The organism is Nocardioides allogilvus (genome assembly GCF_003047285.1).
In the GTDB taxonomy this organism is placed as follows: domain Bacteria; phylum Actinomycetota; class Actinomycetes; order Propionibacteriales; family Nocardioidaceae; genus Nocardioides; species Nocardioides allogilvus.
On sequence record NZ_PZYX01000006.1, the window covers coordinates 168,072 to 212,279 of the forward strand.

Annotated in this window: 49 protein-coding genes and 2 riboswitches (1 of these 51 cut by a window edge); of the genes, 23 read left to right on the top strand and 26 right to left on the bottom strand. The window is 69.7% G+C overall.

Features of this window, described 5'->3' with window-relative positions; all coding sequences use genetic code 11:
- From C9J87_RS11535 to C9J87_RS11570, 8 genes are all read right to left on the bottom strand, one after another.
- A protein-coding gene (locus C9J87_RS11535; RefSeq protein WP_107705595.1) for a CbtA family protein crosses the window boundary here: on the bottom strand, window positions 1-178 show its 5' end (the start). Its footprint begins 614 nt before the window's first position; the window shows 178 of its 792 coding nt (coding positions 1-178); it begins with the start codon at window positions 176-178; its stop codon lies beyond the left edge, outside the window.
- 113 nt (window positions 179-291) lie between these two features.
- Window positions 292-510 carry a CbtB domain-containing protein gene (locus tag C9J87_RS11540; RefSeq protein WP_036490415.1) on the bottom strand — a complete coding sequence of 73 codons (219 nt, stop codon included), beginning with the start codon at window positions 508-510 and terminating at the stop codon, window positions 292-294.
- Window positions 511-659: 149 nt separating this feature from the next.
- Window positions 660-1,601 carry a cobalamin biosynthesis protein gene (locus tag C9J87_RS11545; protein ID WP_157953181.1) on the bottom strand — a complete coding sequence of 314 codons (942 nt, stop codon included), beginning with the start codon at window positions 1,599-1,601 and terminating at the stop codon, window positions 660-662.
- Complete coding sequence (locus C9J87_RS11550; protein ID WP_107705596.1) at window positions 1,598-2,359, bottom strand: adenosylcobinamide-GDP ribazoletransferase; 762 nt, start codon at window positions 2,357-2,359, stop codon at window positions 1,598-1,600. The genes C9J87_RS11545 and C9J87_RS11550 overlap by 4 nt, the downstream gene beginning before the upstream one ends.
- Window positions 2,359-3,414, bottom strand: coding sequence for a nicotinate-nucleotide--dimethylbenzimidazole phosphoribosyltransferase (gene cobT / locus C9J87_RS11555; protein ID WP_232820033.1), 1,056 nt, complete (start codon window positions 3,412-3,414; stop codon window positions 2,359-2,361). Before cobT ends, C9J87_RS11550 begins: the two co-directional genes overlap by 1 nt.
- Window positions 3,411-5,762 (bottom strand): cobyrinate a,c-diamide synthase, encoded by a 2,352-nt coding sequence (locus tag C9J87_RS11560; RefSeq protein WP_408635550.1) that lies wholly within the window; start codon window positions 5,760-5,762, stop codon window positions 3,411-3,413. The genes cobT and C9J87_RS11560 overlap by 4 nt, the downstream gene beginning before the upstream one ends.
- 8 nt (window positions 5,763-5,770) lie before the next feature.
- Window positions 5,771-6,385 (bottom strand): cob(I)yrinic acid a,c-diamide adenosyltransferase, encoded by a 615-nt coding sequence (gene cobO, locus C9J87_RS11565; RefSeq protein WP_010832309.1) that lies wholly within the window; start codon window positions 6,383-6,385, stop codon window positions 5,771-5,773.
- Window positions 6,385-8,436 carry a VWA domain-containing protein gene (locus C9J87_RS11570; protein ID WP_010832308.1) on the bottom strand — a complete coding sequence of 684 codons (2,052 nt, stop codon included), beginning with the start codon at window positions 8,434-8,436 and terminating at the stop codon, window positions 6,385-6,387. The genes cobO and C9J87_RS11570 overlap by 1 nt, the downstream gene beginning before the upstream one ends.
- 26 nt (window positions 8,437-8,462) lie before the next feature.
- Window positions 8,463-8,638: riboswitch (cobalamin riboswitch) on the bottom strand.
- A 47-nt stretch (window positions 8,639-8,685) separates the two neighbouring features.
- On the opposite strand from C9J87_RS11570, the gene C9J87_RS11575 reads away from it, so the two are divergent.
- The gene (locus C9J87_RS11575) at window positions 8,686-9,864 is read left to right on the top strand and encodes a bifunctional cobalt-precorrin-7 (C(5))-methyltransferase/cobalt-precorrin-6B (C(15))-methyltransferase (RefSeq protein ID WP_010832307.1); all 1,179 of its coding nucleotides are present in this window, start codon (window positions 8,686-8,688) and stop codon (window positions 9,862-9,864) included.
- Here the strand turns inward: C9J87_RS11575 and C9J87_RS11580 are convergent.
- The gene (locus C9J87_RS11580) at window positions 9,861-10,448 is read right to left on the bottom strand and encodes a helix-turn-helix domain-containing protein (protein WP_010832306.1); all 588 of its coding nucleotides are present in this window, start codon (window positions 10,446-10,448) and stop codon (window positions 9,861-9,863) included. The genes C9J87_RS11575 and C9J87_RS11580 overlap by 4 nt on opposite strands.
- Window positions 10,449-10,504: 56 nt before the next feature.
- On the opposite strand from C9J87_RS11580, the gene C9J87_RS11585 reads away from it, so the two are divergent.
- A complete protein-coding gene (locus C9J87_RS11585) occupies window positions 10,505-11,167 on the top strand; it encodes a class I SAM-dependent methyltransferase (RefSeq protein ID WP_107705597.1) in 663 nt (220 codons plus the stop codon).
- Between the two features lie 3 nt (window positions 11,168-11,170).
- Here C9J87_RS11585 and bluB read toward each other — a convergent pair whose 3' ends face one another.
- Genes bluB through C9J87_RS11610 form a run of 5 tightly spaced genes read right to left on the bottom strand, consistent with a single transcriptional unit; the run spans window position 11,171 to window position 15,585 of the window.
- Window positions 11,171-11,800, bottom strand: a complete 630-nt coding sequence (gene bluB, locus C9J87_RS11590) for a 5,6-dimethylbenzimidazole synthase (protein WP_010832304.1) — start codon at window positions 11,798-11,800, stop codon at window positions 11,171-11,173.
- Window positions 11,797-12,549, bottom strand: a complete 753-nt coding sequence (cobM, locus tag C9J87_RS11595) for a precorrin-4 C(11)-methyltransferase (protein WP_010832303.1) — start codon at window positions 12,547-12,549, stop codon at window positions 11,797-11,799. The genes bluB and cobM overlap by 4 nt, the downstream gene beginning before the upstream one ends.
- Window positions 12,549-14,063 carry a precorrin-3B C(17)-methyltransferase gene (cobJ, locus tag C9J87_RS11600; protein ID WP_107705598.1) on the bottom strand — a complete coding sequence of 505 codons (1,515 nt, stop codon included), beginning with the start codon at window positions 14,061-14,063 and terminating at the stop codon, window positions 12,549-12,551. The genes cobM and cobJ overlap by 1 nt, the downstream gene beginning before the upstream one ends.
- The gene (locus C9J87_RS11605; RefSeq protein ID WP_010832301.1) at window positions 14,060-14,743 is read right to left on the bottom strand and encodes a precorrin-8X methylmutase; all 684 of its coding nucleotides are present in this window, start codon (window positions 14,741-14,743) and stop codon (window positions 14,060-14,062) included. Before C9J87_RS11605 ends, cobJ begins: the two co-directional genes overlap by 4 nt.
- Window positions 14,740-15,585, bottom strand: coding sequence for a nitrite reductase (locus tag C9J87_RS11610; RefSeq protein ID WP_198016958.1), 846 nt, complete (start codon window positions 15,583-15,585; stop codon window positions 14,740-14,742). The genes C9J87_RS11605 and C9J87_RS11610 overlap by 4 nt, the downstream gene beginning before the upstream one ends.
- 50 nt (window positions 15,586-15,635) lie before the next feature.
- A riboswitch (cobalamin riboswitch) is annotated at window positions 15,636-15,838 on the bottom strand.
- A gap of 52 nt (window positions 15,839-15,890) precedes the next feature.
- On the opposite strand from C9J87_RS11610, the gene C9J87_RS11615 reads away from it, so the two are divergent.
- Window positions 15,891-16,484: a dihydrofolate reductase family protein gene (locus C9J87_RS11615; protein ID WP_010832299.1), complete on the top strand. Its 594-nt coding sequence runs from the start codon at window positions 15,891-15,893 to the stop codon at window positions 16,482-16,484.
- On the opposite strand, the gene C9J87_RS11620 is transcribed toward C9J87_RS11615, so the two are convergent.
- Window positions 16,477-18,096: an AMP-binding protein gene (locus tag C9J87_RS11620; protein ID WP_198652335.1), complete on the bottom strand. Its 1,620-nt coding sequence runs from the start codon at window positions 18,094-18,096 to the stop codon at window positions 16,477-16,479. The genes C9J87_RS11615 and C9J87_RS11620 overlap by 8 nt on opposite strands.
- An 85-nt stretch (window positions 18,097-18,181) precedes the next feature.
- On the opposite strand from C9J87_RS11620, the gene C9J87_RS11625 reads away from it, so the two are divergent.
- From C9J87_RS11625 to C9J87_RS11680, 13 genes are all read left to right on the top strand, one after another.
- Window positions 18,182-18,616: a Fur family transcriptional regulator gene (locus C9J87_RS11625; protein ID WP_107705599.1), complete on the top strand. Its 435-nt coding sequence runs from the start codon at window positions 18,182-18,184 to the stop codon at window positions 18,614-18,616.
- A gap of 78 nt (window positions 18,617-18,694) precedes the next feature.
- The gene (locus tag C9J87_RS11630; protein ID WP_107705600.1) at window positions 18,695-18,949 is read left to right on the top strand and encodes a type B 50S ribosomal protein L31; all 255 of its coding nucleotides are present in this window, start codon (window positions 18,695-18,697) and stop codon (window positions 18,947-18,949) included.
- The gene (locus tag C9J87_RS11635) at window positions 18,946-20,022 is read left to right on the top strand and encodes a GTP-binding protein (protein WP_107705601.1); all 1,077 of its coding nucleotides are present in this window, start codon (window positions 18,946-18,948) and stop codon (window positions 20,020-20,022) included. The genes C9J87_RS11630 and C9J87_RS11635 overlap by 4 nt, the downstream gene beginning before the upstream one ends.
- A gap of 36 nt (window positions 20,023-20,058) precedes the next feature.
- Window positions 20,059-20,241: a 50S ribosomal protein L32 gene (gene rpmF / locus C9J87_RS11640; protein WP_010832294.1), complete on the top strand. Its 183-nt coding sequence runs from the start codon at window positions 20,059-20,061 to the stop codon at window positions 20,239-20,241.
- Between the two features lie 50 nt (window positions 20,242-20,291).
- The gene (rpsR, locus tag C9J87_RS11645; RefSeq protein WP_269801734.1) at window positions 20,292-20,477 is read left to right on the top strand and encodes a 30S ribosomal protein S18; all 186 of its coding nucleotides are present in this window, start codon (window positions 20,292-20,294) and stop codon (window positions 20,475-20,477) included.
- A gap of 28 nt (window positions 20,478-20,505) precedes the next feature.
- Window positions 20,506-20,628 carry a type B 50S ribosomal protein L36 gene (gene ykgO, locus C9J87_RS11650; RefSeq protein WP_010832292.1) on the top strand — a complete coding sequence of 41 codons (123 nt, stop codon included), beginning with the start codon at window positions 20,506-20,508 and terminating at the stop codon, window positions 20,626-20,628.
- A gap of 24 nt (window positions 20,629-20,652) precedes the next feature.
- Complete coding sequence (gene rpmB / locus C9J87_RS11655; protein ID WP_010832291.1) at window positions 20,653-20,889, top strand: 50S ribosomal protein L28; 237 nt, start codon at window positions 20,653-20,655, stop codon at window positions 20,887-20,889.
- A complete protein-coding gene (gene rpmG / locus C9J87_RS11660; RefSeq protein ID WP_010832290.1) occupies window positions 20,889-21,059 on the top strand; it encodes a 50S ribosomal protein L33 in 171 nt (56 codons plus the stop codon). Before rpmB ends, rpmG begins: the two co-directional genes overlap by 1 nt.
- Window positions 21,059-21,361 (top strand): 30S ribosomal protein S14, encoded by a 303-nt coding sequence (rpsN, locus tag C9J87_RS11665; protein WP_010832289.1) that lies wholly within the window; start codon window positions 21,059-21,061, stop codon window positions 21,359-21,361. Before rpmG ends, rpsN begins: the two co-directional genes overlap by 1 nt.
- A 79-nt stretch (window positions 21,362-21,440) precedes the next feature.
- The gene (locus C9J87_RS11670) at window positions 21,441-22,055 is read left to right on the top strand and encodes a TetR/AcrR family transcriptional regulator (RefSeq protein ID WP_010832288.1); all 615 of its coding nucleotides are present in this window, start codon (window positions 21,441-21,443) and stop codon (window positions 22,053-22,055) included.
- On the top strand, window positions 22,052-22,294 hold the full coding sequence (locus C9J87_RS19975; protein WP_198652336.1) for an alcohol dehydrogenase catalytic domain-containing protein: 243 nt from the start codon (window positions 22,052-22,054) through the stop codon (window positions 22,292-22,294). Before C9J87_RS11670 ends, C9J87_RS19975 begins: the two co-directional genes overlap by 4 nt.
- Entirely contained in the window at window positions 22,295-23,056 is a 762-nt protein-coding gene (locus tag C9J87_RS11675) for an NADP-dependent oxidoreductase (RefSeq protein WP_198652337.1), read from the top strand.
- Window positions 23,053-23,913, top strand: coding sequence for a F510_1955 family glycosylhydrolase (locus C9J87_RS11680; RefSeq protein WP_010832286.1), 861 nt, complete (start codon window positions 23,053-23,055; stop codon window positions 23,911-23,913). Before C9J87_RS11675 ends, C9J87_RS11680 begins: the two co-directional genes overlap by 4 nt.
- Before the next feature lie 102 nt (window positions 23,914-24,015).
- Here the strand turns inward: C9J87_RS11680 and C9J87_RS11685 are convergent, their stop codons facing one another.
- Complete coding sequence (locus C9J87_RS11685; RefSeq protein ID WP_232820034.1) at window positions 24,016-24,987, bottom strand: ABC transporter substrate-binding protein; 972 nt, start codon at window positions 24,985-24,987, stop codon at window positions 24,016-24,018.
- A gap of 108 nt (window positions 24,988-25,095) precedes the next feature.
- On the opposite strand from C9J87_RS11685, the gene C9J87_RS11690 reads away from it, so the two are divergent.
- The 3 genes from C9J87_RS11690 to C9J87_RS11700 are packed head-to-tail and all read left to right on the top strand — an operon-like array spanning window position 25,096 to window position 27,940.
- Window positions 25,096-26,109 carry a FecCD family ABC transporter permease gene (locus tag C9J87_RS11690; RefSeq protein WP_036490405.1) on the top strand — a complete coding sequence of 338 codons (1,014 nt, stop codon included), beginning with the start codon at window positions 25,096-25,098 and terminating at the stop codon, window positions 26,107-26,109.
- The gene (locus C9J87_RS11695; RefSeq protein ID WP_010832283.1) at window positions 26,106-27,176 is read left to right on the top strand and encodes a FecCD family ABC transporter permease; all 1,071 of its coding nucleotides are present in this window, start codon (window positions 26,106-26,108) and stop codon (window positions 27,174-27,176) included. Before C9J87_RS11690 ends, C9J87_RS11695 begins: the two co-directional genes overlap by 4 nt.
- A complete protein-coding gene (locus C9J87_RS11700) occupies window positions 27,173-27,940 on the top strand; it encodes an ABC transporter ATP-binding protein (protein WP_010832282.1) in 768 nt (255 codons plus the stop codon). The genes C9J87_RS11695 and C9J87_RS11700 overlap by 4 nt, the downstream gene beginning before the upstream one ends.
- A 651-nt stretch (window positions 27,941-28,591) precedes the next feature.
- Here C9J87_RS11700 and C9J87_RS19665 read toward each other — a convergent pair.
- The 5 genes from C9J87_RS19665 to C9J87_RS11730 all read right to left on the bottom strand — a co-directional run bounded on the left by C9J87_RS19665 (window position 28,592) and on the right by C9J87_RS11730 (window position 35,606).
- On the bottom strand, window positions 28,592-29,254 hold the full coding sequence (locus C9J87_RS19665) for a hypothetical protein (protein ID WP_010832281.1): 663 nt from the start codon (window positions 29,252-29,254) through the stop codon (window positions 28,592-28,594).
- A 563-nt stretch (window positions 29,255-29,817) separates the two neighbouring features.
- Window positions 29,818-30,945 (bottom strand): CHAP domain-containing protein, encoded by a 1,128-nt coding sequence (locus tag C9J87_RS11710; protein WP_084622804.1) that lies wholly within the window; start codon window positions 30,943-30,945, stop codon window positions 29,818-29,820.
- 629 nt (window positions 30,946-31,574) lie between these two features.
- The gene (gene lnt / locus C9J87_RS11720; RefSeq protein ID WP_010832279.1) at window positions 31,575-33,290 is read right to left on the bottom strand and encodes an apolipoprotein N-acyltransferase; all 1,716 of its coding nucleotides are present in this window, start codon (window positions 33,288-33,290) and stop codon (window positions 31,575-31,577) included.
- The gene (locus C9J87_RS20550) at window positions 33,287-33,886 is read right to left on the bottom strand and encodes a GNAT family N-acetyltransferase (protein ID WP_408635551.1); all 600 of its coding nucleotides are present in this window, start codon (window positions 33,884-33,886) and stop codon (window positions 33,287-33,289) included. Before C9J87_RS20550 ends, lnt begins: the two co-directional genes overlap by 4 nt.
- Window positions 33,887-34,223: 337 nt before the next feature.
- A complete protein-coding gene (locus tag C9J87_RS11730; RefSeq protein WP_157953182.1) occupies window positions 34,224-35,606 on the bottom strand; it encodes an N-acetylmuramoyl-L-alanine amidase in 1,383 nt (460 codons plus the stop codon).
- A gap of 553 nt (window positions 35,607-36,159) precedes the next feature.
- Here C9J87_RS11730 and C9J87_RS11735 point away from each other — a divergent pair.
- The 3 genes from C9J87_RS11735 to murJ all read left to right on the top strand — a co-directional run bounded on the left by C9J87_RS11735 (window position 36,160) and on the right by murJ (window position 39,416).
- Complete coding sequence (locus C9J87_RS11735) at window positions 36,160-36,594, top strand: BlaI/MecI/CopY family transcriptional regulator (protein WP_051204135.1); 435 nt, start codon at window positions 36,160-36,162, stop codon at window positions 36,592-36,594.
- The gene (locus tag C9J87_RS11740) at window positions 36,591-37,538 is read left to right on the top strand and encodes a M56 family metallopeptidase (protein WP_051204134.1); all 948 of its coding nucleotides are present in this window, start codon (window positions 36,591-36,593) and stop codon (window positions 37,536-37,538) included. The genes C9J87_RS11735 and C9J87_RS11740 overlap by 4 nt, the downstream gene beginning before the upstream one ends.
- A gap of 165 nt (window positions 37,539-37,703) precedes the next feature.
- The gene (murJ, locus tag C9J87_RS11745) at window positions 37,704-39,416 is read left to right on the top strand and encodes a murein biosynthesis integral membrane protein MurJ (RefSeq protein ID WP_051204133.1); all 1,713 of its coding nucleotides are present in this window, start codon (window positions 37,704-37,706) and stop codon (window positions 39,414-39,416) included.
- Between the two features lie 78 nt (window positions 39,417-39,494).
- On the opposite strand, the gene C9J87_RS11750 is transcribed toward murJ, so the two are convergent.
- Both C9J87_RS11750 and C9J87_RS11755 read right to left on the bottom strand, forming a co-directional pair.
- A complete protein-coding gene (locus C9J87_RS11750) occupies window positions 39,495-40,223 on the bottom strand; it encodes a M15 family metallopeptidase (RefSeq protein WP_232211584.1) in 729 nt (242 codons plus the stop codon).
- A gap of 52 nt (window positions 40,224-40,275) precedes the next feature.
- Window positions 40,276-40,899 carry a GNAT family N-acetyltransferase gene (locus tag C9J87_RS11755; RefSeq protein WP_051204131.1) on the bottom strand — a complete coding sequence of 208 codons (624 nt, stop codon included), beginning with the start codon at window positions 40,897-40,899 and terminating at the stop codon, window positions 40,276-40,278.
- 652 nt (window positions 40,900-41,551) lie between these two features.
- Between C9J87_RS11755 and C9J87_RS20555 the strand changes: the two genes are divergently transcribed.
- Window positions 41,552-42,043 carry a M23 family metallopeptidase gene (locus C9J87_RS20555; RefSeq protein WP_010832273.1) on the top strand — a complete coding sequence of 164 codons (492 nt, stop codon included), beginning with the start codon at window positions 41,552-41,554 and terminating at the stop codon, window positions 42,041-42,043.
- Window positions 42,044-42,100: 57 nt separating this feature from the next.
- Here the strand turns inward: C9J87_RS20555 and C9J87_RS11765 are convergent, their stop codons facing one another.
- Genes C9J87_RS11765 through C9J87_RS11775 form a run of 3 tightly spaced genes read right to left on the bottom strand, consistent with a single transcriptional unit; the run spans window position 42,101 to window position 43,763 of the window.
- Complete coding sequence (locus C9J87_RS11765) at window positions 42,101-42,928, bottom strand: F510_1955 family glycosylhydrolase (protein ID WP_198016957.1); 828 nt, start codon at window positions 42,926-42,928, stop codon at window positions 42,101-42,103.
- A gap of 59 nt (window positions 42,929-42,987) precedes the next feature.
- The gene (locus tag C9J87_RS11770; protein ID WP_107705605.1) at window positions 42,988-43,539 is read right to left on the bottom strand and encodes a DUF2269 domain-containing protein; all 552 of its coding nucleotides are present in this window, start codon (window positions 43,537-43,539) and stop codon (window positions 42,988-42,990) included.
- Complete coding sequence (locus C9J87_RS11775) at window positions 43,536-43,763, bottom strand: hypothetical protein (RefSeq protein ID WP_036490395.1); 228 nt, start codon at window positions 43,761-43,763, stop codon at window positions 43,536-43,538. Before C9J87_RS11775 ends, C9J87_RS11770 begins: the two co-directional genes overlap by 4 nt.
- Window positions 43,764-44,208 lie beyond the last annotated feature (445 nt).

The following is a 44,208-nucleotide window of genomic DNA, read 5'->3' on the forward strand; positions in this document are numbered from 1 at the left end:
CGTCGGCCTCGTCGTGTGAGTGGCTGTGCCCGTCGGAGGCGGTCGCTGCTCCCGCTTCCTCCAGCGCGATCGCCGACTCGACGTGGGGCTCGCCGACCACGTTGGCCACGAGGAAGGCGGCCAGGCCGGCGATCAGGCCGGCCAGCAGGCCGCGGACAAGAAATGCGCGTGCGTTCATTGAGTTTTCCGTTTCCAGGGGTCGCCGACAGACACCGGGGCGCGCGTCAGCGCGCGCTCGCCCGGGCGGCGAGAAGAGAGGAGAAGTGGTGCTACCGGGTGATCAGTGACTGATCAGTGGCAGGGGTAGCCCATGAGGTGCCGTGCGTCGTGGACCCACTCGTGGATCGCGGTGCCCGCGGGGATCGAGACGGCGCCCTGGTCGGCGCTGATGAAGAAGATGACCAGCGACCCGAGCAGTCCGAAGAAGAGCGCCCAGGGGGCCAGCTCCCGGAGCTCGACGGTGGGGAGAGCGGGGGCACCGGTGACCGGGGCCGCGACAGAATGCGACATGTGTCCTCCTCAGGGATGCGTGCGTCCCTGGTTGTTGGGGTTGGACGACCACGCGGGTCTGACTCCACCACCCGGCCCGAAGGCTGAGGCGATGTCACAGTAGCGCGACTGTGCCGGAATTCCACCGGCTTCCATGTGGTCGTTGACGCTCACCCTAGCGGACCGCGGACCCGCTTGGTCCACCCGCCACGGACCGAAATCGCGGCCGTCGTCAGGGCCGCGAGAAGGCCCACGCGCCGCGCCAGCACTGTGGATCGGGTGATGTCGTCGGGCCGCGCGTCGCGGCCGTCCCCCATCACCGCGCGATGCTCGACCCGCTCGCCGTAGTAGGTGTTCGTGCCGCCCAGCCGGATGCCCAGGGCGCCCGCGAAGGCCGACTCGACGACGCCGCCGTTGGGGCTCGGGTGGTCGGCCGCGTCGCGGCGCCAGGTCTGCAGGGCGACCTTCGCCCGCCCGGGTGCGGCGGCCATCACCAGCAGTCCCGAGAGCCGCGAACCGGGCAGGTTCGCGACGTCATCGAGGCAAGCCGAGGCCCAGCCGAAGTTCTCGTAGCGGGCGTTGTGGTGACCCACCATCGCGTCAAGGGTGTTGACCGCGCGGTAGCCGAGGAGACCCGGCACACCGCACACCGCTCCCCACACCAGCGGGGCGACGACAGCGTCGGAGGTGTTCTCCGCGACCGACTCGACGACCGCCCGCGCAACCTCCGACTCGTCGAGCGCGGCCGTGTCGCGACCGACGAGGTGGGTGAGCCGTTGCCGCGCCGCGGGCAGGTCGGCGGCCACGAGCCGGGTGTGTACGGCGAGCGCTTCGCGTTCCAGTGACCGCCCGCCGAGCACGGCCCACGTCGCGACCGCCGTGGTGAGGACACGGGCCGCCCGGGGACGCTCGGCGAGCAGGCCGAGCACGACCGCGCCACCGACGAGGATGCCGGTGTGCGCGACTCCGCGCGCCCGCGAGTCGGCGTACAGGATGCGCTCGAGGGACGACGCCGTCGTGCCGAAGCCGGCGACGGGGTGGAAGCGCTGCGGGTCGCCGAAGGCTCGGTCGGCGGCCCAGCCGAGCAGCAGCCCGGCGGCGCGGGCCCTCATGAGAGCCCCACCAGGAGGGCGGCGAGGGCGAGCTCGATCGCGGCCCCGAAGACGTCACCGGTGACCCCGCCGAAGCGACGGGTGGTGCGGGCGATGACCGCGACCACGACCCCCAGCGCGAGGGCCGCCGCGAGCGTGCCGCGCCACCACGGCAGGCCGGCCCAGGCACAGGTCACCGCGAGCAGGAGGCCGACGACGAGCCACACGAGGAGGACGACCGCACGCGGCACGGTCCGGGTGTAGGTCAGCCCCAGCCCGTCGGCACGAGCAGCCGGGACCCCCCGCGCGCAGCACACCACCAGCGCCGCACGCGACAGGCAGACGGCGACACCGGCGAGGACGGCGCCGCGCCACGACACGGAGAGCACCGAGGCCAGCGCAGCGACCTGGAGTCCGAGCACCAGCACCACCGCCACGACGCCGGCCGGACCGGACGTGCCCGACTTCATCACCTCGAGCGACCGTGAGCGGTCGTAGGACGCGGCCAGCCCGTCGACGGTGTCGGAGAGCCCGTCGAGGTGGAAGGCGCGGTTGCCGAGGACGACGGCGCCGACGGCGAGCAGCGCGGTGACGAGGGGCGGCAGCCCCAGCCACTGGCCGGCCAGCACGACGCCGACGACCACGAGTCCGAGGGGCAGCACCGCGAGCGGCGCGAGCAGCATCGCGGCCGCGGCCCGCCGGCGATCGACGCGGGACAGCGGACGCACCGGGATCGCGGTCAGCGTCCCGACCGCGAGCCGCCATGCATCGATGAGCATCAGGGCATGAGCTCCGAGAGCAGCGCGACGTCGCGCAACAGGGCGGCGGCACTGCGCACGACCGGGACGGCGGCGACGGCGCCCGAGCCCTCGCCGAGTCGCAGCCCGAGGTCGAGGAGCGGCTCGAGTCCCATCTTCGCCAGCGCGAGGGACTGGGCCGGCTCGGTGGAGCGGTGGCCGGCGGCGTACCACCCCGCAGCGCCGGGCTCGATGCGATCGGCGGTGAGCGCGCAGGCGACGCTCATCAGGCCGTCGAGCAGCACCGGTCGGCCCTCCTGGGCGGCCGCGAGCAGGAAGCCGGTGCTCGCGGCGAGGTCGGCGCTGCCGAGGGCGGCGAGCGTCTCGATCGGGTCGTCGGTGCGGGCGCCGGCGCGGGCCAGTGCGGCGTCGATCACCGCTGTCTTGTGCAGCAGCGCCGCGTCGTCGATGCCGGTGCCGCGACCCACGACCTCCGAGGCGGGCAGGCCGAGCCCGGCCGCGACCAGGGCCGCGGCGGGGGTGGTGTTGCCGATGCCCATGTCGCCGCTGATCAGCAGCTGCGCGCCGGCGGCGATCTCCTCGCGGGCGACCGCCGCACCAGCGGCCAGGGCGGCCCGGGTCTCCTCGAGGGTCAGGGCGTCCTCGAGGTGGATGGCGCCGCTGCCACGACGGATCTTGTGCGCGGTCAGGGCGTCGCGCACCTCCGGCGCGAGGTCCTCGAAGTCCTCGTCCACGCCGAGGTCGAGCACGCGCACGGCGACGCCGTGGGCGCCGGCCAGCGCGTTGACGCCCGCCTTGCCGAGCAGGAAGGTCCGCACCATCGCGCCGGTGATCGCCGGCGGGAAGGCCGACACTCCGTGGCCGGCAACGCCGTGGTCACCCGCGAAGATGACGAGCCGGACGTTGTCGACCGGCACCGGCGGCACCTGGCCCTGGCAGGCCGCGACCCACACGGCGAGGTCGCCGAGCCGGCCGAGCGCACCGGGCGGGGTGGCGAGCGCGGCCAGCCGCTTGGTGGCGTGGGTGCGGGCGATGTCGGAGGGGGCGGCGACGTAGGCCATGGCGGGGTCCTTCATGGGTCGAGGTGGTCGAGCGCGACGAGGAAGCGGTCGGTGAGGGGTTCGGGGCGCACGGCGATGCGCGCCCAGGTGGGGTCGAGTCCGGGGAACGTGTCGCATCGGCGTACGGCGATGCCGACATCGCGCAGGGACAGCCGGGCGCCTCCGAGGCGGGCCAGCACGAACGGGGCCGACGAGGGCACGTGCTCGATGCCGCGCTCGGTGAGTCCCGCGACGAGGTGGTCGCGCCACCGGCCCAGCGTCAGGGCACGGTCGGCCGACTCGGCGGCGGCGCGATCGTTGCTGCACGCGACGAGCGCGGCGACCGCCGGCCCGGCGACCGACCACGGGGTCTGGGCGCGGGCGAGGTCGCGGACGAACGCAGGGTCGCCGGTGAGGTAGCCGGCGCGGATGCCGGGGATCGACCAGTGCTTGGTGAGGCTGCGGATGACCACCACACCGTCGAGGCGCTCGCGCACCAGCGACTCGACCTCGCCGGGCACGGCGTCCATGAACGCCTCGTCGACGACGACGAGCCGGCCCGGCCTCCGGAGCGCCCGGATCAGCGACGCGGGATGCAGCACCCCGGTCGGGTTGGTCGGGTTGCCGATGACGACCAGGTCGGCCGCGTCCGGGACGGTCGACGGATCGAGGGTGGAGTCGGACCGGCAGAGCACGGTCTCGACCGTGTGGCCCGCCTGCTCCAGGGCGGCGTGCGGCTCGGTGAACTGCGGGTGCACCACGACCGGGTGCCGCCACGGCTGGCGGGCGATCAGGGTGAACGCCTCCGCGGCTCCCGCGGTGGGCAGCACCTCATCGGCGGGCCGCTCCACGAACCGCGCGAGGGCAGCCAGCGCCGGCGCCGCGTCGGGATAGGCGGTGTCACCGATGGCGGCGTGCAGGGCGTCGTCGAGCCACACCGGGCGCTCGCCCACGAAGACGTTGACGGCGAGGTCGAGCAGGCCGGGAGCCGCCTCGACGTCGCCGTGGTGGCGCAAGGGGTCGACCGGGTCGGGCTCGACCACGGGCGAGGAGACGTGCGGCACGGCTGCGTGCGCCGCGTCCGCGAACCGCTGCGCGAGCGCGGGGTGCCCGGCCCAGTGCACGTGCAGGTAGGACGCGTGCCAGGTGTCGGTCGCGAACCCGGTCGGGGCACCGTCGATCCCCCACGCGTCACCGTCCGAGGTGACCGACGTCTTGTGGAACTCGTGCCCCGTCACCTGCTCTCCCACCCGCGTCAGCAGCGAGTCGGTGAGCGCGGTCGCGGTCGGGTAGCGCAGCGTCAGGCGGCTGCCCATCGCGGCGTCGGTCGGCACGACGCCTGCCATCGCCACGCCGTCGAGGGTCGCGGCGAGGTAGAGCAGCCCCGCACACTCCGCGACCGTGGGGACGCCCGCCCGGACCGCGTCGCCCAGGTCGTCGAGCAGGCTCCGGTTGGCGGCCAGCTCGGCGGCGTACACCTCGGGGAAGCCGCCACCGAGGTAGATCGCCTGCGTGCCCGCAGGCAGGCGGCGGTCGCGCAGCGGGTCGAAGGCGACGACCTCGCACCCGGCCGCGCTGAGCAGCTCCTCGGTCTCGGGGTAGCGGAACGTGAAGGCGCGTCCGCCGGCGACGGCGACGACGGGACGACCGGCTCCCGCAGGGCTGATGTGGAGCGCCGGGTCCCAGGGCGTTGCGTCGAGGTCGGGCGCCGAGCGCGCGACGTCGAGGAGTGCGTCGAGGTCGAGGTGCTTGGCGACCTGCTCCCCCAGCCGCGCGACCATCGCGACCGATTCGTCGCGCTCGGCCGCGGGCACCAGCCCGAGGTGTCGCGACGGGGTGGCGAGGTCCTCGTCGCGCGGCAGCACGCCGAGCACGGGCAGCGAGAGGGCGCGCCGGATCTCCTCGATGTTGCGCTCGGAGCCCGCGTTGTTGAGGACGACGCCGGCGATCTCGATGGTCGGGTCGTACGTCGCCATACCCGCCGCGATCGCCGCGACCGTGCGCGACTGGCGGGCGATGTCGAGGACGAGCACGACCGGTGACTGCGTGAGGGCGGCGACGTGGGCCGTCGAGGCGAAGCCGTCGGTCCCGATCCGCCCGTCGTGCAGGCCCATCACGCCCTCGATCACCGCGACATCGGCACCCCGCGCGCCGTGCAGCAGCAGCGGCACGACCCGCTCCTCGCCGACGAGGTGCGGGTCGAGGTTGCGACCGGGACGACCGGAGGCGAGCGCGTGGTAGCCGGGATCGATGTAGTCGGGGCCGACCTTGTGCCCGCTGACGCTCTGCCCGGCGTTTCGAAGCGCCGCGAGGAGGCCCGTCGCGATGGTGGTCTTGCCCTGCCCGGTGCTGGGAGCGGCAATCACCAGCCTCGGCAGGGTCACGGGCAGGGTCACCACTCGATGCCCTTCTGTCCCTTCTGGCCGGCGTCCATCGGGTGCTTGACCTTGGTCATCTCGGTGACCAGGTCGGCGACCTCGACGAGCCTGGGGTCCGCGTTGCGGCCGGTGATGACGACGTGCTGGAAGCCCGGCCGGTCGCGGAGCGTCTCGACGACGTCGTCGACATCGACCCAGCCCCACTTCATCGGATAGGTGAACTCGTCGAGGATCAGCAGGTCGTGGGTCTCCTCGGCGAGGCGGCGCTTGATCTCCTGCCAGCCCTCGACGGCCGCGGCCGCGTGGTCGACGTCGTCGCCGTGCTTGCGGGTCCAGGACCAGCCCGAGCCCATCTTGTGCCACTCGACGGGACCGCCCTCGCCGGTCTCCTCGTGCAGGCTGCCCAGGCGCTCGAGCACGGTCTGCTCGCCGATGCGCCACTTGGCGGACTTCACGAACTGGAAGACGCCGACCTTCCAGCCCTGGTTCCAGCCGCGGATGCCGACCCCGAAAGCGGCAGTCGACTTCCCCTTCCCGTCGCCCGTGTGCACCATCACCAGCGGGCGGTTGCGGCGCTGCCGGGTGGTGAGCCCGTCGTCCGGTACGGCGATCGGCTGGCCCTTCGGCATCAGGCCACCCCTCTCTCGGTGTGCGTCCGGACGGTGCCGGCCAGCGACTCGGCGCTGACCTCGGCGACCGGGAGGTGCTCGGCGCCGAGCACGTCGGCCAGCCGGGCGGCGAGCCCGAGCCGCAGCGGGCCGGACTCGGAGTCGATGACGATCGTGGTGACACGCAGGCCGGCGAGGTGCTCCGCGGCCTGCAGGGAACGGGCCACGGCGTCGGGTCCGTCGGTGGCGCGACCGTCGGTCACCACCACCAGCAACGGGCGGAGCCGCGGGTCACGCAGCCGCTCGCGCCGCAGCACGGTCGCGGCCTCGAGGAGACCTGCGGCCAGCGGCGTACGCCCCCCGGCCGGAAGCTCGTCCAGGCGCTGCGCGGCGATCTCGACCGAGTGGGTCGGCGGCAGCGCGAGCTCGGCGTCCTGGGCGCGGAAGGTGATCAGCCCGACCTTGTCGCGGCGGCGGTAGGCGTCCATCAGCAGCGACAGCACGGCGGTCTTGACCTGGGTCATCCGCTTGCGCGCGGCCATCGAGCCGGAGGCGTCGACGCAGAAGAGGACGAGGTTGGCCTCGCGGCCCTCGCGGACGGCGACCCTCAAGTCTTCGGACCGGACGTCGACGCGACCGCTCGTGCGACCCCGCGCGGGTTGCTTGCCGGCTGCAGCCAGCAGTGTCTCGACCAGGTGCAGCGAACCGCTCGTGCCGGCCGTGGCGCCCACGCGCCGACCGGTGCGCGAGAGAGCACGGCTGCGGCGGCCGGCGGCGCCGTCACCGAGGCCCTGGACGGTGAAGAGCTTGGGGCGGTAGGCCGCCGCGGCACCGACCACCGACTCCGCGCTCGGACCTGAGTCTTGAGAAGACTCAGGTCCAAGGGGCGGCTCGCTGTCCCCCTCGGACGTCATGGGATCTGGCTGTTCGGACGACCCGTCCTCATGACGTCCCGGATCGTCGTCGGGCGAGCCGGGCGAGTCGGGGCCCTCCGGCGAGTCGGGCCCCTCCGGCCCCTCCGGCCCCTCCGGCGGCTCGGGCGGCAGCTCGTCGTCGCCGAGCAGCTGGTCGAGCAGGTCCTCGTCGAGGCCGGGGGCGTCGAACGGGTTGCGGCGACGGCGGTGCGGCAGCGACAGCAGCGCGGCCCGGCGGATGTCGGCGCGGGTGACCTCGTCGCGGCCCTCCCAGGCGGCGTGCGCGACGGCGGTGCGGGCGGTGACGATGTCGGCCCGCAGCCCGTCGACCTCGAAGGCGGCGCAGATCTCGGCGATCTTGAGCAGGGCGGCGTCCGTGAGCCGCACCTTGGGCAGGTGGTCGCGAGCGGACGAGATCCGCTCGGTCAGGGAGCGGTCGCGGTCGCGGTAGCGCTCGGTGAAGGCGGTCGCGTCGAGGTCGAAGGCCATCCGTCGCCGTACGACCTCGGCGCGCAGCGTGGGCTCGCGCGGCGCGGCGACCTCGACGGTCAGCCCGAAGCGGTCGAGGAGCTGCGGGCGGAGCTCGCCCTCCTCGGGGTTCATGGTGCCGATCAGCACGAAGCGGGCGGCGTGCTCGACCGAGACACCGTCACGCTCGATGGTGACCTGGCCCATCGCGGCAGCGTCGAGCAGCAGGTCGACGAGGTGGTCGTGGAGCAGGTTGACCTCGTCGACGTAGAGGATGCCGCGGTGGGCGCGGGCGAGGAGTCCGGGCTCGTACTCGACCTTGCCGTGCGACAGGGCCCGCTCGAGGTGCAGCGACCCGAGCACGCGGTCCTCGGTGGCACCCACCGGCAGCTCGACGAGGCGGACCGGGCGCGTGAGCACCGACGCGTCGGCGGCGAAGGGGCCGTCGGGCGAGGTCGCGGACGGGTTGGTCGGATCGATCGAGAAGCGGTCGTCGGCATAGACGTCGACCGGCGGCAGCACCGCCGCCAGCGCGCGGACGGTGGTCGACTTGGCCGTGCCCTTCTCGCCGCGCACCAGCACCCCACCGATCTCGGGCGCGATGGTGGTGAGGACGAGGGCGAGGCCCATGTCGTCGAGCGCGTCGGCCTCGCAACCGAGGACGGCAGAAAATGGGTAGTGCTGTGGCATGTGAGGCTCCCGCTCGCTTCGCCAAGAAAATGGTCGGACGCGAGGCCGGTCTTCGGACTTGTCAGGTCCCCTCGAGAGGGGCCTGATTCACCGCAGCGGGCCTGTGCCGGACTTTCACCGGCTTCCCAGATTCTCCCCTCCGACGCATGCTCAACGTTTCCGATGAGCCGGCCGTCAGGGCACCTCGTGCCTGCCGAGACGATAGCGTGCGGGCCCGTGGCCCCCTCCCCCCGTCCATCCCTGCCAGCCGTGACCGTCGTCGGGATCGGCGCCGACGGCTGGTCCGGGGTGCCTGCCCATCTCCGCGACCTGGTCCTGGCCGCGCCCGTCGTCGTCGGCGGCGCCCGCCACCTCGACCTGCTGCCGGACGTCCCCGGTCAGCAGCGCCTGGCCTGGCCGTCCCCACTGCGCGCCGGGCTCGCCGAGCTGGTCGCGGAGTCCCCCGGCCTCGTCGCCCTCGCCTCCGGTGACCCGCTCGTCTCCGGCATCGGCACGACCCTGATCGACGTGCTCGGCGCCGAGCACGTCGTCCTGCACCCCGCTGTCTCCTCGGTGGCGCTCGCCCGGGCCCGGCTCGGCTGGCCGGCCGAGTCGTGCGCCGTCGTCAGCCTCGTCGGTCGCGACCCCGCCCTGGTGCTGCGCGAGCTCGCCCCCGGACGGCGCGTCCTCGTGCTGTCGTCCGACGAGCACACGCCCGGCCAGGTCGCCGCCCTGCTGACCGACGTGGGGTACGGCGCCAGCACCCTGCACGTCCTCGGCGAGCTCGGCGCTCCGTCGGAGTCGCACGCGACCGGCGTGGCACAGGACTGGCGCGAGACGTCGCCGCGGCTGCACGTCCTCGCCCTCGAGCTGGTCGGTCCGCCCCGCTTCGGCTGGACAGCCGGGCTGCCCGACGACGCCTTCGAGCACGACGGCCAGCTGACCAAGCGCGACCTGCGCGCCTCCGCCCTGGCCCGGCTCGCGCCCGTCCCCGGCGAGCACCTCTGGGACGTCGGCGCCGGCGCCGGCTCGATCGGGATCGAGTGGATGCGCGCCCACCCGACCTGCACGACCACCGCGATCGAGGGCAACCCCGACCGAGCGGCCCGCATCGCGAGGAACGCCTCGCGCCTCGGCGTACCCGGCCTGTCCGTGGTGACCGGCCGCGCGCCCGACGCCCTCGCCGGCCTACGCCGGCCCGACGCGATCTTCATCGGCGGCGGCGCGACCGCTCCGGGTGTCCTCGACACCTGCCTGGCCGCACTGTCGCCCGGCGGCCGGCTCGTCGTCCACGGCGTGACGCTCGAGACCGAGCAACGCCTGGCCCAGGCCTACACCGAGCACGGCGGCGAGCTGACGCGCATCGGCGTCGAGACCGCCGCGCCCGTCGGCACCTTCACGGGCTGGACGCCTGCGCGCAGCGTCACCCAGTGGGCGTTCTCGGGCTAACCCTTCCCTCGCGGCGCGGCCCGGACGTGCGCACGCTCGCCCTGCTTGCCGACGAGGCTGAGGAACTCCACCGGCCCTGAGCTGGTGGCTCCGAACCAGTGCGGGGTGCGGGTGTCGAACTCGGCGGCCTCGCCCGGTCCGAGGATCAGGTCGTGCTCGCCGAGCACCAGGCGGAGCTGGCCGTTGAGGACGAACGCCCAGTCGTAGCCCTCGTGGGTGCGCAGCTCGGGCTCGGCGTCGTCGCGACCGGCGGGCAGCACGAACTTGTAGGCCTGGACGCCTCCGGGCCGGTTGGTCAGCGGCAGGATCGTCGCGCCGCCGCTGCCGGCGATCGGGCGCAGGTTCACCCGCGGGTCGCCCGTGGGCGGTGCGCCGACGAGCTCGTCCAGCGTGACGCCGTACGCGCGTGCCAGCGGCAGCAGCTGCTCCAGGGTGGGCCGACGAAGACCCGCCTCGAGCCGGGACAGAGTGCTGGTCGAGATGCCGGTCTCGTGAGCCACCTCACTGAGCGTGCTGTCGCGGCGCTGACGCAGCAGCTTCAGCCGCGGGCCCACGCCGTCGAGGGTGCGGTCCGTCTCATACATGTCTCGTAATTTGCCAGTTCAGCAACAACGTTTGCAAATCCGCCATCCGGCGGTCACTGTCGAAGAGACGAGCACACCTTGATCGAGGAGACCGCGTGACGCACACGTTCGACAACGAGTACTGGGACCAGATCTGGCAGGGCGATCGCGCCCAGGCCATGGCCACCAGCCAGCCCAACCCGCACTTGCTGACGGAGGTCGCTGACCTCACGCCCGGGACCGCCCTCGACGCCGGCTGCGGGGCCGGGGCCGAGGCGATCTGGCTCGCCTCGTGCGGCTGGCAGGTCACCGCGGCCGACATCGCCACCGATGCACTCGCACGCGCAGCCGAACGTGCCGACGCGAACGGCGTGCAGGTGGAGTGGGTCGAGGCAGACCTGTCCGTGTGGGAGCCGGAGGCGCCGTACGACCTGGTGACCACGCACTATGCGCACCCCTCGATCCCGCAGCTGGAGTTCTACGACCGGATCGCAACGTGGGTGGCGCCCGGCGGCACGCTGCTGATCGTCGGCCACCTCCACCACGGAGGCCACGGTCATGGTCACGGCCATGGTCACGGCCACGAGCCTCCCGCCGCCGCGTCGGCGACCGCAGCCACCATCACGGCGCGGCTGGACCCGGCCGCGTGGGAGGTCGTGACCGCTCAGGAGTCGCAGCGGACCGTGCCCGGCAGCGACAAGGTGCTGCACGACGTGGTCGTCCGGGCCACGCGCCGTTGAGGCCTACTCCCGAGCCGAGTAGCGCTCCGCGTGCACGACGCCCTCGAGCGGCGAGCGGTGCCGCCACCCGAACCGCTCGAGGTCCGGCACGTCCGGTAGCTCGGAGACGGCGCCGACGCACAGCCACGCGACCGGGCGGACGTGGGCCGGGAAGCCGACGAGGTCGCGGAGGAACTCCTCGCGGTAGAAGCTGACCCAGCCGACGCCTAGGCCCTCGGCGGTCGCGGCGAGCCAGAGGTTCTGGATGGCGCAGACGACGGAGTAGAGCCCCGCGTCGGCGATGGCGTGCCGGCCCAGCACGTTGGGCCCGCCGCGCGACGGGTCGTAGCCGACGACGATCCCCAGCCCGGACTCGACGATCCCCTCGACCTTGATCTTGTCGAAGGTCTCGGACCGCTCACCGTCCAGCGTTGCGGCGTACGTCGATCGCTCGGCGTCGACATGGGAGCGGAACGACGCCAGCGTCGATGCAGCGCGCACCAGCACGAAGTCCCACGGCTGGCTCATCCCGACGCTCGGCGCGCAGTGGGCCGCGGCCAGCACCCGCTGGAGCACCTCGGGCGCGACCGGCTCGCCGGTGAACTCCCGGCGGGTGTCGCGGCGGCGGTTGATGACGTCGTAGAGGTCGTTCACCGCTTGGAGCTCCGGTCACGCGTGGGGGCGTAGAGGTAGGACTCCCCGCCGTCGGCCGGCGCCAGCGCGCGACCGACGAGGATCACCGCCGCCATCCTCAGCCCGGCCTCCTCGACCAGGTCGGCGATGGTGGCGACCGTGCCGCGCAGCACCAGCTCGTCCGGCTGGCTCGCGCGGTGCACGACGGCGACCGGGCAGTCGGCGCCGTACTCCTCCTCGAGCTCCTCCATGAGTGAACGGGTGCGGGTGATCGCGAGGTGCAGGACCAGCGTGGCGCCGGTCGCGGCGAAGGCCGCGAGCGACTCCCCCGACGGCATCGCGGTCGAGCGCGCCTGCACCCGGGTGAGCACGACCGACTGCGCGACGAGCGGCACGGTCAGCTCGCGGCCGAGGAGCGCGGCGGCCGCGGCGTAGGCGGGCACGCCGGGCGTGACGTCCCACGGCACCCCGGCAGCGTCGAGGCGGCGGGTCTGCTCGGCGAGCGCTGAGTAGACCGACAGGTCGCCCGAGGCGAGCCGCACGACGTCCTTGCCCTCGTGGTGGGCCGAGACGAGGCGCTCGACGATCTCGTCGAGGTCGAGGTCCTGGGTGTCGACCAGGGTCGCCTCCGGGCTCACGTGGCCGAGCACCTCGGGATCGAGGTAGGACCCCGGGAACAGCACGACGTCGGCGGCCCCCAGCAGCCGGGTCGCGCGCACGGTCAGCAGGTCGGCGACCCCCGGGCCGGCCCCGACGAAGTGGACGGTCATCAGGCGTCCACGAAGCGCGGCGTCCAGACGCCGGCCGGACTGACCCGCGTCCCCGAGGCCCCGATGATCAGCAGGCACTTCATGTCGATGCTCGCCGGGTCGAGCTCGGCGAGCGTGGTCACCGTCAACGACTCCTCGGCCCGGCCGACGTCACGACCGACGACCACGACGGTGTCGGGCTTGCGGTGCTCGAGCAGCACCTCCTGGGCCGTCGCGACCTGGGAGGTGCGCGAGCGCGACGCGGGGTTGTAGATCGCCAGCACCAGGTCGGCCTCGGCGATCGCGCGCAACCGGCGCTCGACCACCGCCCACGGCTTGAGCCGGTCGGAGAGCGAGACGACCGCGAAGTCGCCGCCGATCGGGGCACCGGCCCGCGCCGCCACGGCCTGCACGGCGCTGAGTCCGGGCAGGACGCGGATCGACACATCGGCGTACGCCGCGTCGTCGGCCGCCTCGAAGACGGCAGCCGCCATCCCGAAGACCCCGGCGTCGCCGCCGGACACGACCGCGACCCGCTCGCCGGCGCGTGCGAGGTCGAGCGCGATGCGGGCGCGGTCGACCTCGACCGTGTTGCCGGAGGCGTGCCGGGTCAGGCCGGCACGCTGCGGCACCCGCTCGACGTAGGGCCCGTAGCCGACGACGTGGTCGACCTCCGCGAGCGCCGCGGAGACCTCGGGCGTCAGCCAGCCGTCCGGGCCGGGCCCGAGGCCGACGACGAGGAGCTCGGCGGCGGGCTCGGGGGCCACCTCGACGGCCTCGTCGAGACCGTGCCGGAGGCGAACGCGGCTCGTGGCGTGAGCCGTGTCGCCGGGCACGACCACGAGCGAGAAGTAGGGGACGGACTCCGGATCGACGTCCGCGACGGGCAGCCATCGTTCCTCCGGCTGGGACGCCCGCTCGACGTACCACGCACCGTCGAGACGACCAGCCTGCTCGAGCGCCGAGCGCACCGCCGGGAAGGTGCGGCCGAGCTTCATGATGATGGCCGCGTCCGTGTCGGCCAGCCGACGCGCGAGCTCGGGCTCGGGCAGCGTCCCGGGCAGGACCGTGAGCACGTCGGACTGGCGCACCAGCGGCGTCGAGATCGTGGCGGTGGCCGCTGCGAAGGCAGGGACCCCCGGCACCACCTCGGTGTCGTAGACCTCGCCGAAGCGGTCGTGGAGGTACATGGACGAGCCGTAGAAGAGCGGGTCGCCCTCGGCGAGCAGGACCACGTCGCGGCCGGCGTCGAGGTGCCGCGCCAGTCGGACGGCGCAGGACTCGTAGAAGTCGGCCATCGCCCCGACGTAGCCGCCGGGGTGGTTGGTGGTCCCGGTCGTGACCGGGTAGCGGAGCTCCTCCTCGACAGCGCCGGCCGGGATGACGTCGGCAGCGATGCGGCGAGCGTGCGACTGCTTGCGGACACCTGCGTGGTAGGCCACGACGTCGGCGGCGGCGATGAGCCGGGCCGCCTTGATCGTCATCAGCTCCGGGTCACCCGGGCCGATCCCCACGACCGTGAACCTGCCTGTCATTCCTGCTCCTGGGCCAGTGCGTTGAGGGCGGACGAGGTCATCGCGGATCCACCGCGGCGGCCCAGGACGGTGACGAACGGGATGTCGATCCCGTGCTCCCCGCTGAGGTCGACCAGGGCCTGCTTGGACTCGGCGGCGCCGATGAAGCCGACCGGGCAGCCGACGATCGCGGCCGGTCGCGGACCTCCGTCGAGGACCATCTCGAGCAGGTGGAACAGCGCCGTCGGCGCGTTGCCGATCGCGACGACCGCGCCCTCGAGGTGCGGCTCCCACAGCGAGACGGCGGCGGCGGTGCGGGTCGTGCGCCACTCCCGCGCCAGGTCGGGCGTGCGCTCGTCGTTGAGGAAGCAGAGCACCTCGTTGTCGCGCGGCAGCCGCGCCCGGGTCACGCCGGTCGCGACCATCGTGGCGTCGCACAGCATCGGCGCCCCGGCCTCCAGCGCCGTCCGCGCGGCCGAGATCAGCCCGGGGTGGATGACCAGGTCGGCGGCGAGGTCGACCTGCCCGCTGCCGTGGATCATCCGGACGGCGAGCTTCTCCGCGTCGGCGGGCACGCCGCTGAGGTCCGACTCGCGGCGGATGGTCGCGAACGAGTCGACATAGATGTCCGGGCCGACGTCGACGTAGTCGTAGTGCCGCTGCGGCCGGCGCAGGCCGGGCAGCTGGGTCAGGTCGGTCATCGGGTCTCCTCGGGGATCAGGACGCCGCGCCACGGGGTGACCACGAGGGCGGCGGTGTGGGAAGTCAGGTCGTCGACGGCCGCGCGGTCGAGCCCGTCGCGGGTGACCTCGACGTGGCGTCCGCCCGGCACGTCGCCGAAGGGCAGAGCAGGCGCAGGCGCAGGCAGTCGTGGGTCGGGCGGGCCGGGGTCGAGCAGCGGTGTGTCCAGCTCCGTCACGTGCCAGGGCGCCGACGGTCCGTTGCCGCGGCGTACGGCGAACGCGTGGGCCAGCTCCGCGATCCGCGCCGCCGCCTCGGCCAGCGGGACGACCGGACCGAACCCGTCCCCGACCCGGAGCTGCGCCGACGAGGAGTCGAGCGTCACCAGGCCGAGGTCGCAGCCGCGCGTCAGCAGGTCGCCCCGGCCGTCGTCGAGCACGAACAGGAAGCGCCCGGGCAGGGCCGCGAGCTCGGGATCGGCGCACAGCCGCGCGTCGAGGTCCGCGGCCACGACCCGCAGGTCGGCACGCCCTTCGGCGAGCCCGGACTGCGGGGAGACCATGACGTTGCGGACCAGCTCGTGGCTGCGGGTGGGCAGCAGCCCGGTCGCCTCGATCGCGGCCAGCACCGCCGGGTCGAGGCCGCAGCCCGAGCTGGGCAGGGCGCGGACCTGGAGGTTGGCGCGCGAGGTGAGGTGCACCCGCCCGTCGCCGTACTCCCCCGCGACGCCGGCCAGCGCGCGCAGCGACTCCGCGGACACCCACCCGCCGATCAGGCGCAGGCGCACGAGCATCCCGTCGGATGCCGACCACGGGCGCAGCGCGCCCGGGCAGAGGTCGCCTCTGCTGCGTGTGCTGGACATGGGGGCCAATCTGGGTCCGGGCCCGTGCGCGGGGCCGTGTGACCTGGCGGCGATTGCCGCTAGGGCCAGCAGGTCTTCGGACTCGGGATCTTTCGGGTCGGGGCGCCTTCCCGGAATCGTGCTCCAGTGGCTGCCGCCTCGTCAGAGGCTGCGTGCTCCGCCCGTCACCCTCACCGCTGCGCGTCAGTCCCGGAGTCTCACCGGGTTCCCTGACTCCACGTGCTGGAGTACGACTGGCGCGACGAGGGTATCGCGGCCCGCGACCCCATCGACAGACCGCCCGCGACGCTGGATGATCGGGAGTCATGAGGAAGCTCATCGTCACCGTCCTGTCGACCCTCGACGGATATGCAGCAGGCGAGGGCGGCAACGTCTTCGTGATGCCGATCGACCTCGGCTTCGACCGCTACAACCTCGAGCGGATGCAGGCCGCCGAGACCATGGTCTTCGGCGCCACCTCGTTCCACGGTGCGCGCGGCTACTGGCCACCGCTCGCCGACGACGAGAGCGCCCCTGCGGTCGAGCGTGAGATCTCGCGGCTGCACAACACGCTGGACAAGATCGTCGTCTCCGACAGCACCGCACCGGCCGACACCGAGCCGTGGAGCGGGACCACCGAGGTCGTGGGTCGGGCCCACGCCGCAGACCGGCTCACCGAGCTCAGGTCCGGCGACGGCGGCGACATCGTCTGCTTCGGCAGCCTGACCGCCTGGAACGACCTGCTCGCCCAGGGCCTGGTCGACGAGCTGCACGTCATGGTCGGCCCCGGCGCGATCGGTGCCGGCCTGCCGACCTTCAACCAGCCCGTGTCGCAGCGGCTCTCGTTGCTCGACGCGCGGCGGCTGGACGACTCCGAGCTCGTCGCCCTGCAGTACGCCGTCGGCCCGACGATCAGCTGAGGCGGAGGCGCCGCGCGCTCTCCTCACGCATCTCGACCTTGCGGATCTTGCCGGTCACGGTCATCGGGAACTCGTCGGCGATGACGATGTAGCGCGGGATCTTGTAGTGGGCCAGCTTGCCCGTGGCGAACGCCTTGACCGCGGCCGCGTCGAGGGGCTCGGTGCCGGCGCGCATCCGCAGCCACGCGCACAGCTCCTCGCCGTACTTCTCGTCCGGGACCCCGATGACCTGCACGTCCTCGATGTCGGGGTGGGTGAAGAGGAACTCCTCGATCTCGCGGGGATAGATGTTCTCGCCTCCGCGGATCACCATGTCCTTGATCCGCCCGACGATCGCGCAGTAGCCGTCCTCGCGCATCACCGCGAGGTCGCCGGTGTGCATCCAGCCGTCCTCGTCGATCGCCTCGCGCGTCTTCTCCTCGTCGTCCCAGTAGCCGAGCATCACGGAGTAGCCGCGGGTGCAGAACTCACCGGTCTCGCCGCGCGGCAGGGTCTCGCCGGTCAGCGGGTCGACGACCTTGACCTCGACGTGCGGGTGCACCCGCCCGATCGTGGCTGTCCGGCGATCGAGGTCGTCGTCGCTGCGGGTCTGAGTGGACACCGGCGACGTCTCGGTCATGCCGTAGGCGATCGAGACCTCCGCCATGTTCATCTCGGAGATGCAGCGCTTCATGACCTCCACCGGGCACGGCGAGCCGGCCATGATCCCGGTCCGCAGCGTGGAGAGGTCGACGTCGGCGAAGCCGGGCGCGTTCTGCATCGCGATGAACATCGTCGGCACGCCGTAGACCCCGGTGCAGCGCTCGTCCTGGATCGCCTGCAGCGTCGTCACCGGGTCGAAGCCGGGCGCCGGGATGACCATCGTCGCGCCGTGGGTGGTGCAGCCGAGGTTGCCCATCACCATCCCGAAGCAGTGGTAGAACGGCACCGGGATGCAGAGCCGGTCCTGCTCGCTGAAGTTGATCAGCTCGGTGACGAAGAAGCCGTTGTTGAGGATGTTGCGGTGGCTCAGCGTCGCACCCTTGGGAAAGCCGGTCGTCCCGCTCGTGTACTGGATGTTGATGGCGTCGTCGGGCTCGAGTGAGTAGTCGAGCAGGTCCAGCAGCGTCACGCCCGGGTCCGAGACGTTGAAGTCGGTCCACTCGGGCGTGCCGATGAACAGCACCTGCTGCAACGCCGTCTCGGTCCTGACCTCCTCGACCATCGCGCGGTAGTCGCTGCCCTTGAACTCGGTGGCGGATACCAGCAGCTTGGCGCCCGACTGGTTGAGCACGAAGGCCAGCTCGTGGGTGCGGTAGGCCGGGTTGACGTTGACCAGGATCGCGCCGATCTTGGCCGTCGCGAACTGCGTCAGCGTCCACTCCGCGCAGTTGGGCGCCCAGATCGCCACCCGGTCGCCCTTGGTGATCCCGGAGCGGAGCAGCGCGATCGCGAGCACGTCCACGTCACGGTCCAGCTCGGCATAGGTCCAGCGCCTGCCCGTCGCGACCTCGACGAGCGCCTCCCTCTCGCCGTACGTCGCCACCGTCCGCTCGAAGTTCGCGCCGATCGTCTCCTCCAGCAGCGCTGGGGTGGTCTCGCCGGCTGTGATCGACGTCATGTCGGTGTCCATGCGCCGACCCTAGCGACGCCTCACAGGGCCAGAAGGAGGACCCGGGCAGCTGTACGGTGAGCAGACCCGACGTGAGTGAGGTTGCGTGGCCACCGACCCCGATCCCGGCACTCCGGCCGCTCCGCGGGCGCGCGAGCGCTCGACCCGGCAGTTCGAGGCCGTGCGGGACGAGCTGGCGCGGGGCGACGACTTCCGCAGCGCGCAGGACATCCACGCCTCGCTCGGCGCACGCGGTACGGCGGTCGGGCTGGCCACGGTCTACCGAGCGCTGCAGACCCTCGCGGACTCGGGCGCGGCCGACTCCCTGCGCAGCCCTGCGGGTCAAGCGGTCTACCGCGTGTGCGGTCAGGTGCACCACCACCACCTCGTGTGTCGCTCGTGCGGCCGGACGGTCGAGGTCCAGGGACTCGCCGTCGAGCGCTGGGCCGAGAAGACAGCCGGAGCGAACGGCTTCAGCGACGTCGAGCACACCGTGGAGCTGACCGGCACCTGCACTCCCTGCCGCACCACCTCGAGCTGACCCTCGGTCCGAGGCTCGGGTGACGGCTGCATCGTCGTCGTGCCATACTGATAACGATTCTCATTTTCAGGAGGCGCCATGAAGCACGACATCCATCCCCCGTACGGCCCGGTGGCATTCCGGGACCGCTCCACCGGCTGGGTGACCATCACCCGGTCCACGCTCGCGGGCAGGGAGCACCACCAGGTCGTCGAGATCGACGGCACCACCCTCCCCGTCGTCGACGTCGACATCTCCAGCGACAGCCACCCGTTCTGGACGGGCACAGCCCGCACCCTCGACAGCGAGGGCCGGGTGGAGAAGTTCCAGCGCCGCTACGGCAGGACCTCATGAGGACGCCGCTGGTCGTCGTCACCGGGGTGGACACGATGGCGATGGACAGCACCCTGATGAGCCTCGCGTGGGACCTGCCGCGAGCGGTGTCGGTGCGACACCACATCGACCCGCACTCGCAGGTCCTCACCCGGGTCGTCAGCGACGCGGACGGCATCGTGGAGAAGGAGCACATCCAGCTCGAGCACGCCTGCGTGAGCTGTGCCTTGCGCGAGGACATCCTGCCCACCCTCGAACGCCTCGCCCGTGACGACCGGTGGAGCGCGATCGTCTCCGGGCTCCCAACCGCCACCGAGGCGGGCCAGCTCTCGCACGCCCTCGGCACCAACAGTCGGCTGGCACGGCACCTCAAGCTGAGCAGCGTGGTGGCGGCCGTCGGCGGCGGCGGCGTCGTTCGCGACCTGCTCAGCGACGACACGCTCCAGGAGCGGTGCGTGCACACCAACCCCGACGACGACCGAGGCGTCGGCGAGGTGGCCTGCGCCCAGATCGAGTTCGCCGACGTCGTCGTGCTCGACACCGACCCCGGCGCGGAGGCGACCGACCTGGTGCGGGCCATGGCGCGACCCGATGCCCCTCTGGTCACCGGAGCGGACCAGCTCGACGGAGCAGCCCTCACGGCGCAACGCCACCAGAGCACCCTGGCCCACCAGTGGTGCGCCGCCGAGACCAACGTCGCCGCGCCTGCGCTCGGCAGCAGCCGTGCCTGGCGCCTGGACCTCTCCTCCTCGCGCCCCTTCCATCCGGAGCGGCTGCTGGACCGGATCGAGCTCCTCGGCACCGGTGCCCACCGCTCGCGCGGCTCGTTCTGGCTCCCCACCCGTCCCGGCGCGCTCCTGGAGTGGTCCGGCGCCGGCGGCCAGCTCAGCATCGGGAGCTACAGCGCGTGGGGTCGTCGTACGCCGCTGACCCGATTGATCTTCACCGGGCTCGGGCAGCCGCCCAGCACCCTCGGCCCGGCCTTCGAGGACATCTTGCTGACGCCGCAGGAGGCCCAGCTCGACCACCACAGCTGGAGCGTCCTCGAGGACGGCCTCGAGCCCTGGCTCGGCGACATCCGCGACGTCGCCTGACCCGCCTCTCCCCCCACTTCCCGACAGGAGCACCCCATGGCCGTACCCAAGCGAAAGACCTCGCGCAGCAACACCCGGCACCGCCGCGCCCAGTGGAAGGCGACCCCGCCCGACCTGGTCCCGATCACCGTCGAGGGCGAGACCCACCGGGTCCCGCGCTCCCTGGTCCGCGCCATCGAGCGCGGCTACGTCGACCCGGCGCCCCGAGGTGACCGGTGACGGCCCGCCGGCCGACGCCGGCGCGAAACCCCGGAGCTCGCAAGAAGCCCCTGCTCGCGCCCGGCGTCACGCACGTCGACCTCCAGGACGTCACGCTGCTGCGCACCTTCGTCTCCGACCGGGGCCGGATCCGCGCCCGCCGGGTCACCGGCCTCACCCCGCAGCGGCAGCGCGTCGTCGCCCGGGCCGTCAAGAACGCCCGCGAGGTGGCCCTCCTCCCCTCCACCAGCCGCTGACGCGGCACCGACCCCGAAGGAACGCATCGTGAAGGTCCGCAACTCCATCCGCTCGGTCAAGGACCAGCCCGGATCCCAGGTCGTGCGTCGCCGCGGCCGCACCTACGTCATCAACAAGCGCAACCCCCGGCTCAAGACCCGCCAGGGCTGAGCCGACCGACCAGAGAGGACGCCCATGTCACGCACCTGCCAGGTCACCGGAGCCCAGCCCGGCTTCGGCCACCACGTCTCCCACTCCCACCGCCGCACCAAGCGGCGCTTCGACGTCAACGTCCAGTCCAAGCGCTACTGGGTGCCCAGCCTCAGCCGGCACGTCAGCATCACCGTCAGCGCCCGAGGCATCAAGACCATCGACCAGCGCGGCATCGAGGCGGTCGTCGCCGAGATCCTCGCCCGCGGGGTGAGGGTCTGATGGCCAAGCGCGGCAACGACCTGCGCCCGATCGTGAAGCTCCGCTCCACCGCCGGCACCGGTCACACCTACGTCACCCGCAAGAACCGTCGCAACACCCCCGACCGCATGGTGCTGCGCAAGTACGACCCGCGCGTCCGCCAGCACGTCGACTTCCGAGAGGAACGCTGATGGCCAAGAAGTCGAAGGTCGTCGCCAACGAGCGACGCCGGCGCATCGTCCTGCAGTACGCCGACCGGCGGGCCTCCCTCAAGGAGGCCGTCCGCACCGCGGCGACCCCGGAGGCGCGCGCCGCCGCCGTCCGCGCCCTGGGGCGACTGCCTCGCGACGCCAGTCCCGTGCGGGTCCGCAACCGCGACCAGGTCGACGGGCGCCCCCGCGGCTACGTCGGCAAGGTCGGCTTGTCGCGGATCAACCTGCGCACGCTCGCCCACCGCGGCGAGCTCCCGGGGATCACCACGTCGTCGTGGTGACGGGGTAGCTACCTCTCCAGTCATTGCAGTACGCCCGTAATGCTACGGTCGCACCACCGTCGACACGAGGAGCTGCGACATGGCGAGGTACGCCCCCGAGCACAAGGAGACGACCCGACGGCGGATGATCGACGCCGCGGGCAGGCGCTTCAAGAGCGACGGCTTCGACGGTACGGGCATCTCGACGCTGGTCGCCGACGCCAGCCTGACGAACGGCGCGTTCTACGGGCACTTCGCGTCCAAGAACGACCTGATCGCGTCCGTGGTCGCGCAACAGCTCGCCGACCAAGCGGCTCGCGTCGAGGCCCTTCCGCCCGGACTGGCGTCGGTCGAGGCCGTCGTCCGCGACTACCTCTCCCCCGCCCATCGCGACGACGTGGCCGGCGGGTGCCCGTCAGCTGCGCTCCTGGACGAGATCGGCCGCCGCGACGACGGGACGCGCCAGGCCTACACCGAGGGCGTGTGCCGGCTCATCGATGCCGTCGCACGGCTCCTGGCACCCGAGGACACCGGCGACGAGGTCGCCCACGCGCGCGCGACCGGACTCGTCAACCTGCTGGTCGGCTCCCTGCAGGGCGCGCGCGCCGTGAGCGATCCCGGGCTGTCCGACCGCATGCTCGCCTCCGCCCACACCGTCGCCATGACGATCGTCACCGCACCGCTGCGTCCCTCGTCGAGTCAGGAATCGTCATGAAGGCCTTCGTCGTCACCCACCACGGCCCCGACGGACTGGAGGCAGCCGACGTCCCGGTGCCTGCGATCGGTCCGCACGACGTCCTGGTCGAGGTGCGCGCGGCGAGCATCAACCCGCTCGACGTGATGGTCCGCAACGGTGAGTTCAAGCAGCTCCTCAAGTACGAGCGGCCCTTCGTGCTGGGCCACGACGTGGCCGGGGTCATCACCCAGGTCGGTGCCGACGTCCGGGACTTCTAGGTGGGCGACGAGATCTACGCACGCCCGCGGGACCTGCGCATCGGCACCTTCGCCGAGCAGATCGCCATCGACGCCGACGACGTGGCGCTGAAGCCGGGCTCGCTGTCGTTCGCAGAGGCCGGCGCCGTACCCCTCGTGGCGCTGGCCGCCTGGCAGGCCCTGGTCGAGGTCGCCGACGTCAAGCCCGGCCAGAAGGTCCTGGTCCACGCAGGCGCGGGCGGGCTCGGCTCCACGGTCATCCAGGTCGCCAAGCACCTCGGCGCACACGTCGCGACCACCGCGAGCAGCAAGGACGTCGAGAAGGTCCGCGCCCTCGGCGCCGACGTGGTGGTCGACTACACCGCGCAGGACTTCACCGAGGTCCTGTCCGGCTACGACGTCGTCCTCGACTCGCTGGGCGCGGACAGCCTGGAGCGTTCGCTCACCGTGCTGCGGCCCGGCGGACTGGCGATCAGCGCGGTCGGCCCGCCCGACCCCGCGTTCGCGACCCAGCTCGGCAAGCCGCTCCTCAAGCCGGTGATGGCCCTGCTGAGTCGGAAGATCCGCCGCCGGGCGAAGCGGCTCGGCGTGCGCTACTCGTTCCTCTTCATGCGGGCGAGCGGCGCCCAGCTGACGACGTTGGCCGGGCTCTACGCTGACGGGACCCTACGGCCGGTGCTCGACCGCACGTTCCCGTTCGCCGACACCATGGCGGCGATGGCCCACGTCGAGCAGGGCAGGGCCAACGGCAAGGTCGTCGTCACCCGAGGAGCCCCGACATGAGCACCACGCCACCACGAGCCTGCTGGCCGGCGATCGCGGCTGTCCTGCTCGTCAGCGGCTGCGCCTCCGAGCAGCCGAAGCCCCCCGCGACCGGCGCCGACGACGAGCACCTCATCGGCCACGTGCACGGACTCGGAGTCGACCCGGCCGACGGCACGCTCTACGCGGCCGGGCACTACGGCGTCTTCCGCATCGACGAGGACGGCGTCGCCATCCGGATCGCGGACCGCTGGCAGGACACGATGGCGTTCACGGTCACCGGCCCGCACACCTTCCTCGGCAGCGGGCATCCCGACCTGCGGGAGGAGGACCTGCCGCCCCACCTCGGGCTGATCGAGTCCACCGACGCGGCGAAGACCTGGCAGCCGCTGTCGCTCCAGGGCGAGGCGGACTTCCATGCCCTCGAGGTCGTCGGCGACCAGGTCGTCGGCTACGACTCCACCAGCGGCCAGATCCTCACCACGACCGACCGCACGTCCTGGGAGACCGTCACGGCGGGGCAGTTCATCGACCTCGCGCCAGTGCCCAGCAGGACCGACCGCATCCTCGCCACCACGGGTGAGGGCGAGCTCGTCGAGATCACCCTGGACGGCCGGACCACCGCCGTCGAAGGCGCGCCCACGCTCGTCTGGATCGACGCCGCCCCCGACGGCACGGTCGTCGGGGTCGGGCCCCAGGGTGAGGTGTACGCCGCAGACGACGCCACCGGCGAATGGGGCCAGCGCGGCACCGTCCCGGGCCAGCCGAGCGCGCTGGACGCGACCAAGGACGGCTGGCACATCGCGACCGAGTCAGGCATCTACGGCTCCGAGGACCAGGGCGCCACCTGGACCGCGGTCGTGGAAACCGGGCACTAGGCACTGACCCCGCCCGGCGCTGACCTCAGTTGACGGGTCGCCCTGAAATGCTTTCAGGCCCGGGATCCGAGGATCCCGGGCCTGAAGGTGTGCAGCGGGCGGTCAGTGCTCGTCGTGGCCCTCGGGGGCATCCACGCCGAAGGCCTCGGCAAGGTCGGCCAGGACGTACCAGGCACCCTGCAGGCTGACTGCGGTCATCCAGGTGGTGTCGGAGACCTCGGTGACCTTGGGCGCGATCCCGCCCCACAGCGGGTTGCGCTCGAACGCCGCCTTGGTCTTGGCGGCGAGGCCCTCGTCGTCCTCGTAGGTGGTGACGAAGATCTTGTCCGCGTCGGCCGCCTTGATGTTCTCCTCGGAGATCTCCAGGGCGAAGTCGTCGACGTCCTGGGACTTCGGGCGGGCCAAGCCCGCGTCGTCCAGGATGACGCCGGCATAGGTCAGCTTCTGGTACAGGCGGGTCGGGCCGTCGAGGAAGCGGGTCACGGAGATGGTCGGGTTGCCGGCCTTCTCGTTGATGGCTCCACCGACCTGCTCGGCGGCCTCCTCGAACTCGCTGATCTCCTCCTCGGCCTTGTCCTCCATGCCGACGGCCTCGCCCAGCAGGCGCAGGTTGTCCTTGAACAGGTGGGCGCTGGTCTCAGGCATGACCGTCGGGGCGATCTTCGAGAGCTGGTCGTAGAGCGCCTCGTGGCGCACCTTGATGCTGAGGATCAGGTCGGGCTTCAGCGCGGCGATCTTCTCGAGGCTGGGAGCGGCGATGTCGCCCACGGAGATGACCTCCGCGCCGTTCTCGCGGTCGTCGCCCAGGTAGTCGGGCAGGTCGGTGGAGTAGCCGCGGTACGTCGCGATGCCGACGAGCTCCTTGTCGAGCATGAGCGTCGCGTCGGCCAGGCTGGAGTCGAGGGCGACGATCCGCTGGGGCTCGCCCACGATGGTCGTGCTGCCCATGGCGTGCTCGATGGTGACGGTACGCTCGTCCGCGCCCTTCTCCGTCGACTCGGCCTCCGATGCGCCACAGGCGCTGAGCGCGAGAGCCAGGCTGGCCACCACGCCGGGGATGATCGTGCGAATCACGGTTCTCCTCAGTCAGGGTCCGGCCCGGACGGCCGGTTGTTGAGATGAGGTTAGGCTAACCTCATTCGCAGTTGCCATCCCCCCTCCTGGATCGAGTTGGACCACGTCATGCCCCGAGCGTCCCGGAACGGGTCGGGCCGGCTCCTTCCCCGGGGAGTCACCCTGCTCGCCCTGCTGGTCCCGGTGGCGACCATCGCCTCCCTCGCACTCGGTGCGAATGCACTCTCACCCGGCGAGCTCACCCACGCGGTCCTGCGGCCCGACGGCCAGGAGGGCGACGTCATCGTGTGGTCCCTCCGTTTCCCGCGGACGATGCTGGGCCTGCTGGTGGGTGCCGCCCTCGGCGCCGCCGGTGTGCTCATGCAGGGCCACACCCGCAATGCCCTGGCCGAGCCGGGTCTGCTCGGGGTGAGCGCGGGGGCGGCCTTCGCGGTCGTCCTCAGCCTGCGCTTCGCCGCGGTCGACACCATGCTCGGCATGGTCGCCGCGGCCGGCATCGGAGCGGCACTGGCCGCCACAGCCGTCTACGCGCTGGCCCGCCACAGCGTCCACGAGGGCGGCCCGGCCCTGGTCGTGGCCGGCGCCGCGCTGACCGCCTTCCTCGGCGCCCTCACCTCAGCAGTCGTCCTGCTCGACGCCAAGACCCTTGACTCCTACCGCTTCTGGGCGGTCGGCTCGCTCGCCGAGCGCGGACAGGACACACCCGCCGTCATCGCACCCTTCGTCATCGTCGGCCTACTGCTCGCCGCCATGAACGCCCGGTCGCTCGACCTCCTGGCGCTCGGAAACGACGTAGCTGCCTCCATGGGCCTCAAGGTGACCCGCGCCCGACTGGTCGGCCTCGCGGCCGTCACCCTGCTCACCGCAGCGAGCGTCGCCGCCTGTGGACCGATCGCCTTCATCGGACTCCTCGCCGGCACCCTGGCACGCGCCCTCGTCGGCGCGAGCTGGATCCGCGGCGTCCTGGTCGGAGCGCTCGCCGGGGCGGTGCTGCTGGTCGGTTCGGACGTCATCGGCCGGCTGGTCGCCGGCCCCGGCGAGCTCCAGGTCGGGGTCGTCTCCGGCGTGCTGGGCGCGCCTCTGTTGATCTGGGTGATCCGGCGACGGGAGCTGATCTTGTGACCTCGCTCGTGCCCACCCGGTCCTCGACGCTGCCGCTCGTCATCACGACGGTCGTCGCCACCCTCCTCCTGGCTGTCGGCATCCTGCTCTCCCTCGGCACGGGAGAGATCGGCCTGTCCCCTGTCGAGGTGCTGAGGACCCTGGCCGGACAGGGCGACCCGTTCACCGAGCTCGTGGTGCGCGACTTCCGCGGGCCGCGCGTGGCTGCGGCGGTCCTGGTCGGCGCCAGTCTTGCCTGCTCCGGCACGATCCTTCAGTCCGTCGCCCGCAACCCGTTGGCCAGCCCCGACCTGCTCGGCATCAACGCCGGCGCCTCGGTCGCAGCGGTCGCCGTCGTCATCCTCGCCGGCGGCAACGGCGGCGTCTCCGGCCTCGCAGCCTCCGTCGGCCTGCCGATCGCCGCCCTCCTCGGTGCGATGGTCTCCGGGCTGGCGCTGTACCTGCTGGCGATCCGCAACCGGCAGCTCGACCCGATCCGCATGGTGGTGGTCGGCGTCGGCATCGCCGCCGCCGGCACGTCGCTGGTCAGCTGGCTGCTCACCCTGGGCGACGTGATGGTGGTAGGACCGGCCCTGGCGTGGCTGTCCGGCTCGCTGCACGCCGTCACGTGGCCCGCGGTCGCCGGCGTGGGGCTCACCATCGCGGTCGTCCTGCCGTTCCTCCTGGCGTGGACCCGGCGGCTCGACGTGCTCGTCCTGGGTGACGATGCCGCCGGTGGCCTGGGCATCGACGTGCACCGCACCCGGGTGCTGCTCCTGCTGCTCGCGACCGCCCTGGCCGGCGTCGCGACCTCGGCCGCCGGCGCTGTCGTGTTCCTCGCCCTCTGCGCGCCGCAGCTGGCTCGTGCCCTCTCCCGCACCTCGCGACCGCCACTGCTGGCGAGTGCAGTCGTCGGGGCAGCGCTACTCACCTGGGCCGACCTGGCGGCGCGCATGTTGTTGTCCTGGGTCGGCTTCGGCCCCGTCGAGCTCCCCGTCGGTGTCTTCACCGCCGTCCTCGGCGCTCCCTACCTGCTGTTCGTGGTCTCGCGGACCCGATCGACCTCTCTCGAAGGAAGGCGGCCATGAAGATCACCGGCCTCAGCCTGGGCTACGGCGAACGTCTCATCGTCGATTCCGTCGACCTGGAGATCCGGCAGGGAAGCCTGACCGTCATCGTCGGCCCCAACGGGTCCGGCAAGTCGACACTCCTGCGCGGCATGTCCCGCCTGCTGCGTCCGCGCGCGGGCACGGTCCACCTCGACGGCGTCGACATCGCCGACGTCAGCAGCACCGACCTGGCCCGCCGCCTGGCCTTGCTCCCCCAGGCACCGGTGACTCCCCAGGGGCTGACCGTCGGCGACCTCGTGGCCCGGGGGCGGTTCCCGCACCGTGCCTGGTACCAGCGATGGAGCGACGCCGACGATGACGCCGTACGCCGCGCACTCACGCGCGTGGACCTCCTCGACCGCTCCGCGGACCAGGTCTCGGAGCTCTCCGGCGGCCAGCGACAGCGCGCCTGGTTGGCCATGGTGCTCGCCCAGGACACCGACCACCTGCTGCTCGACGAGCCGACGACCTACCTCGACCTGGCCCACGCGGTCGAGGTGATGTCGCTCGCGCGCGACATCGCCCACGAGTCCTCTCGCACGGTCGTCGGCGTGCTCCACGACCTCACCCTGGCGGCGCGCTTCGCCGACCACATGGTCGTCCTCTCGGCCGGGCAGATCGTGGCGACCGGCAGCCCCGACGAGGTGGTCACCAGCGCGCTGCTCGCCGAGGTCTTCGGGCTGCGGGCCGAGGTGATCACGGTCGACGGCGCCCCCGCCGTCGTGCCCACGCGGCACCGGTGAGTTGGGCGCATCTCCAGAAATGCTTTCAGGCCCGGGATCCGAAGATCCCGGGCCTGAAACTTTGTAGCGGGGGCAGGATTTGAACCTGCGACCTCTGGGCAAGATCGGAGGGCCTGTCCCGGACTACTGCAACTCTCGGGTCCCCTTGGAAAACCTCGGTTTTTTGAGGAGATTCCCCTTAGGACTTCTCCAACTGTATCGGAACGTCTCGGAATGATTGCCCATCGTTTCTGATGATCTTCTGATGACGTGTTGAATCTCCGACGGGCTAGCGTGAGGCAAACCGCGGCGGCGGCTTCGTGGTCACGAAGGCCAGTGCGGGAAACGACGAGGTCGAGACCTGGGCGCCGAGCGATCCGGCGTACTTCATCGATCCGCCGAGGCCACGCGATGCGGCCGGCGGGAAGCCCTGTTTGGCGCAGCACGACGCCGAGTGCTTCACCCGCCAGTGACGTCTCTCGAGTTACACCGCAAGCTGAGCTCGGAGAGCTGATGCCGTAAGTAGTTCTGAGCCTGCTCTTGCTCGTCGTGGTAGCTACGGCGTGGTTCGCGTCCTGCCGCGGCCAGAGTGCGTCGGGCTGTTGCGCGCCAGCCGACCCGCGTGCCGACCTGCGAGCGAGCGGCGTACGACGAGGAGACGGACCCGGGCCGTTAGTAGGTGGTCACGTGAACGTGGTCGAAATGGTTGGCCGTCACAGAGCCTCGATCCTCCATGCCGCGCCAGCCCTCTCCCGCCCGCTCGACCGACCAGATGTTCTGAGCGTGGATCGCATACGACACTCCGAGCTCCGCATAGTTGGCCCGCACGAAATCGGCGACCTCCCACCCGCGGGCTCCGCTCACCATGATGTCGATCGCAATGCCTTGGGCATGTTCCCCGTCGCTACGCAACGTCCCGTAGGACGTGATCTCGGGAAACGCAGCGCACACAGCTTCGTGAACCGCGACGATGTTCGGGCTCACACCGGCGGGCACCGAGCTGCCGTTCGAGCAGGTGGGTGAGGCTTCCGCATCTGCTGCTTCGTTTAGAGGCTCGACTTCTTCCTCACGAGGTTTGTGCCGCGCCAGGAAACCACTGGTGACCCAGCGGGAGCGTCCATCCAGAACAATTTCGTCACGACCGAAGGCCGAACGTCCGGTCACCAAGACCCTGGTCAGCGGGTCCAGCAGCCCGACCTTGCGCCCAGTTTCCCCCGGTTGGCTCCACACGTTGAGTAGCTCGGAGGTCCAGCGCTTGGTGTTGGCCTCGCGTACGGCTTGAGCGGTTACGGCTGCGGTAAGCAGCCGGTTCCTTCGTGCGGGTAGCGCCTTCACGCGGGATTCCGACCGTGAGACAACTCGCTTACGCGCGATCGTAGGTACCGGTCGTCTCCCAAGTTGTGAACCGGTGACCGTCGCTTGGACTTCACTCGCGGCCGGCACAGCGCGGGGGTCTGCGCCGGCGATTCCGAGTACGACGGCCGAGCCGGTGACCACTCCGGCCAGGGACACGGCTGCAAAGGCGCCGCGTAGTCGTGGGCGGGCGGGGGTTTCCCGCCGGTGGCGAGATTCGGCCACGGCGTCAATCCTTTGCGGTTCGCGCACGACCCCAAGGCCATGCTGGTCGATCGCAAGCCAGCAACCGGTTCAGGTCGGGGCAACGTTCGGACTCGTCCATCACACGGCAGGACCCTCGAGTCGCCCGAGCGCGACGCGAACACTGCGTCCTGCCTGCGAGCGCCTACTATAGGACATAGGAGTTGAGGGGTGAACTCCTTGCTAGAATGCATCCGAGGGGCTGTGGTGGACGAGCGTGCCGTCGCGTGGACCGGTTCAGAGCGCCAGGCAGATCCCGTCGCGTGGCTACCGGGAGCGCACTTGGCGGCGAGGTGAGCGGTTCAGCGCGCCCTCCGTACGGGGGCGAGCCGGAAAGAGGTGGACTTGGTCTCGAGGCGTCCTCCGGACAGCGCGATGGTGGAGACGGCGAGCGACTTCCCGACTAGAGACCGTCCAACGGTGATCGTCGCCCCTCGGGCGCCATGCAGGATCTTCCCGTTCGCACGCCACTGGAATCTCAGCCTTCGTGGTGCGGGGGCGAAGGTCGCGGGTGCCGCAGTGAGCGTCTTGCCGAGGATGGGCTGGCCCTTCACGGTGGTTGGTGTCACCACCGTGAAGGTGCCCTTGGCAGTGGGACCTACGGGCGCAGACGAGGCGCTTGCCGACGCCAGCCCCGGGCTGATGGCGGTGACCGTCAAGGAGATGGTGGCGTCGAGCTTGCGCACCGAGGGGATGTAGGTGCTTGACGTCGCCGCCGGTAGTGCAACACCGTTCGCGTACCACTGGAAAGCGAACTCCGTCGGGTTGCCCGTCCACTGTCCGACGTCCCCTACCAGCGGTTGTCCCACGCGCGCCTCTCCGACGACAGATGGCGGCGTGACGCTGGCAAGGCTCGGGGCAGCCGGAGGGAGAGGGGTGGTGGCGGGCGCGGCGATGAAGTGGATGAAACCTGTGGGCCAACCCCGCCCGTCGGTGGTGATGCTTCGCCAAGAGAAGTCTCCGCCCCAGCTGTCCTCCGACACCACGATCTCGGTGGGTGACACGACTTGCTCGACGTACGCGAGATGGCCACTCGAACTGACCCCTGCTGCGCCGCTGTTCCACCAAGCTATGGCTCCGACCTCGGGGACCTGGTCGGTGATGCTGGCGTTGACGAGTCCCCACTTGTAGGCGGTGCCGCTTCCTGACCACGGGCGCGTGTTGGCCATCCCGTTCTGCACCAGTCGATAGGCGACGTAGTTGGTGCAGTTGTGCCCTGCATACATCCCCCAGTACATCGTCCGTCCAGCCGTTGCGTAACCCGCCGACGAGTAGCCGGCGAGCTCGCACGCCGCGTAGCCCTTGCAGAGGTAGGAACTCGCCGCGGACGCCTGCGGAGCGGGTGCCATCGACGTCACTGAGGTGAGAAGCGTCAGTACGAAAGCGAGCGTCAGGGTGCGCCGCCATGTACGACCTTTCTTAGTAGCCATGAGGAGCACCTTGGGTCACACAAGCCACAGAAGCAACCAAAATGCCCAAAAATCTCGTGCGTTACGGCGTGTCGCGCTTGACCCACGCGAACTACACGCGTGCAACTTTCCCGCAACTGCCTAGTGTCGATGCGTTCACCTTGGTCGCCAGACTCGAGGCGTGGCAGCCTGTCGAGGCTGGCGGGCTCGCGGGACGGCAGGATGATGTTCCCCAGAGAGCTCTATCGGCAGTGTGCGGTCGCGACGGCATCAGTGCCGCGCAGGTGGTGTACGGCGACTGATCACCGCGCGAAGTTCGCTCTGCCCGCCCTCGGACTGTCCGCTGCGAGACGTCTCCATACGAAGGTGGCGAATCTAGGGGCCGCTGGCAACCGGCGCTATCTGGACTTGCCGACCGTCACAATGACGAGCGCAACGCCGAAGCCCCCTAGAACCGGGCCCAGGGTCGCCCACGAGCGGGAAGTCTGCCTACTGTCGGCCCCACCAAGACCGTAGAAGGTCAAGAGCGCGCCCGCAGCGATGAGGAGGATGGCACATGCCAGCCCCACGATTCGAACTTTCATGTGCAGCCTCGCGTCCCTCTTGAACGGCAGTGCCAGCTCGCAACACCCGGCCATCTCTTATGCAGCCTAGTAGATGGTATCCGTCCGGGATGCGGAGTTCAGCGCGCCCTGGGAGGAGTTGCGCTCCGCGCTGTCTGCGCCGCAAGAACCCCAACCGGGTGAAGTCACCATCAGGAAGCGCCGAGTTCTCCTCCGGACTGACCGTCCGAAGGCCGCGGAACTGGCAGCTACCGCAATCACGGCAATCATCGAGTTGCGGGCACCGGCGAAACGGACGGCCGGCGTGAGTGCTGTGACAAGAGGGACTGTTGACGTCAGGGCTTGCGTATCCGGACTCTGACTTCGCGTTCTTACCGTTCCGTCAGGGAACACGATGCCGCTGACTCCGTTGAGGGACGCAACGACGACCGCCCGGCCCGTCTCCAGCGCTCGAGCCCGGGAGATGGTGAACTGCTGCTCCGGCTGACTGCTCCCGGTGAAGGCGGCGTTGCTGCTTTGTATTACCGCCAGATGCGCACCCGCACGCACCTGGTCGACGAGGACATCGGTGAATGCGACGTCGAAACAGATGGCACTCGCGACGAGGAGGCGACCCTGGTCCGTTGTCACATTCAAGGGAGGGGTTGGCTCACCTGGGAGCATGTCGCGCGGGATCTCGTCGAAGCGCGGCGAGAAGCCCGAAAGCCAGGGTCGGAACGGGATGTACTCGCCAAAGGGAACAGGGTGTCGTTTCGTGTAGCGCTCATCGGAAGGACCGTCGATGCTCCACACGAGTCCTTGGTTGAGAGCGGTCCCTTCGGAGGGTCCGTCGACGATGGCGCCAAGCAGGATGGGAGCATCACTCGCGGCGACGGCCCGTTCCACCTGCCTGCGTGCAACTTCGTCGGTTGTCGGATCGACGATCACCGAACTCTCCGGCCACACCAGCAGATCAACGGCCTCCTGATCGCCCGCGCGAATGCGATCGGACATCTTCACGGTTGCTGCGGCGTGGGCGCGGGTGATTTGTCGGTGCCTGGCCATGACGTCTGTGCTTCCGCCCGGTATACCGCCCTGGACTGCCGCGATGCGCAGGGTGCCGTCCGCACTCACCGAATAGGGGAACAGCACCGCGCCGACAGGCGCCGCGCAGACGATCGAGGCCAGGGCAGCAATGCGACCCATGCGCGGCCACTTCGGAGTCGTCCTCGCGGCCCAGGCGGCGGCTCCTGCGGTTCCTGCCAGCGCGATCAGGAAGCTCGTCCCCTCGACCCCGACGTACGGCAGAGTCCCAGCCCACGGCCCTCCAATGCTGGTGAATCCGAGTTGCCCCCAAGGGAACCCACCGAAGGGCCACTGGGATCGCGCCAGCTCAATCGCCGTCCAGCACGCGGGGATGCTGAGGACTCGCATCCGCTGGCGCCACAGAAGCCGTACTAGCGCGCCCAACCCGGCGAACCACAATCCTTGAGTCAGGCTCACCGCAATCCAGGCCGCGGGACTGATGGACGTGGCAAGCCACCAGATGTGAACAGCGAAGAAGACGGCTCCGAACGAGAACCCGGCCATGCCGGCTCTCCGCCAGGACTGGCGCCGCGGGCCGGTCGCAGTGACAAAGGCGGTCAGGGCGAAGGGAGCCAGCCAGGCCAGGCCAATCGGGTCAAAGGAAAACGCCAACCCGGCTCCGCCGACTGCAGCAAGGAGCTGGCTACGCCAGGGGGCGGAACCTCGCGCAGTGTGTTCTGCGTCCTGCGGCTCGAGCGCGATCCGCAGGCTGGTGGGGGGACCGCTGGTGACCGTCATCCGCTGACGGGGCGGTATCTGCGCGAGGGGTAGCCGGTGTCGAAATGCATGTAGTCAGGTGCTCTCTCCCCCGACAGTCGGCGCGGACCGTCAAGACCTCGGCTGAAGGTGGTGAGCCAGTAGCCCTCGGGCGTGCAGCGCTCGCCTACGTAGCTCCATCCTGTTAGACGGCAATACGCGGGGGCGAGTCCGTCCGACCGCGTGACAAGCACCAAGCGGTCGCACCCTGCAGTCCGAGCCGCATCCTCCAGAGCTTGGATCAGGAGTGAACCGACCCCCTCTCCTTGATGTTCAGGGAGCACCGCGACGTGGTTGAGGACTCCCGTGGTGTCCGTGCGTGTCGCGACGCCTCGGACTCGGGCTCCACGCCTGTCTCGGATGACCGCCCGCAGGTACCTCCAACCGCGAGTCCGAAGGAACATGAGGATCAGGCTCGGTTGCCGAAGGAGAGCACCCAGTCCCAGCAGGCACAGCCGCCTTCCGTGCTGGCTCATCACATGATGCCGGTGTAGACCCGGGTTTGGAGTTCCCACCAAGTACCCGACGGGGCGCCCCGACTCCTCTGCAACCAGCACGCAGCTGGCCTGATCGGTCATGAAGGACCTGTAGTACTCCGAGAGGAAACTGCCGCCAAGGCGAACGAAGAAGCCGTCGGGGAAGAACGACTGGTGCTGAGCTACGACGAATGGCAAGTCTTCATGTCGGGCCGTCCGAATGCCTACGGCTGGTGAACTAGATGGCAAGACGGTTCCTTGCACTCGGAAATACTAAGTCGCATAGTACAGACGGGTGAAGCTTGCCGATCGCCCTGGCGTACCGCAGGCGTCCTGCTCGTGCGCACTTCCGTACAACAAGCCGACCCGGTCTCGAAGCTCCCAAGCGCCGAACACGGGCACAGTCGACCAACCCAGCGCGCGCCGGGTGATGCTCCACTCATGCGATTCTGAGCGTGGTGTTGCGTGTGGCTTCCGTGAAAATGTCGTCGCCGGCGTACACGACCCCTACCGCATAGGTGCCGGCGCGCAGGCGCCGGCGCCCACCGAACTTGGCCACCACTACGCCATCAAGCAGCGCGAACTTCGTGGTGCGCTTGCCAAGGGTCACCGCCACGACGCCGGTCGGCACCACTGGCGCGCCTGGCGGACCCGCAAGTTTAACGCGAATCTTGGCGATGCCCTTCTGGTTGTTGCTGGCGATCACGCGGAGCGTCGGTGCCGCGATCGTCGGTCCCGTTGCGGACGGCGTCTGTACGACCGGGCTCAGCCCCGCGCGGTTCAACGTGACCAGGCATGACAGCACGGCGCCAACATCCTGCGGCGTGACGGGATAGCTCTGGACGCTGGCTCCAACAATGGGTTGTCCTGCCCTCAACCACTGGTAGGTGACTGAGACGTCGCTAGGAGTGAAGCGTCCTGGGCTCGCGGACAGCGTGTTGCCCACACGGGGCTCACCAGTGACGGAGGCCGCTTCCTCGACGACGATGATTGGCGCCGGCGTACCTGCCGCTACGAGCTCCTGCGTACGGCGCCTCACCTCCGGTAGCGCTTCATATAGGTAGCGTCCAGGACAGGCCGTGTCGTTGGTGTCTCGGTGACCGTCAATGACTGGCAGGGCAACGTCCTGGCCACGAGCGAACTTGTCGCTGCCTTCGGACTCGACGCGAATCGACCCGACAGGATCACGCTCGAAAGGGGCGACCTTCCACGCGGCGATGGCCGCGATGGCCCCCAGCATGGCGCTGCTGGGCCGCTGGGTGTCGTAATTGCCAATCGCTGAGATGCCAGTGGACTCGGCATTGAAGCCGAGGGTATGGCTACCGCGCACAAGACGTCCGGCCCCACCCGCGCGACCGACCCAGCAGCGGCCGAAGCGGTCGACGAGGAAGTTGTAGCCGATGTCAGACCAGCCGAGGCTTTTCGTGTGATAGGCGTACATGCCCCGCAGCAGTGCTGGGACATCTTCTCGCGCATAGCTGTTGGAGTTCACGGTGTGATGGACGTGTACCTGCTTGATCGTGTGGATGTAGGCCGGATCGGTGTCTCGAAGCGACTCGTCGGCACCCCAGGCGCGTCGGCCGATCAGTCGAGGGCGTGCCGCGCCCAACGCGGCAGATTGGCGAGCGCGCGGCTCCAGCAAGCCGGTTCCAGATGAGCCCACTGACGTATCTCCCGGCCTGCGCTCGGGGTACAGAAGTACGAGGGTGAGGCCCGCTGGGCGGCGGCCCTGCACGCGTATCTGTACCCCGTCCGCCCGCCCGATCCAGGTCACGTCGGTGCCCGCGAGGCCCGACTTTTCGACTGAACCTGCGTCGGCCACATCGTGGAGCGTCGTAACCGATAGCCAGGACCCCCAGCCCGCAGCGGTGCGGGATCGGATATGCAGACGTGGGGCCGTCTGTCCGGCGTCCCAGAGGAACGCGACCATCGAGTGGGTGGATGTGGGGAGTCGCTGCGTCTCCCAGCGCTGTGGACCAAGTGGAAGGAGGTGCCTCTCATCCAATGGCAGGTGCAACGACTGCACGTCCGACCCGGCGTGCGTGGACAGCATCAAGGCGCCGGCCGACCCATCGTCGCCTGCTGGCGCGAGGCTCCGTCTCGTCACAGCCGCCACCGCGGTGAGACCCGCGCTGCCGGCGGCGATCTTCAACAGCGCGCGACGCCCGGTTGGCTTCTCAGTCACATCTTTAACACCAGTCACACTGGCATGCTATCCGAAGCGACTATGTAGGATAGTAGATCCCGGGTCGGTGAGTCTGGCGCCGCGGGCATGAACTCGTTGCCAGCAGTACAAGTGCGGCAGGGCTGGTGACCGTAGGCTTCGCTGCATACGTCAGCATTTCGGCTGGCTTGCCCGGTCGAATCCGGATGACATGTTCGTAGAGAAGGGGGCCGCCATCGTGAGCCACTTGGGTCAACTAGAAGCGGCGGTCATGGAGTGCCTGTGGGCGCACGATGAGGCCATGCCGGTGCGCGAGGTGCTCACTGAGCTCAACGGTAGTCGCGAACTTGCGTACACCACGGTCATGACGGTGTTGGACAACCTGCACCGCAAGGGAATGGTCGCCCGAAGCAAGGCTGGTCGCGCATGGGTGTACATCCCGGTGGGCTCTCGCTCCAGCTACACCGCCGAGTTGATGGAGGAGGCGTTGGCCGGCAATCCAGATCGGGGCGCGGCGTTGTTGCACTTCGTCGAGAAGCTACCGGCTGACGAACTGATGCAACTGCGTCAGCTCCTGGACCCCACCGGCCCGGACCCCAGTGTCACCAGTAAGTCGCCTGCGTCGGAGACGGCTCGGCAACTATGACGACAACGCTGGGACTGTTGCTCTTCGGGGTGGGGCTCGGCGTGCTGGGGCCCCGTCGCCTGGAACGGTCGAGCTGGCTCACGCGGTCGCCTCTGCTGGGCATCCTTGCTTGGCTGACGCTGTCGTTGACGGTTTTCGTGTCCTTCGTGTGGGCGGGCGTGACAGTTGCCGCTCATGCGATGCCCGATGGCGGGTGGCTCGGCAGTGCGGTTCACGCGTGCTCGGTGCTGTTGTCGGAAGAAGGGGTCTGGAAGCAGAGCCCGGTGATTCCAGCCTTGGGTGCCGCCCTGTCTTTTGGTGCCGTGGGCGCACTCTTTGGCGCCGTACAGATTGCTCGCCGTCGCGAGCGATCTCAGTTGCGGCGCAAGAGAGACCTCTTGGAGGTCGTGTGCGCACCTCACTCGGAGCCGGACGTGATGGTGCTGGAGCACCACGTGCCTTCCGTGTTTTGTCTTCCCGGGGGCCGAGGAGCCAGCGTTGTCGTCAGTCGAGGGGCTTTGGATTGCCTCTCGGAGTCTCAGCTGCAGCAGGTTCTCGCCCATGAGCGGGCGCACCTCGCCTCGCGCCATCACTTGATCTTGCGGTGGGCGGACGCGTTTGCGGTGGTCCTGCGGGGGCGTCTCGGCTCAGCCCAGGCACGGATCCGTATTGCGGAACTTGTAGAAATGCACGCCGATGATGCCGCCGGCCGGCACAACAGGAGAGACCTCGCCGAGGCAGTGATCGCGCTTGCCGGCGGAGCTCACCCCACCGGCGCCCTCGGCGCGGGCGGGTCAGCGTTGTCTCGCGTGCGCCGCCTCACTGCACCGGTCAAACCGATCTCACAAGTTGCCCGCGGAGGCATCCTGCTGTCCCTGTTGACGATGGTCCTGGCGCCCGGGATCATCGCGCTGACACCGGGCCTCTCCGCCATTTTCGTGGATGCTTGTCCGTTCTTCTTCTAACCCGCAGGACCACAAACGAACTTGCCTCACCAGAGATCGCGGGCGCAGGTCTCCACGGTCAGAGCATCTCCGTGTGCGTTGCGCGGCCACACACCGACGGATGGCGCGCGGTGGGGTTGGGCAGTTGGTTTGTGTTCCGTGGCCCATTGCGTGAGGCTGCGCGGCATGCCTAGTGGCCGTCGGACGCCCCCGGTCCCGGCCGTCGAGCAGGACCGTTTCGTTGCCTCGAGTGCCCTCATGGCGGCCGGCACCCTGTTCTCGCGCATCAGCGGTTTCGTCAGGGCGTTCCTGCTGGCGGCAGCGCTCGGGAACCTGTTGAGCGGCGACCTGTTCTCCATCGCGAACACCATCCCCAACATGTTGTACATCCTGCTGGCCGGGGGCATCTTCAACGCAGTTCTCGTCCCCCAACTGGTACGAGCGACAAAGACGGATGCCGACGGTGGCGAGGCCTTCACCAACCGGGTGATCACCCTGGCGGCGCTGTTCCTCGGCACCATCACTCTCTTATTGGTGGTCGCCGCACCTTGGGTGATGGGCGTGTTCCTAGATCCCGTCTTCGACGACCCGCAGCTCGCGACCCAGCGTGCCTCGGTCGTCGACTTCGCTCGATACTGTCTGCCACAGGTGTTCTTCTACGGCATGTTCGTGTTGGTCGGGCAGATCCTCAACGCCCACGGTCGTTTCGGGCCGATGATGTGGGCGCCGATTGCCAACAATGCCGTCTCGGTGTTGGTGCTTGCGGCGTACCTGCTCGTGTACGGACCTGCGCGCGGCGATGAACGGTGCCAGGGCTTCGAGCCAGGGCAGGAACTGTTGCTGGGGCTTGGGTCCACTCTGGGCATCGTGGTCCAGTGCCTCATCCTGCTCCCCTATTTGAGGCGCGCTGGAATCCGCTATCGGCCCCAGTTCGACTTCCGCGACTCAGGGTTGGGTCATACTCTTCGACTCGGGACGTGGACGATCCTGGTGGTGGCCGTCAACCAGATTGCCTACACAGTCGTGGTTCGTCTCGCCTCCGGCGGTACCGCTCAGTCAGCCACCGACGGATGCGGCGTCGGCATGACGGCGGAGGGCACGGGCTACACCGTCTACTCCACGGCGTTCCTGATCGTGATGGTGCCGCACTCGATCGTGACAGTGTCTATCGCGACAGCGGTTCTGCCCCGGTTGTCTAGGCTCGCGGCCGACCGGAACCTTCCTGATCTGGCCATCTCCGTGGCCGGGACCTTACGGGCGTCCTTGACGCTGATCGTGCCTTTCGCCTTCCTGATTCCCGTCATCGCCGCCGACGTCGCTAACGCTATCTCGTTCGGGGCCGCCCGATCGACCTCCGAAAACTACGGGCCGACGATCGCCCTCTTCGGACCGGGAATCCTGTTCTTCACCGTTCACTACTTGATGCTGCGGGGCTTCTTCGCCCTCGAGCGCACCCAGACGGTCTTCTGGGTGCAGTGCATCATCGCCGGCGTGAACGTCGCGGCCGCCATGGCTCTGGTTGGCGTCACAGAGGCTCGACTGACGGCCCCCTCGCTGGCGGCGGCGTACGGCGCCTCCTACGCCGTGGGTTCCGCACTGTCCTACTTGATATTGCGACGCGCTCTCGGCGGGCTGGACACCCGCCGACTCCTCGCATTCTTGGCCAGGATGCTGGTGCCAACAGTCGGCGCGACCGGTATGGCCTACCTGCTCGCGCACGTCCTTCACGCCACCGTGGAAGAGCCCACTCAACTGACTGCGGCTCTATGGGTGGCCGCAGTAGCGACCGCAGACGGGATCGTTTTTCTCGGCCTCGCCTGGCTGCTCCGGGTAGCCGAAATCACCCAGGTCGGCACGTTCGTCGTACGCCGCCTGCATGCCGCGGCCAGACACGGCTAGCTGGGACGCAGTCCGTCACGAGTGAGCCGTCGCGATGACGTGCCCGAGGGAACACGTAGCCGCACCGGTGCACAGGGGTCAGGAACCAGGCTGAGTGTACGGCGTCGAGGGATAACCGGTGTCGAAGTGCATGTAATCCGGGACAGGGATGTTCTGCCAGATCCAACCCTCGTCGATGAAGGTCTGCCAAACCACGTCACGGCGAAGGATCTTGCCCGGGCCGGGTGTGCGCGGTGCGTTCTCAGGTCCTGGTGACCAGCATTTGCAGCGTAGGTCCATCCATGGGTTCTCGCGTGGGTTGATGTCGATCGCGCGCCCGTTGGCGTGCGGGGACTCGAGCACGGGGGCGTTGATCTGGTCCGGGCGGCGGCAGTTGTATGCAGAGGTGTTGTCGGCTTGGAGGCTGCGCAGGGTGTCGCCGCCGTACTTCTCCACCCCTCGCATTCGCCGTATCGGAAAGCCTTCTTCGTAGAGCCGCGTGAAGATGCGCGCAGCCGTCTCGGCCGTGTCCGCGTTGACCACCAGGTGACCCCGGCGAAGGACGCCCTCGAAGTCGACGTGGTCCACCTCGACCCGTCGGAGCTGGGAACGTTCGGTCACCGGGCAGCCCTCTCGCACCATGCCAGCCTGGACCATCGCGTCCCATTGACGCTGCGGAACTCGGCGGATGACCGCGTCCTGGGGCTGACGCGGCGTGGGTGCGCCGGTCGGGGTTTCGATGCTCGCAACCTCGGTTCGTGATGGGCGACTGTCGTCAGCTGGGATGCTGCACGAGGCGAACAACAGCGCCAGCAGGGTGACTGGCACCGCATGAACCACGATGTGGGAGCACCTTGCGAGACTCCTTTTGACCCTAGTCTCAAGCATCGTCGTGCAGCTCCAGGTCGTAAAGGCGGATCCACCGACCGTCGAACGTCTGGCGGCGGGCTTTCAGCAGCCATCCTTGACGGTCATAGAACGGTCCTGCGCCGTTCGCTCCGTCGAGCGTAGCCAGACTGACCCGATCAGCTCCGGTCGCCTTCGCTGCTTGTACGAAGTCAGTCACCAACGCGCGTCCGACCCCGGCCCCTCGCCTGTTCTCAACCGTCGCAACATGCGAAAGCACCGCGACCTTCTTGGGCCCTGCCTGCGACTCCGTCTGATGGTGGCCTCGACATCGTCGCTGGAACCAGAGACTGAGGCGACGCGCGAAGAGCCGATAGGCCAACCGGGGGTGGCGCAGCGTCCCAAGCAGGACGGTGCCGGCTAGCGGCACGACGTGTCGCTGTAGGAGTAGTTTCCGGTGCGCCCGTGTGTCGAGGATGCCAACGAGGAAGCCGCACGGCCGTCCTTCGCTCTCTGCGAGGGTGGCAACGCCGTATGGCGTGTCAAGAAACGTTGCGTAGTAGCGGCGCAAGAAAGGGCGGCCGAGACGGCCCATGACGTTCTCCGGGAAGCACTTGAGGTGCTCCTCAGTGACGAAGGGGATGTCCGCCTTCACCATGGGACGGAGCGTCGCGGCTGCTTGTACTCCGGGCGACCTGGGGCTGGGTGAGGCGGCGGATGACATGCGTCGACACTACTACGTTGCATAGTAGTTCCGTGGTTTTTCCAGCGACGCGCGCCGGCCAAGGCAAGCAGAACCGCCGCGACCCGCCCCGTTGGCACTCAGACAGCCAGTGAACTATGGTGCATAGTAGTTGCCGGGCGGGTGCCCGGCTTCCCCTATCCGGGCACCCGCCGCTTCAAGACGTACGCGGCAGTCGTGCCCACAGAGCACACAAGGCCAATGCATGAGTCGACACAGCAGCAGGGCAGCGCCTGCACAGCCCAACTACGAGGGTGCGGGGAAGCGACGCGCTGTAAAGCCGGGCCGCCATGACAAGGATTCTTTGTCCAAGCATCCGCGGAGGCTGCCCCCCGCCAACGCGTTGCTAGGCGCCCTTGCGCTCATCGGTGCGGCCGGTGGAGCACTGTCTGGCGACCTGGATACAGATCCCGTCCCCGTGCGCGCGGAGTTCGCCACCACCGGCGGGTCCGTTAGCGATGCGTGGTCCGATGACCGACGCCAACCCGTGGTGAGCCGCTCCGCGCCACGCACAGCGTCGCCGCTGACTTCCAGAGCCCTGATCGCCGTCAAACGCCGCGAAGCGACCATGCAGCAACTTGAAGTAGCAGCCGATCGACGAGAGCAGCAGATCCAGCAACTGCAGGCAGCCGCCGAGCAGCGACGACGTGAGCAGCTAGCGCGACAGTGGACGCTGCCAGTGTCCTCGTACCGACTCACGGGCCTCTTCGGTCAGAGCAGCTACCTGTGGAGCACCGTCCACACCGGTCTGGACTTTGCAGCCCCGGAAGGCACTCCCATCTACTCCGTCGGTGCGGGCACGGTGACCGAAGCTGGGTACGCCGGGTCGTACGGTTACAGGACGATCGTGACTCTCGCGGACGGCACCGAGATCTGGTACTGCCACCAGTCGAGCATTTCTGTCACAGTTGGCTCCGCGGTGAGCCGAGGTCAGGTCGTCGGACTCGTCGGAAGCACCGGGAACGTGACCGGCCCACACCTTCACCTCGAAGTGCGTCCCGAGGGCGGAGACCCCGTCGACCCCTACACGGCCTTGGTCCAACGCGGGGCCCAACCCTAAAAGCACAGGCGCCGCTGGCGTACTGCGACTGTCATCATGGGCCCCAATGCCTGTCAGTCACATCCTGTGGCGAACGACGATTTTCCAGGTCTTTCCATCGTCGGTTGACTCGTACACGCCGGTGCTGGTGGCCGCGTGCCAACGACCATCGACAACATCGAGCGCTTCGGCCGGGCCGTCGACCTCACCGACTTTCGTCCAGTCGACGCCATCGGTGCTCGCCATGACTGCGCCGTCAGGTGCGATTCCGACGAGTGGTCCGTCCGGCTGCCAGTCGATCGCTGTGAGAACCGGTGCTGCCGTCACTGGTTGAGGGGCTGAACCGTTGGTGGAGGTAATCAAGAGCCCGCGGTCGGTAGTGGCGTACACGACGTCGGGGGTCTTGGGCTCCGCGGCGAGGTCGTACAACGGTTGCTGCGTGATCGTTCTCCAGTCCGTTCGGTTGTCCGTCATGACCAAGGCGCCTGCTGTCGAGTCGTAGGCGTAGATCCGGTCCCCCACTGCTTCGATGGCGTGCAGGTCGGCATCGCCGAGGAGGGACACTGGCTCCCACGTCTGGGCTGCGTCGGTGGACTCGATGAGGCCGAGGCTGGTCGGGAGGTCCTCCTCTTCCAAGTCTGGATGGCCGGAGCCGAGGAAGTGGCTGGGTCCGACAACGGCGAAGCCCATCGTGTCTTGCCACCGGTCAGCCACACGCTCGCTGGTCCCGTCGTCGCTCACCCGGAAGACACCGACATGCGAAGCCACATAAAGAGTTCCGTCGCCAGGGTCGACGCCGAGTCCGTGAATGTGCCCGAGCGCCAGGCCGGCATCTTGAGGAACGTCTCGGCGCCCGATCGTTGGAGTCTCCTCAACCGGGTCACTGCAGGCGGACACAAGGGCCACCGCCGAGAGTGCTGCCAAGCAAGCCGCAGTACGTCGCAGTGGGGCGCTTCGGAACATGTTCATGTCGTTGACCCGGCGCTCTGTGCCAGACGCGCCAGGCCGGCCTCGTGCCGGTATCGTTGCCCGCGCCGCGTCAGGCCCGCTGGTTTGTACATCGCCAACGCCGTCGTGATGAGCAACAACAGCAGGGCACCGCCCGAGTGCAGAACTACGGACGACCCTCGCAGGAGGGAGAGCTCTGCAGCTCCAAGCGCGTCGCGTCCCGCGACGTCAGCGAAGACAGCCAAGGTCTGCGTATACAAAAGCAACACCGCAGTCGCGATACCAGTGAGGGCGAGCTTCACGATCACCCAGTAGTGACGCGACAGGCCCCACGAGGAGACCAGTGACTGAGTGATGCCAGTGACCAGAGAGGCCAGAGCAAGAGGAACAAGCACGGTCCAGGAAGCCGCGTCCATCGCGAGGTAGACGGCGCTGAGCAGGGCGACGTCATCGCTTGTCACCGCTGTCAGGCCGAGACCGAGGTACATGAGAACGGCTCCGAGCCAACCGACTGAGGACACCACGTGCACGGTCAGACCCGCCTTGCGCGCGAGGGGGGTCGCGCTCATGGTTGGGAAACGGCCAACACGTGCACGTCGGGCGAGAGACCGTGCGACATGTGTCTTCCGGGCCCGTGTTCACCGCTACCGAGAAGCAGCCCGGCCAGCAGCACGATCACCAGTACGACGGCGCCCACAACGAACCACTTCACCCAGCCCGGCATGCCGGTGTAGGCCGGCAGTTCATTGACGGACGAGACGGAGCTGGGGTGCCCCTGCTGATCCTCGCTCATGATTGCTTCTCTCAGGGCTTGCAGGTAGGACGGATTGGACCGTTACTAGGCAGCGTAGTGGGGCTTTCCCAAGCCACAGACGATGCGTTGCCGTGATTGGTCGCCCAGCTCTCTGGGCCACGGCGCCACTACACATCCTTTCCGGCGAACCCCGCCCTCAGCGGTTGCCCTGCCGTCTCGTCGGACCCATTGGCAAGAGTCGTGCGGGATCCCCGGATCACGTCACGCAGCATCTGCCACCTGGGCGGCGCCGCACGCTTCAGGGAACCTTCACCATTCGCAACACCCGACCTCCATTTTCAAAGCTCACGCTGGTCATAACAGCCCCGGACAGACGGGCGCTGGTGATTGGGTCTGCCCCAGGTTTGGTTGACACTCGGGGTGGGTGGTTCTCAGGCCGCGTCTGCGGCTGCGTAGATCATCTCAAACTCGACCGGGGTGAGCT

Excerpts from the sequence above, each read along its gene's own strand:
- C9J87_RS11540 (WP_036490415.1), bottom strand. The coding sequence starts at position 510 with ATGTCGCATTCTGTCGCGGCCCCGGTCACCGGTGCCCCCGCTCTCCCC.
- C9J87_RS11545 (WP_157953181.1), bottom strand. The coding sequence starts at position 1,601 with ATGAGGGCCCGCGCCGCCGGGCTGCTGCTCGGCTGGGCCGCCGACCGA.
- C9J87_RS11550 (WP_107705596.1), bottom strand. The coding sequence starts at position 2,359 with ATGCTCATCGATGCATGGCGGCTCGCGGTCGGGACGCTGACCGCGATC.
- cobT (WP_232820033.1), bottom strand. The coding sequence starts at position 3,414 with ATGAAGGACCCCGCCATGGCCTACGTCGCCGCCCCCTCCGACATCGCC.
- cobO (WP_010832309.1), bottom strand. The coding sequence starts at position 6,385 with ATGCCGAAGGGCCAGCCGATCGCCGTACCGGACGACGGGCTCACCACC.
- C9J87_RS11570 (WP_010832308.1), bottom strand. The coding sequence starts at position 8,436 with ATGCCACAGCACTACCCATTTTCTGCCGTCCTCGGTTGCGAGGCCGAC.
- C9J87_RS11580 (WP_010832306.1), bottom strand. The coding sequence starts at position 10,448 with ATGTATGAGACGGACCGCACCCTCGACGGCGTGGGCCCGCGGCTGAAG.
- cobM (WP_010832303.1), bottom strand. The coding sequence starts at position 12,549 with ATGACCGTCCACTTCGTCGGGGCCGGCCCGGGGGTCGCCGACCTGCTG.
- cobJ (WP_107705598.1), bottom strand. The coding sequence starts at position 14,063 with ATGACAGGCAGGTTCACGGTCGTGGGGATCGGCCCGGGTGACCCGGAG.
- C9J87_RS11605 (WP_010832301.1), bottom strand. The coding sequence starts at position 14,743 with ATGACCGACCTGACCCAGCTGCCCGGCCTGCGCCGGCCGCAGCGGCAC.
- C9J87_RS11610 (WP_198016958.1), bottom strand. The coding sequence starts at position 15,585 with ATGTCCAGCACACGCAGCAGAGGCGACCTCTGCCCGGGCGCGCTGCGC.
- C9J87_RS11615 (WP_010832299.1), top strand. The coding sequence starts at position 15,891 with ATGAGGAAGCTCATCGTCACCGTCCTGTCGACCCTCGACGGATATGCA.
- C9J87_RS11620 (WP_198652335.1), bottom strand. The coding sequence starts at position 18,096 with ATGGACACCGACATGACGTCGATCACAGCCGGCGAGACCACCCCAGCG.
- C9J87_RS11630 (WP_107705600.1), top strand. The coding sequence starts at position 18,695 with ATGAAGCACGACATCCATCCCCCGTACGGCCCGGTGGCATTCCGGGAC.
- C9J87_RS11635 (WP_107705601.1), top strand. The coding sequence starts at position 18,946 with ATGAGGACGCCGCTGGTCGTCGTCACCGGGGTGGACACGATGGCGATG.
- rpmF (WP_010832294.1), top strand. The coding sequence starts at position 20,059 with ATGGCCGTACCCAAGCGAAAGACCTCGCGCAGCAACACCCGGCACCGC.
- rpmB (WP_010832291.1), top strand. The coding sequence starts at position 20,653 with ATGTCACGCACCTGCCAGGTCACCGGAGCCCAGCCCGGCTTCGGCCAC.
- rpmG (WP_010832290.1), top strand. The coding sequence starts at position 20,889 with ATGGCCAAGCGCGGCAACGACCTGCGCCCGATCGTGAAGCTCCGCTCC.
- rpsN (WP_010832289.1), top strand. The coding sequence starts at position 21,059 with ATGGCCAAGAAGTCGAAGGTCGTCGCCAACGAGCGACGCCGGCGCATC.
- C9J87_RS11670 (WP_010832288.1), top strand. The coding sequence starts at position 21,441 with ATGGCGAGGTACGCCCCCGAGCACAAGGAGACGACCCGACGGCGGATG.
- C9J87_RS19975 (WP_198652336.1), top strand. The coding sequence starts at position 22,052 with ATGAAGGCCTTCGTCGTCACCCACCACGGCCCCGACGGACTGGAGGCA.
- C9J87_RS11680 (WP_010832286.1), top strand. The coding sequence starts at position 23,053 with ATGAGCACCACGCCACCACGAGCCTGCTGGCCGGCGATCGCGGCTGTC.
- C9J87_RS11690 (WP_036490405.1), top strand. The coding sequence starts at position 25,096 with ATGCCCCGAGCGTCCCGGAACGGGTCGGGCCGGCTCCTTCCCCGGGGA.
- C9J87_RS11700 (WP_010832282.1), top strand. The coding sequence starts at position 27,173 with ATGAAGATCACCGGCCTCAGCCTGGGCTACGGCGAACGTCTCATCGTC.
- C9J87_RS11710 (WP_084622804.1), bottom strand. The coding sequence starts at position 30,945 with ATGGCTACTAAGAAAGGTCGTACATGGCGGCGCACCCTGACGCTCGCT.
- lnt (WP_010832279.1), bottom strand. The coding sequence starts at position 33,290 with ATGACGGTCACCAGCGGTCCCCCCACCAGCCTGCGGATCGCGCTCGAG.
- C9J87_RS20550 (WP_408635551.1), bottom strand. The coding sequence starts at position 33,886 with ATGACCGATCAGGCCAGCTGCGTGCTGGTTGCAGAGGAGTCGGGGCGC.
- C9J87_RS11735 (WP_051204135.1), top strand. The coding sequence starts at position 36,160 with ATGTTCGTAGAGAAGGGGGCCGCCATCGTGAGCCACTTGGGTCAACTA.
- C9J87_RS11740 (WP_051204134.1), top strand. The coding sequence starts at position 36,591 with ATGACGACAACGCTGGGACTGTTGCTCTTCGGGGTGGGGCTCGGCGTG.
- murJ (WP_051204133.1), top strand. The coding sequence starts at position 37,704 with ATGCCTAGTGGCCGTCGGACGCCCCCGGTCCCGGCCGTCGAGCAGGAC.
- C9J87_RS11755 (WP_051204131.1), bottom strand. The coding sequence starts at position 40,899 with ATGGTGAAGGCGGACATCCCCTTCGTCACTGAGGAGCACCTCAAGTGC.
- C9J87_RS20555 (WP_010832273.1), top strand. The coding sequence starts at position 41,552 with ATGCAGCAACTTGAAGTAGCAGCCGATCGACGAGAGCAGCAGATCCAG.
- C9J87_RS11770 (WP_107705605.1), bottom strand. The coding sequence starts at position 43,539 with ATGAGCGCGACCCCCCTCGCGCGCAAGGCGGGTCTGACCGTGCACGTG.
- C9J87_RS11775 (WP_036490395.1), bottom strand. The coding sequence starts at position 43,763 with ATGAGCGAGGATCAGCAGGGGCACCCCAGCTCCGTCTCGTCCGTCAAT.